At 42.1% G+C, this 43,704-nt stretch carries 42 protein-coding genes and 3 tRNA genes; 3 read left to right on the forward strand and 42 right to left on the reverse strand.

What is annotated here, in order from left to right; all coding sequences use genetic code 11:
- Positions 1-165: 165 nt before the first annotated feature.
- The 37 genes from VER_RS02635 to VER_RS02815 all read right to left on the reverse strand — a co-directional run bounded on the left by VER_RS02635 (position 166) and on the right by VER_RS02815 (position 35,599).
- On the reverse strand, positions 166-1,272 hold the full coding sequence (locus VER_RS02635) for a hypothetical protein (protein WP_162099340.1): 1,107 nt from the start codon (positions 1,270-1,272) through the stop codon (positions 166-168).
- Between the two features lie 217 nt (positions 1,273-1,489).
- On the reverse strand, positions 1,490-2,209 hold the full coding sequence (locus tag VER_RS02640; protein ID WP_162099341.1) for a hypothetical protein: 720 nt from the start codon (positions 2,207-2,209) through the stop codon (positions 1,490-1,492).
- Between the two features lie 160 nt (positions 2,210-2,369).
- A tRNA-Arg gene (locus VER_RS02645) sits at positions 2,370-2,446 on the reverse strand.
- A gap of 129 nt (positions 2,447-2,575) precedes the next feature.
- Positions 2,576-2,649 (reverse strand) — tRNA-Gly (locus tag VER_RS02650).
- 10 nt (positions 2,650-2,659) lie between these two features.
- Positions 2,660-2,736, reverse strand: a tRNA-Pro gene (locus VER_RS02655).
- Positions 2,737-2,945: 209 nt separating this feature from the next.
- Positions 2,946-3,323, reverse strand: a complete 378-nt coding sequence (locus VER_RS02660; RefSeq protein WP_162099342.1) for a VOC family protein — start codon at positions 3,321-3,323, stop codon at positions 2,946-2,948.
- A 134-nt stretch (positions 3,324-3,457) separates the two neighbouring features.
- Positions 3,458-4,681: a chloride channel protein gene (locus tag VER_RS02665; protein WP_162099343.1), complete on the reverse strand. Its 1,224-nt coding sequence runs from the start codon at positions 4,679-4,681 to the stop codon at positions 3,458-3,460.
- A gap of 168 nt (positions 4,682-4,849) precedes the next feature.
- Positions 4,850-5,230 carry a PaaI family thioesterase gene (locus VER_RS02670; protein ID WP_162099344.1) on the reverse strand — a complete coding sequence of 127 codons (381 nt, stop codon included), beginning with the start codon at positions 5,228-5,230 and terminating at the stop codon, positions 4,850-4,852.
- Between the two features lie 42 nt (positions 5,231-5,272).
- The gene (gene menC / locus VER_RS02675) at positions 5,273-6,553 is read right to left on the reverse strand and encodes an o-succinylbenzoate synthase (RefSeq protein ID WP_162099345.1); all 1,281 of its coding nucleotides are present in this window, start codon (positions 6,551-6,553) and stop codon (positions 5,273-5,275) included.
- 72 nt (positions 6,554-6,625) lie between these two features.
- Positions 6,626-8,077 carry an o-succinylbenzoate--CoA ligase gene (gene menE / locus VER_RS02680; protein WP_162099346.1) on the reverse strand — a complete coding sequence of 484 codons (1,452 nt, stop codon included), beginning with the start codon at positions 8,075-8,077 and terminating at the stop codon, positions 6,626-6,628.
- A 17-nt stretch (positions 8,078-8,094) separates the two neighbouring features.
- A complete protein-coding gene (gene menB, locus VER_RS02685) occupies positions 8,095-8,937 on the reverse strand; it encodes a 1,4-dihydroxy-2-naphthoyl-CoA synthase (RefSeq protein WP_162099347.1) in 843 nt (280 codons plus the stop codon).
- A 50-nt stretch (positions 8,938-8,987) separates the two neighbouring features.
- Complete coding sequence (menH, locus tag VER_RS02690) at positions 8,988-9,902, reverse strand: 2-succinyl-6-hydroxy-2,4-cyclohexadiene-1-carboxylate synthase (RefSeq protein ID WP_162099348.1); 915 nt, start codon at positions 9,900-9,902, stop codon at positions 8,988-8,990.
- The gene (gene menD, locus VER_RS02695; RefSeq protein WP_202922113.1) at positions 9,892-11,673 is read right to left on the reverse strand and encodes a 2-succinyl-5-enolpyruvyl-6-hydroxy-3-cyclohexene-1-carboxylic-acid synthase; all 1,782 of its coding nucleotides are present in this window, start codon (positions 11,671-11,673) and stop codon (positions 9,892-9,894) included. Before menD ends, menH begins: the two co-directional genes overlap by 11 nt.
- 15 nt (positions 11,674-11,688) lie before the next feature.
- Positions 11,689-12,852 carry an isochorismate synthase MenF gene (locus VER_RS02700; protein WP_162099350.1) on the reverse strand — a complete coding sequence of 388 codons (1,164 nt, stop codon included), beginning with the start codon at positions 12,850-12,852 and terminating at the stop codon, positions 11,689-11,691.
- 104 nt (positions 12,853-12,956) lie between these two features.
- A complete protein-coding gene (locus VER_RS02705; RefSeq protein WP_162099351.1) occupies positions 12,957-13,253 on the reverse strand; it encodes a helix-turn-helix transcriptional regulator in 297 nt (98 codons plus the stop codon).
- A 78-nt stretch (positions 13,254-13,331) separates the two neighbouring features.
- A complete protein-coding gene (locus VER_RS02710) occupies positions 13,332-13,958 on the reverse strand; it encodes a hypothetical protein (protein WP_162099352.1) in 627 nt (208 codons plus the stop codon).
- Positions 13,948-15,522 carry a DUF2157 domain-containing protein gene (locus tag VER_RS02715; RefSeq protein WP_162099353.1) on the reverse strand — a complete coding sequence of 525 codons (1,575 nt, stop codon included), beginning with the start codon at positions 15,520-15,522 and terminating at the stop codon, positions 13,948-13,950. The genes VER_RS02710 and VER_RS02715 overlap by 11 nt, the downstream gene beginning before the upstream one ends.
- A 62-nt stretch (positions 15,523-15,584) precedes the next feature.
- On the reverse strand, positions 15,585-16,034 hold the full coding sequence (locus VER_RS02720; protein ID WP_162099354.1) for a universal stress protein: 450 nt from the start codon (positions 16,032-16,034) through the stop codon (positions 15,585-15,587).
- Between the two features lie 127 nt (positions 16,035-16,161).
- A complete protein-coding gene (locus VER_RS02725; protein ID WP_162099355.1) occupies positions 16,162-17,400 on the reverse strand; it encodes a hypothetical protein in 1,239 nt (412 codons plus the stop codon).
- Positions 17,401-17,416: 16 nt separating this feature from the next.
- Positions 17,417-18,175 carry an amino acid ABC transporter ATP-binding protein gene (locus VER_RS02730; protein ID WP_162099356.1) on the reverse strand — a complete coding sequence of 253 codons (759 nt, stop codon included), beginning with the start codon at positions 18,173-18,175 and terminating at the stop codon, positions 17,417-17,419.
- Between the two features lie 11 nt (positions 18,176-18,186).
- The gene (locus VER_RS02735) at positions 18,187-18,840 is read right to left on the reverse strand and encodes an amino acid ABC transporter permease (RefSeq protein ID WP_162099357.1); all 654 of its coding nucleotides are present in this window, start codon (positions 18,838-18,840) and stop codon (positions 18,187-18,189) included.
- Positions 18,841-18,958: 118 nt separating this feature from the next.
- A complete protein-coding gene (locus VER_RS02740) occupies positions 18,959-19,768 on the reverse strand; it encodes an amino acid ABC transporter substrate-binding protein (RefSeq protein ID WP_162099358.1) in 810 nt (269 codons plus the stop codon).
- A 240-nt stretch (positions 19,769-20,008) separates the two neighbouring features.
- Entirely contained in the window at positions 20,009-20,497 is a 489-nt protein-coding gene (locus VER_RS02745; RefSeq protein ID WP_162099359.1) for a hypothetical protein, read from the reverse strand.
- A gap of 29 nt (positions 20,498-20,526) precedes the next feature.
- Positions 20,527-21,513: a tryptophan--tRNA ligase gene (gene trpS / locus VER_RS02750; RefSeq protein ID WP_162099360.1), complete on the reverse strand. Its 987-nt coding sequence runs from the start codon at positions 21,511-21,513 to the stop codon at positions 20,527-20,529.
- A gap of 214 nt (positions 21,514-21,727) precedes the next feature.
- Complete coding sequence (gene glmS / locus VER_RS02755) at positions 21,728-23,560, reverse strand: glutamine--fructose-6-phosphate transaminase (isomerizing) (protein WP_162099361.1); 1,833 nt, start codon at positions 23,558-23,560, stop codon at positions 21,728-21,730.
- A 345-nt stretch (positions 23,561-23,905) separates the two neighbouring features.
- Positions 23,906-25,261, reverse strand: a complete 1,356-nt coding sequence (glmM, locus tag VER_RS02760; protein WP_162099362.1) for a phosphoglucosamine mutase — start codon at positions 25,259-25,261, stop codon at positions 23,906-23,908.
- The gene (locus tag VER_RS02765) at positions 25,261-26,886 is read right to left on the reverse strand and encodes an NAD(P)/FAD-dependent oxidoreductase (protein WP_162099363.1); all 1,626 of its coding nucleotides are present in this window, start codon (positions 26,884-26,886) and stop codon (positions 25,261-25,263) included. The genes glmM and VER_RS02765 overlap by 1 nt, the downstream gene beginning before the upstream one ends.
- Positions 26,870-27,826, reverse strand: a complete 957-nt coding sequence (locus VER_RS02770; protein WP_162099364.1) for a YbbR-like domain-containing protein — start codon at positions 27,824-27,826, stop codon at positions 26,870-26,872. The genes VER_RS02765 and VER_RS02770 overlap by 17 nt, the downstream gene beginning before the upstream one ends.
- On the reverse strand, positions 27,823-28,641 hold the full coding sequence (gene cdaA / locus VER_RS02775; protein WP_162099365.1) for a diadenylate cyclase CdaA: 819 nt from the start codon (positions 28,639-28,641) through the stop codon (positions 27,823-27,825). Before cdaA ends, VER_RS02770 begins: the two co-directional genes overlap by 4 nt.
- A gap of 127 nt (positions 28,642-28,768) precedes the next feature.
- A complete protein-coding gene (locus VER_RS02780; protein ID WP_162099366.1) occupies positions 28,769-29,083 on the reverse strand; it encodes an XdhC family protein in 315 nt (104 codons plus the stop codon).
- Complete coding sequence (locus tag VER_RS02785; protein ID WP_162099367.1) at positions 29,080-29,802, reverse strand: XdhC family protein; 723 nt, start codon at positions 29,800-29,802, stop codon at positions 29,080-29,082. The genes VER_RS02780 and VER_RS02785 overlap by 4 nt, the downstream gene beginning before the upstream one ends.
- A gap of 12 nt (positions 29,803-29,814) precedes the next feature.
- Positions 29,815-30,627: a selenium-dependent molybdenum cofactor biosynthesis protein YqeB gene (yqeB, locus tag VER_RS02790; protein WP_162099368.1), complete on the reverse strand. Its 813-nt coding sequence runs from the start codon at positions 30,625-30,627 to the stop codon at positions 29,815-29,817.
- On the reverse strand, positions 30,624-31,229 hold the full coding sequence (locus VER_RS02795) for an NTP transferase domain-containing protein (protein WP_162099369.1): 606 nt from the start codon (positions 31,227-31,229) through the stop codon (positions 30,624-30,626). Before VER_RS02795 ends, yqeB begins: the two co-directional genes overlap by 4 nt.
- Before the next feature lie 11 nt (positions 31,230-31,240).
- Positions 31,241-31,999, reverse strand: coding sequence for a selenium cofactor biosynthesis protein YqeC (gene yqeC, locus VER_RS02800; RefSeq protein ID WP_162099370.1), 759 nt, complete (start codon positions 31,997-31,999; stop codon positions 31,241-31,243).
- A 56-nt stretch (positions 32,000-32,055) separates the two neighbouring features.
- On the reverse strand, positions 32,056-34,365 hold the full coding sequence (locus VER_RS02805) for a xanthine dehydrogenase family protein molybdopterin-binding subunit (protein ID WP_162099371.1): 2,310 nt from the start codon (positions 34,363-34,365) through the stop codon (positions 32,056-32,058).
- The gene (locus VER_RS02810; RefSeq protein ID WP_162099372.1) at positions 34,365-34,820 is read right to left on the reverse strand and encodes a (2Fe-2S)-binding protein; all 456 of its coding nucleotides are present in this window, start codon (positions 34,818-34,820) and stop codon (positions 34,365-34,367) included. The genes VER_RS02805 and VER_RS02810 overlap by 1 nt, the downstream gene beginning before the upstream one ends.
- Positions 34,811-35,599, reverse strand: a complete 789-nt coding sequence (locus VER_RS02815; protein ID WP_162099373.1) for an FAD binding domain-containing protein — start codon at positions 35,597-35,599, stop codon at positions 34,811-34,813. Before VER_RS02815 ends, VER_RS02810 begins: the two co-directional genes overlap by 10 nt.
- A gap of 94 nt (positions 35,600-35,693) precedes the next feature.
- Here VER_RS02815 and VER_RS02820 point away from each other — a divergent pair, with 94 nt between their 5' ends.
- A complete protein-coding gene (locus VER_RS02820) occupies positions 35,694-36,653 on the forward strand; it encodes an epoxyqueuosine reductase (RefSeq protein ID WP_162099374.1) in 960 nt (319 codons plus the stop codon).
- Here VER_RS02820 and yfbR read toward each other — a convergent pair.
- The 3 genes from yfbR to VER_RS02835 form a co-directional block, all read right to left on the reverse strand.
- Complete coding sequence (gene yfbR / locus VER_RS02825; protein ID WP_255494001.1) at positions 36,632-37,240, reverse strand: 5'-deoxynucleotidase; 609 nt, start codon at positions 37,238-37,240, stop codon at positions 36,632-36,634. The genes VER_RS02820 and yfbR overlap by 22 nt on opposite strands.
- Positions 37,241-37,386: 146 nt before the next feature.
- Positions 37,387-38,289, reverse strand: coding sequence for a D-alanyl-D-alanine carboxypeptidase family protein (locus VER_RS02830; protein ID WP_162099375.1), 903 nt, complete (start codon positions 38,287-38,289; stop codon positions 37,387-37,389).
- Positions 38,290-38,301: 12 nt separating this feature from the next.
- On the reverse strand, positions 38,302-39,222 hold the full coding sequence (locus VER_RS02835; RefSeq protein ID WP_162099376.1) for a mechanosensitive ion channel family protein: 921 nt from the start codon (positions 39,220-39,222) through the stop codon (positions 38,302-38,304).
- A 217-nt stretch (positions 39,223-39,439) separates the two neighbouring features.
- Here VER_RS02835 and VER_RS02840 point away from each other — a divergent pair, with 217 nt between their 5' ends.
- Positions 39,440-40,204: an adenosylcobinamide amidohydrolase gene (locus tag VER_RS02840; RefSeq protein ID WP_162099377.1), complete on the forward strand. Its 765-nt coding sequence runs from the start codon at positions 39,440-39,442 to the stop codon at positions 40,202-40,204.
- Here VER_RS02840 and VER_RS02845 read toward each other — a convergent pair.
- Entirely contained in the window at positions 40,201-41,184 is a 984-nt protein-coding gene (locus VER_RS02845) for an asparaginase (protein WP_162099378.1), read from the reverse strand. The genes VER_RS02840 and VER_RS02845 overlap by 4 nt on opposite strands.
- Before the next feature lie 211 nt (positions 41,185-41,395).
- Here VER_RS02845 and VER_RS02850 point away from each other — a divergent pair, with 211 nt between their 5' ends.
- Positions 41,396-42,832 carry an aminoacyl-histidine dipeptidase gene (locus VER_RS02850; RefSeq protein WP_162099379.1) on the forward strand — a complete coding sequence of 479 codons (1,437 nt, stop codon included), beginning with the start codon at positions 41,396-41,398 and terminating at the stop codon, positions 42,830-42,832.
- Between the two features lie 285 nt (positions 42,833-43,117).
- Here VER_RS02850 and VER_RS02855 read toward each other — a convergent pair whose 3' ends face one another.
- Positions 43,118-43,522, reverse strand: a complete 405-nt coding sequence (locus tag VER_RS02855) for a MerR family transcriptional regulator (RefSeq protein ID WP_162099380.1) — start codon at positions 43,520-43,522, stop codon at positions 43,118-43,120.
- Positions 43,523-43,704 lie beyond the last annotated feature (182 nt).

The following is a 43,704-nucleotide window of genomic DNA, read 5'->3' on the forward strand; positions in this document are numbered from 1 at the left end:
TACTATGCTAAAGTCTGCACATAGTCAAATAAATTTACAGCTATTTTTAAATTATTTTATGAAATATCAATTTATTACGATAAAGCAAAACCTTAGTGAATTTTATAGTCCATAAAAAATCGTCGTTTTTTTGACATTCTACAACCTTTTCACCCCATATAACCCTTAATCTCTAATGCCCTCGGTTGTATCATATATTTTATACATCACCTCTTCGTATATAACAAAATCAACAGTTCGTTTTGCTACTTCTATATCAATAAATAGCCAACTATGATCGACCAACTCTACATTAGCAAAATAGCGCATCCCATACGGGCCCACAAAAATACAGTCACACTCGCCTAAAGTAGCGCCTCCTTCCTTGCTATCCTTGCCTTTAGTGTCCACTTTAATAGATTGTAAACGCTTAAAACCCAACGCAGGCCTTGTCCTATATTCATAGCCCCGTTCTACTAAATAGGCCTTTACTACATCTTCTAGCATACGTACCGTTGCCGCCCTCACATTAACGAGTCGCCCATTTAAAATCTGCAACGCTTCTGCATATTCTAACTTGCTTTGTGCCTTGCTATCAATATTGCGTTGCACCTGTTCGGCGCGCTTAAACACGCCTACCCCCATTCGCCCCTCCTTGGCCACTTGATGACAAGAAACAAAGTACATTTCACCTACACTCTTATAATATATATCTTCGCTACCATCTTCATTATGATGATTATAGGTAGCCTCAAAGGTTACCTCATCGCCAAAGAAACGTTTAATAGCCGCCGCCAATACTATTTCTCGTTCACCAACCACACCTGTGAAACGACGTATAGTATGCCCTTCTACTACATTCAGCGCCCGCTGATGTTCAAAAGTCTTAGCTAACGCAACTAATAAATCTTGTTTCACTACGTCCGTCATGCCTCTAATAGTTTGTAAGTCCCTGTCTGCACAACCCAAAAAGCCAAGGCCATACACATCCTCTTTGACCAATTTTGAAAGTATCGGATTATAGGACGCTCTTGCGGACGGCTCATGCCGCGCATAAATAGCAACAACCTTATCGCTGCTGCCTTTTATCGAAGCTAAGGCTCTAACAACAAAGTTAGCTGGTGCCACATAATATTCAATATACGGCTCCATATGCGCGGGTTCAAAATCTTCAATGCATTCAACTGCAATCGTGTCTTGTGAATCCACTTTCATAATATAAAATGGTTCGCCTCTATGATCTTCTATCGTCACTTGATGAAATGTCGTCTGCTGTTTCTCCATTAGCCCCATTGTGATCACACTTTCTCACCTATTTACACTACTGCCTATGGTATATATGTATATGCTTCATAACTACATTGTTACTATTCGTCACGGCCCCTTGAAAACTCCTTTTTTATAGATATATCAAATATGCAAAAAGCCCTCAAATGTGATGTATGTTTCTCACACTTGAGAGCTTTGATATCCATATCTGAAACTACTTAATCCAATCTAATATAATCTATTAGTAGCCTACTTGTTTTGCTAATTCAACCATTTCATCATGGACAGCTGGTAGTGATTCCGTTTCTACAGCATCAAAGGTTTCCACTTCCGTTGTTTTCAATGTATTAGCATCATAATTTAAACGATACTTACTGTAATATATTGTATCAATTTTTAAGTCATATGCCATATAACGGGCAAACATATCAGGTGTATTATCCGTCAAGAAGCCATAACTAACTAATTCTAACACATCTTTATTTACTCGAATTGGCTGTACATATAATCTAAAATCAGAATTTACGAAACCTGTATCAAGTACATACTTAGATACATCAGTAAAGTTATTTTGAATGTACTGTTTGTCATACGATGCTGGTAAATTTGCTCGTGATGTTAAAGTCATTGGCAATTTTCCATTAGCTTCTTGTTTCTGAACTTGGCTTTGCTGTTTCTTATCTGCTTTATCATTTTGTTGTTGCAAGCGCTCATTAAGCTGCTCATTGATAGAATCTAAATTCCCACGCAATAGTTGTTCAATAACTTTTGCCTGCCATTCTAAATTCTTCTTATCATTACCAGAGTTGTAATTTGCATTATATTTCGCATTAATATTTGCATTCTCATTTGGTTTAGTATTATCTGCAGCCTTAGCTGTATCATTCAATAACGGAGTTACCACAACTGCCAATAATCCTGCTGCCATAAGGCTACGTTTTAAAGCATTAGTCATTTTCATACATTGTTCCTCCCTTTATTAACTATATTTATATTTTACGATATAGTTATGAAGATATCATGGAGGGGGACATATTACTGAGACTCAGCGACAAAAGCACAAAAAATCAACCATGCTAATTTTCGTAATTCCGAAAACCCGCATGGTTGCTTTTTTACTATGGTGATCCAGGAGAGATTCGAACTCCCGACCCACGGCTTAGAAGGCCGTTGCTCTATCCAACTGAGCTACTGGACCATATGAAATTAAAAAAAGAATTTTTCACCGTATATATTATACACTACCCATTATAAAAAATGCAATTCAAGTCAGCTTGGATTACTATAATTTCAGCATATTACACAGAAAAAATTCCACATAAAAAAATGGAGCGGGTGAAGGGAATCGAACCCTCGCGACCAGCTTGGAAGGCTGGGGCTCTACCATTGAGCTACACCCGCAATAAAAAAATGGTCGGAGCAGCAGGATTCGAACCTGCGACCCCCTGGTCCCAAGCCAGGTGCGCTACCAAACTGCGCTATGCCCCGATTTAAAAGAAAAACTATTCTTTTCGTCGTGCTTTTTATTTACTCTTTCGCAACAACAAAGTTATTTTATCACAAGTAAAAAATGTGCGCAAGTACTTTTTTAAAAAATTTTAGTTTTTTCTTTTTAAATTTTTAAAACTACTAATCAACGCAATTATTAAGCGTCTACTAAACCATTCACGCCTTACAACTGGGTTATATTGTTATGCCTACTCATAGCAACATAATTCCACCAAATTTCCGTCCCCATCTCGTAAATACACGCTTTTCATAGGACCCATCGCACCATTTCTATTAACCGGCCCAAGTTCGATAGGATACCCCTTAGCCTTAATGTCTGCCACAACCGCATCTATAGATCCTGCCACTACTAAACATACATCTAAACTACCATACGTAGGATATTGTGCGGCTGGTAAAAATTCCGCTTTTTTGGTATGAATGTTAAGTTTCTGATTTCCAAAGTGTAAGGCGTAGCGACCATTATTTTCTTTTACAGTCATCCCTAACACATCACCGTAAAAATGCAAACAAGCTTTCAAATCTTGCGTAGTAATCACTAAATGATCTAATCCTTTAATATTCATGTTATCCCTCATATCCTTTACTATTCATACCAACCTTCATATCCTTTAATATTCTCAACGTCGCTCCTATTCCTTAATATTCTTTAATATTCCTGATGCCCCTTCTATCCATTCCTATTCATAGTTCCTCTCTTTTATATACGCGTTTTTAGCCATTGCTGGGTCAACATGCCCATACCCATAGCCAACGCAATAGGGAAGAATAATTCGACAGAAAAACGAGATAATTCTAACATAAATACAGCCGAAGTAAGTGGCATTTTCTGCGCTAAGCCGAGGAATACAACGGCCCCTAAAAAGGCCGCTAGCCCAATAGAAATAGGCCCCATTATAACACTCCAAGCAACTGCCACAGCCAGTGCCAAGGTACTGCCAAGCATCATGGATGGTGTAATTTTACCACCATAAGCACCTACTGCTAAAGCCAGCAAGACAGCCACCCATTTAGTTGCAAATAAACCTAATGCATATTGCCAAGTCACTAAATCAGCAAACGTAAGCTGATTGCCTGGTTTGCCATTACCTAAAATAGCAGGGAAATACATCGACATAAGACCGACTACACCAAATGCAACAACGGAGAACAGAATCATTTTAAAACTTTTACGATCAAACTTTGGCAATTTAGCCTGCGTTTTATCAAAGAATACGACAGCAATGCCGATAATAACACCTAACAATACAGCAAATTCGGCAAATGAACCTATCATAGCTGGTTGTGGCATATCGTATTGAATCGTATCCCCTAAACCAAGGCGAACTATAAAGGTCGCCACTCCGCAGGCAATAAAGGCAGCACTTAAAGCACGCACATTCCAAGTCAATAAGAGCGTTTCAAGAACAAAAATAGTAGCTGATACCGGTGAATTATACACCGCTGCCAAACCAGCCCCCGAAGCGCATGCAATCAGTAAGGCTTTATTTTCCTTAGTCACTTCCACATAGCGCATAACCCAGGTAATCAGTGCTGAGGTGGCTTCCCGAGGCGCCACTTCACGGCCTAAAGGGGAGCCCATGCCAACCGTAATAATTTGCAAAGTAGCATGCAACAACGTGGTTACTGGTGGCATTTCTTTGGTTACATCCTTAACAGCATCTTTTACTTCAACTAATTTACCACCATAGCGATGTATTAACACCCAACCTACACCGGCCACCAAACCACAGGCCAATAAAGCCCAAAGCCGATGTTCACCGCTCACCTGTGCTACCCCCACACCAAAACTGTACCCATCAGCAGTACTGTAATTATACATAGCATGTTGAATCACATGTAATAAATTAGTAAATACGATACCTACTAGGCCTGCGAAGATACCGACTAACACGACGAGACCAAAGGTTTTACGTTCTAACATACAAATAAACTCCTATACTTAATCTAGTTTCGCTATCCAAAGGACTGTATCACTACTTAGCTTACTTTCAAATACGCCAATGAGTTCCTTCACTACTACTTACACGTCTTTTGCCATACAAATAAGGGCATTTACCACCGTCAGCAACTTGCATCGCAGTGCCATCATTTATGCCTCTTTTGCCATACGAATAAGAGCATTTACCACCGTCACTTGTGAAATAAGGTGTCCCGTTTCATCCGTGACCTTAATCTCCCACACATGATTTCGGTTACCACCGTGTAACAAAGTCCCCGTCGCTTTCAACAAGCCCTCCGCTTTCATCGGCCGTAAATGTTGTGCCGTAACCGTTTGCCCTACGCCAACATATTCCCCTTGCCCCATACGATTACTCGCCATGCCAGCAATCGCCTCACAAAAAGCAATGGTAGCACCACCATTCAAATAGCCAAAAGGCTGCGCATGAAATGAGGAAAGGGCCATAGCACTTTCAAAGCCCGTGTCCGTCAAATTCATATATTGTATCTGCAATTGATCAACTAAATTCATCTTCTTATCCTTTTCAGTATAAATCGTATAGCGAATACCTATCTACGTAAAACATTGACAATCTACAGCATACGCTTGTAGCTGCTTTGTATCAACAGTAGTACCTAGACCAGCACCAAAGGTGACGGGCATATACCCCTGTTGAAACTCAATCGGGGTGGTAATAATATCTCGTTCAAAATAACGACTCATGCTAGACAAATCGCCTGCCATCCACGTATCACTTAAAGCAGCCAATTGTACATGCATATATTTTGAAACGCCACTTTCCACCATGCTCCCAATCCAGAAGCCAATACCCTTCTCACGACAAAACGCTAAGCAACGGAGCGTTTCACGAAGCCCTCCTAAGCGTCCAACTTTAATATTGAGTAAATCGAGCCAGCCCGTTTCATACATACCTTGTAATTCCGCAAGGGACTGTACACTTTCATCAAAACAAATCGGCGTCTGAATCGCCGTACGCAAAGTCTTTGGCAAGGCCCCATACACGTCACACCCCGTTTGTCCATTTGCGACTTGAAACGGTTCCTCTAAGGACTTCAAATTATAGGCATTTAAAGCGATTATATCTGATGCTTGTTCCAATGAAAAGCTCCCATTGGCATCACCGGCCAAGGTAATATGAGGAAAAGCGTCCCGTACGGCTTTCACCCGTGCTATGGCATCACGCGGAGATAGTTTCAATTTAATCCGCTCACAGCCCGCCGCCACATAGGTAGCTACAGCCGTTAGCACTTCAGAGATGGGCATATCACCTAGGACAACGCCTGTTGCAATTTCGCTTTTTTTATGACCAGGTACTAATCTATCAATAGTAGATACCCCTTGTTCACCATAATAGGCATGAAGCAAAGCATTTTCAAGCCCTGCCCAGGCCATAGGATACTGTAGACGACGACTATCTGTTAATAACTCATAACAAGCCCAAGGTCCGCTTAAGGTACTACCTATAAAGAACGGCAGCCACGCCGTCTGCAGTATTTTTTTACTTTCGCTCAACGTTTCTGCCGTATAAAAAGGATCCGTAAAGGCCACCACTTCGCCATAGCCAGTATAGCCCGTGGTGGTCGTCACTTCAATAATTAAACTCTCTCGTCGTTGTACTTGGCCTTGTGCTGTTTTAAAGGTAAAACGTAAAGGTAAGGCAAGGTGCCATAGTGTAATCGAAGCTACCGTCATACTATGACGACCCGAATCTGGCGTATGACTACGACTAGCCAAACTTGGTATATGCTCATGACTAACCAAATGTGGTGTATGCTCATGACTAACCAAAGCTGGAATATCCATGTGACCAGTGCCTAGCTGATTCTTCGCCATGCCTTACACCTCCTACGTCAATCTTAAAAACTAGACTAAATATCTTATTACATAACTAGATTAAATATTTTATTACATATCGGCCGCTTCTTCCATTAAGGTGCGCCGCAAAATTTTTCCGGAATTATTCCGTGGTAATTTCTCTAAGCGACATATCGCTTTTGGTTGCTTGTAGCGCCCTAAATGATTGAGCAAATGTTCTTTCACTGCTTTCACAGAGGCATCGCCAGCATAATATAAAATAGGAACTTGCCCCCACCGTTCATCCGCTTTGGGCACCACTGCACATTCAGTGACACCTGGCAAACGATATAAACAATCTTCTAATTCTTTAGGGTAAATATTTTCTCCCCCAGAAATAATAATATCCTGGCGTCGATTAACGATATACAAATACCCATCGTCATCTAAATACCCCATATCATCGGTATTAAAAAAGCCGACTATAGGCGGTTGTCCCAAATAGCCTGTCATAAGCATAGGTGACTGCAACCAAATCTCACCAATACCGGCTTTATCAGGATTTCTGACTTCAATAACAACGCCAGGCAAAGGCTTACCTACGGCTTCCCGTTTATCAGGCTTAGCCAACACATTAACAGTAGCACTTTGGGCAAACGTTTCAGTCATACCATAAGTTTTAAAAATTGGCATATCCTTGGCCAAACAAGTATCTACTAGCGCATTGGGAATAAATTCACCACCTAAAAGGACAACCCGTAGCGTATGGGTCGTGATGCGGTCTACAATGCGTTGTAACACGGTCGGTACTAAGGACACCATAGTGAGTTTACCTGCCGTAATGGCCGTTACCACCTGGTCTTCATCAAACGACGACATAATCGTAGCGGCTGTACCATTATATAAAGTCCGCAAAATAATGGATAAACCTGATACGTGAAACATCGGCAACACGGTCAGCCAATTGTCCTTAGGATCGACGCCTAACACCTTAGCCGAAGCCTTTACATGAGCTTCAATCTGCCCCCACCGAAGGGGTACCGATTTAACGGTCCCCGTAGTAGCACTCGTATTCATAATGGCCGCAATGGCCTGATCCATCAACGGCGGTACTAAAAGCCCTTCAAAGCTTTGCACTAAGCGAGTGCGCGATGCTTCATCCATAGGGGGAATCTGAGGCCAAGTGCGCCAAGCCACTTCATTAACAGAGCTATGATGGGGCCGACAAAAACGACCATTACAAGTAGCTTCCACTTTTTCCTGCACTACAGGAGAGGCAAAAATTAACTTAACGCCTAAAGCCTGCGCTTGTTCTTCTTGTTCAGCCACTGTCAAGTGGGGATTAATTAAAAAGATTTCCTTCCCTAAGGACCACAAAGCAAATAGGGTTATGGCCATGTGAACGGAATTTTCACTGCAAAGGCCTAAGCGCGTATCGTCACGCACGACGGATTCTAAAAAGCCCGCTTGCAATACGGTACATTCATAAATTGTTTTATAAGTATAGCCATCAAGAAAGGGCTGATTGGGAGTTGCTTGCGCCCGCTCGCGTAACCATCGCATATACTAAGGGCCTCCTATCAAGGGAATTTAGGGAATTGTTTGAAATTAGGTTTACGTTTTTCTTTAAACGCATCACGACCTTCTTTAGCTTCATCAGTGGTGTAGAACATAAGCGTTGCATCGCCACCAAATTGTTGCAAACCGGCTAACCCATCCGTATCCGCATTGAAGGAAGCTTTTAAGAAACGAAGTGCCATTGGCGATAATTGAAGAATTTCTTCACACCATTTAACAGTTTCTTCTTCCAATTGATCAAATGGTACTACTGTATTTACTAAGCCCATATCAAGTGCTTCTTGTGCAGTGTATTGACGGCATAAGAACCAAATTTCACGAGCTTTTTTATGACCTACCAAGCGAGCTAAATAACCAGCACCATACCCAGCATCAAAAGAACCTACACGAGGCCCAGTTTGACCGAACTTAGCATTGTCAGATGCAATGGAAAGGTCACAAACAATATGAAGTACATGGCCCCCACCAATGGCATAACCGTTAACCATAGCAATAACTGGTTTTGGCGTAATACGAATTAAATGCTGTAAATCTAATACATTCAAACGAGGAATACGGTCTTCCCCTACATAGCCACCATTACCACGCACGCTTTGGTCACCACCAGAGCAGAACGCTTCTTTATTAACGTCGCCACCATGGTTAGCCCCTGTCAAAATAATAACACCCACTTCGGTATCATCACGAGCAATGGTAAAAGCATCAATTAATTCTACTACTGTTTTAGGACGGAAGGCATTACGAATTTCTGGACGATTAATGGTAATTTTAGCAATACCATTGTAGGTTTCATAAATAACATCTTCGTAACCACGATCTAATACTTGCCAATCAAATTTGCTCATAATAAGCCTCCTTTTAAACCTTCACTAAGGAACATATAATAACTAATTTATTAACTAATATTTTTATCATTATAATCAGACAAAAATAAATTTACAATATCATTAAAGGTCTGTGGGGCTTCCACATGCACATTATGCCCCACATTAGGCACAATGACGTGAGCCACATTTTCACAAAGACCAAATACGGTCTGACCAATCTCAGTATACTTAGTATCCAATTGGCCTGACACATAAAGAATTTCTAATTCTAAATCGGCAATTTGATTGCCTACATACAAGGTCATCCCCTGTCCGGTACCACGCAAAGTATGAGCCAATACTTCAGGGGTATTGCTCAAGCGTCTATCTTTAATCGTCTGTTGCACCGCTGGCGATAAAGTACGCTGTGTTTCAAAAATAGGTAGCTGAGACCACATGGCTTCAAACCACTCAATCGAATGACTTTCTATTTTTTGCGCTAATGCTTCATCCGCCTCAGCCCGTGCCTGCCGTGCTGCCATATCTTCAATACCAGGAGCCGCCGATTCCAATAGTAAGAACATTAATCGCTCTGGTTCATACATGGCCGCATATTGCAACGCAATGCGACCACCCATAGAATACCCTAAAATACCATAAGGCTCATGACCTACTAAGGTGTGAATTAAGGTATATAAATGACGAAGCACCGTATCTAGTTGATACATTACAGGATCATTGGACCGATCCGATACGCCATGGCCTAAAAAATCCACACAATATAGACGAAAACCAGGAATGTTTAATTTATCCCAAGTATCACCAGCTTCTGCAAAGCCATGCAAGCAAATTAACGGCATCCCTTCACCCCGTAAGGCTACGTGGTAAGATACATTATCAATGTTAATATACACATCATCAGCCGCTTCCAAGACAGCTTCTACTTCAGCCCGTTCTCCTTGGTCATACACACGGGTTTCGTCTGTATCAAACTCATTTTTCATACACACTTACCGTATACTTTCTGTGAAGTTCTCGACTGACTGCACGATTCGTTTTAACTTCTAATATATGAATGCCTCCCTTGTGTAAAGCCTTTTGCACTTGCTTAGGAAAAGACGCATAGTCAGTGATAGACTCATATTGCACCCCCATGAGAGAGGCTAAGGCACTATAAGTAAGACCTTGAGGCGTGCCAAAGAGATATTCAAAATTAGGTACGCCCTTTTGTGGCAAGTATTCAAAAATACCGCCCCCATCATTATTAAATAATAGCACTACCAGATTAAGCTGTTCCGTCCGCCCCATGACAAGACCATTCATATCATGGAAAAAGGATAAATCCCCAGTTACTAAAACCGTAGGCTCCCCATAGGCTGCCCCTACGCCTAAAGCGGTTGACTCTATCCCATCAATGCCATTAATCCCACGATTGCCATAAACGCGTAAGGTCGTAGCACCACGAGGCCAAAAATAATCAAAATCACGAATAGCCATACTATTAGCCACGACTACATTTGCATAGCTTGGTAAGCACTGCTGCAAAACCTGCACAAAGCGACCTTCAAAGAGAATTTCTTCTGTTGCCGCCTGATTTAATTGCTTGCGCATGCCCGCTTGTGCCTGTTGCCAACGAGCAACAAACTGAGAAATCTTAGCTGTTGAAGCCGTTGGTTTATGCTTAACCACATCTTTAATAACTAGAGTAGTCTCAGCGTTTAAACTGTCTTCAGTTTTCTCCCTATTCGCTAAGGCTTTTACCATTTGATCAGCCCACGCTTTGGGCTCTATTTGAAGGACCACATTGGTCGTCAGCGCGCCATTGCGATACGCCGCTCCTGGATCAATCTGATAACATAGAGCGCCTGCTTGCTGTTTCACAAACTGCTGTAATCGTTTCGACACAGGAATTTGCCCAATTAATAAAATGTACTCTGGCTGTAAATCTGCTCGCCATGCTGAATCACTCAAAAAAGCATCATAACTATCCATAACTAACGCATCCTCTACAGCGCGCATAGGCGATAAGGGATCTGCCAATATAGGCGTTTGTAAGGCTTTAGCCAAGCCTAGTACAGACTCTCTATACTCTGCCGACCACTGTTCGTAGCCCGTCAAAGGACCACATAACATAATCCCTCGTTTACCTTGTAATTCAGCTAATAAGGTTTCACAATCAGTAGCACTAAGCTGACTATGACCGCGTACTTTTTGAAATCGCTTAGATTGACGACCTTTCGTGAAATTACTAGCCCCTAAATCAGGCACCAAGGGTTCCCGCAAAGGCACATTAATATGAACTGGCCCTGGCACCACATCGGTAGCTGCCATATAGGCCCGCGTCATAACCTGCCGTGGATAAATAAAATCTTCAGCCCTAGGACTAAGCGTTTCAAAATGCTTCACATAAGGACCAAATAATTTAACTTGATCCATCGTCTGTGGCGCCCCAATCCCTTGTGCTTCTGGCGGTCTGTCAGCGGTTAAAACAATTAAAGGCACCCTACTATAATAGGCTTCAATGAGGGCTGGATAATAATGAGCCCCCGCCGATCCAGATGTACAGACTAATACAACGGGTGTTTGGGACCGCTTCGCTATGCCTAAGGCAAAAAAGGCCGCAGACCGCTCATCGATATTCATATATGTTTTGTATTGCCCATGCGCCATAAATAACATGGCCATCGTAGTAGAACGAGAACCACCACTGAAGACAACGTGACGAGCCCCCAACTGGTACAATTCGTCCACTGCTGCGGCTATATATTCATTCATAGTCATACCTCAATATTATAACGCCTTTAAAATGGTTTGCAATTTAGTCGCTGTTTCCGTATATTCAGCTTCGCAATCCGATTCAGCTACTACGCCGCACCCTGCATAAGCATATAAATCTTGGCCATGCACTAAAGCAGAGCGAATACCAACAATCAATAAACCATCACCCGCTTCACGAAACAAAGGTGTATTTCCACATACCCAACCAACGGGAGCGGCATATAACCCACGCTCATACGGTTCAAATTGCTTTAAAACAGCTAGGGCCGCTTCACGAGGCTCGCCGCCCATAGCCGGCGTTGGGTGTAACGCTTTCGCCATTGTCAAAATTGAATCTTTCGTATCATGGCCATATAATAAAGTCCGCAAATGATATAAATTAGGTAACTCCATAATATGGGTAGCTTGCACATCCACTTTATCGCACATAGCGAGCATAGTTTGACGAATTCGGTCTATTACAATCTGGTGTTCCCGTAAGTTTTTAGGATCATGCAAAAGACGATCACCACCATCGTGAATATCATCCTTTTTAAGTGTCCCTGCTAGAGCATAACTCATAAAGTCCTGCCCCCGTTTACGAACTAACACTTCAGGCGAAGCCCCTAAAAAAACAGCATCCCCTTTTCCATACGCAAAGATAAAGGCGCCTTCGTTTTGAGCCACTAAATTACCAATAATCGACGCCGTCTGAAACGGCGTTTCACTGTGAAACGCCACTTTACGGGAGGCCACTACCTTCGTGACTTCGCCACTACGAATAGCTTGTTGGATCCCTTCAAATAAGGACTGCCACGCTGTATAATCGCCCGTAGTTACCATTTCATAGGTATGTTGCACCGAAGGCACGGTCATAGGCGCTATGACAGGCGCACTATCAGTAGCCGTTACCCAATAGGCTTTGCCTTCTTCTTTCACATAATAATGCGTAAAGACGACTAACTCATTCCCCATATTTTGCCAAATAGGGTCCTCAATAGTATCAAAAAAACTTTGACTATACCAAGCCCAAGGATAGTCTGCTAGTTCTGCTTCCGTAATGCGTTTCACCCGTCCAGCAGCCACAATGACGCGATTAACTTGCGTATCATGCCAATACACTCGTTCTTCACCCTCAAAATGTTGCCATACGGCTAACGGATTCGTTAAATCCGTTGAAAAAATTGTATATTTCATAAAAATCCTCATTGTAAAACTATGTTGACAATTTATTATACCACTGTCACGGACTAAAAGAAAACCGCCTATACAGGCGGTTTTACTAGCATATACAATTGTCCTTATTGATGCGAAACATGTTCGATACCTTGACTTAAAAGTACCACCACATGCTCATCATTCAAACTATATAAGGCTGTTTTACCTTCTTTGCGAAAGGTAACTAAGCGAGCTTGACGCAACACGCGTAATTGATGAGAAATAGCAGACTGCCCCATGCCCATAGCTTCGGCAATATCAGTAACGCACATTTCCTTATTTAACAATTGTTGTACAATACGCAAACGTGTTGGATCCCCTAACACTTTAAATAAATCAGCCAATTGTTGTACATCCACTTGTACATGACTTACATCCATGACCCCACTCCTATATGTTACGAATTTAACTTACCTTTTATTATATACCAAAACGTAAGTCTTAAGCCAGTTTTAGTTTTATTCGCTCCCACTCGTAGCCACAACACTAGTAGCAGGCTCACCAATCTGTTCAATAGGTGTACGACTATCTAACTCTTGCTGAGCTTCACTTTCTGGGGTAGCCACTTCTAATGACACGCCCCGTGAATACACACCGGTTACAATACCATAACCATCTTTAATTTTTAACGTAGCCAACAATGTGCCCTTGTAGGTCGTATAGAATTGAGGATTCACTTTATTTAAATCTAAGGTAACCCGATTAAATAAGAGTTGAAACTCCACATCCGTGCCATCAATCTTCGTAACACGGGCCAGAATATAATCCCCCGAAGTTGGTTTTGTATCCGCCACCCCTTTTACTTCGAGCAAACCATTGGCTTTCGCACTGACCCACACATACACTTCTTGGTTAACTACAGGCAAATGACCACCTTGCCACGGTGCTCGACTGCCTAAAAATTTAACTTCTAAATAATCAGAAGGAATCCAACTGGCCGTTCGTGACAAAGAAACGGGCCACTGATATTCACCGCCCCCTTGCAACAATGTCGTCGAACGCTGTTGAATAAAGAACGGCGATACCAAAGTCACCACGGCGACCACTGCAAAGAGTAGCCACTTTAGATACGCTTTATTTAGCATCTGTTGGGCCCTCCTTTCGTGAAACGTCACTTGAACCACTAGTAGGTATCGTACCAGTTCCCTCTGTAACCGAGCCTACCGTTGCCGTTTCAGAATCTGTAGCGGTACTACCCGCACCAGTCAAGACAGTCAACTCATCACTAGGCGCTAAGCGCTCCTCACGGGACTTATCACTAGTAGCTACCACCTCATCACCAGCCTCAGCCGGCTTCACCTCGCCGCGAGCACTTCGGCGCACGCGACGCGTTGCTTTAGCCACCGACGCATTAACCTGTGCCTGCTGCGCTTGCTTACGCCACATATAAAAGAGATTTACTACAAAAATAGCGCCCCCTACAATAATAAAGGTAAAACCCCGTTCTACAAACGTAAAGGCAGGATCAAAGAAACGAGCCCCAATCATAGCGAGGAACGTAAAAATACAACCATTTACAAGTGCTACGCGATTAGTCATCGTCCCTTGCCACAATAAAATAACGGCCAAACAAATTACATACAGATTAAATATAATCGACACTGTTAACGGAGCCATTCCACTATGAGCAAGAATCATTAAAAGTCCTACCACAAGCGGACACACGGTAATTAAAATCTCAGGACCTTGGCGTTTTTGCCATAAGGCATTAAGCGCACCTATAACAAGTGCTAAAGCCACTACCGCTAACAGTAGGCTGAGCCAACCCACATTGGCCGTCGCTTCTTCTTGCCAAGTTTGCAAGAAGGTGCCATACACCACCACATACATAAGGCCTAATACGCCTACGCCACGGAACGGTAAGGACCAAATTCCCTGTTCCCGCGATAAACTGCCCAACGCATACGTAGCTGCCGACAAGGCCGCTACAAAGAATAAATCTAAGGACAACTGATAGGAACTAATGGTAAAAAAGATAGCTCCAAAAATAGCCCCTACATACACCCAAGACAACCATAGAAGAGATAAATAAGACTGTGTCCGTTTTCGTAGCTGTTCAGCAAAGAAAGGACTACCAGCCGCTAATAATAACCAAAGCCGAAACGGTTCGCCCCAAATAGTCACATCGTGAGCCGATATACTCCACGCTAACCCAATCAGTAAATACACCATCATGGTAAAATTTGACCCTAGTAGATAAACTACAGGGAGCAACAACACCATGCAAACAAGGGCATAAAAGCCCAGTCCTTCACCAGTATAATAGGTATCAGCCATGAGCCATGTTGATACCAGTAAGGCTATGGCATAAAAAAGCCCTACTCCCTCAGCATATAGGCTATTCCGTGGTGTTTTCCAAACACCTAAACCTAAGGCAATAACAGCAACTAACAAAAGAGCAATGCACCAATCCATCCGTCCTGCTGGTGAAAAGCTATACCAATAGCCTGCAAATAACAAAAACAGGCCTAAGCTAATTAACAACAAACCTAATAACAATACCAACAAACGGCGCCACGAAGGGCCTTTCTTAGTTTCGATAGTACCATAAAACACCCGCATCTGAGCAGCATGTTCCTTAGTAATCCATCCTTTTTCTTCCCATGTTGGTAGTTGTTCATGAAGCCAAACCACGCGTTGTTTATTCATAGCGCCTCCATTCCAAAAAGAGGCTTTGCCCTATGGCGAGCAAAGCCTCTTATATGACAACCTTATTTTACAACGAGCACTGGGCAAGTAGAATGACTGGTTACATAACTACTTACACTGCCCATGAATAAGCCTTTTAAAGGTCCTAAGCCACGGCTACCCATTACAATTAAATCGGCATTGAATTTCTTTGCTACCGCCAAAACAGCTGGGCCAGGCGAGCCTACTTCAAATACATTTTTCACAGCAATATCAGCTGGTACGTCTTTTGCTACATCTTCCAATATTTTTTTGCCTGTTTCTTCCATATCTTCGGCAATCTGTTCAGACACATAGCCACCACTAATTGGCGTTTGGTCAAAATTAGAAATAGCAGATACAATGTTAGCTACATGAACAATGATAAGCTGTGCTTCATTACGTTCGCAAATGGAAATGGCATGCTGTAAAGCTCGTTTCGAGTTTTCAGAACCATCTGCTGGTACGACAATAGTTTTGTATTCTACTTTCATATAAATCCCTCCCACTGGTGAATGAACTTGATTCATTCACTATGACTTCTTCTATACTTAAAGTATTCTCTACCAATATATAAAAGTCCTTTTTTCTTGTCAAAAAATTTTTAAAAAATTTAAAATTTTATAAAACAATAGTGCCACTCGTCATAAGACCTTTGTGTTGAATCCGCACGCCTTCCACGAGTTGCATCAAATCTTCGAGGGTTTGCCCATTATCTGGCGTCATAACACGAGCCACCACCGCTTGGCCTTTATCCGTCAAGGTAATATAAGAAGCAAACTTAATGGCACTCCCTTCACCGCGTTGTAAAGTACCGGCAATTAAACTACCTGTATTATGATTATCAATTAATGTTTTATACGCTTCAATAGTAGCGCCATAATTATTAACTAATTCTTCCACATAGTAATCAGCCATTTCTTGACGAGCTGTCATCGTAGGATAGGCCGTCGTAGAATCTAAGGCTACCGTCTTTTCCATAGGGAACAAGCCCACTTCAATCCGATAGCTATCTTTAGACAGAACGGCGCCCGTATTACCTTTAGTCAATACTTTAAACCCTTTTGGTTTAACAAAGCTAATTTCATCATTTAGTACTAAATCGCCCACATTGCGATATTTTTCTTTCAATAATTTAAAAGAAGGAATCACGGTTTTCACAATACCTTGATTCATGTAATCCGTATACTTGCTTGGATACATCATTGTCAACGTATAGCGCTGGGTAGGATCTTGCGCCATGATAAATTCCGCATCAAAGAAGGTTGACCCCGTTTCACCAGCATCACTGCGAACAAAGGAATCCCACCGTGCCGTGGTGGCTCCTTTATAATCAAATAAATCGCCATCTAATACATAACCTTTAAGGTCTGGACGATTTTCACGCCACAAAGCTAAATAACGATCCTTAGTCATATTAGTAACGGATTCATTATACCAAGTGCTATTCCACTGAGTTAAGCTTACATTGCCATCCACAATATTATCCCGTTTCGTAAAGGATACTAAAAATGGTTCAGCAATCGAACTTTCAGCTAAATTAAAGAAATAGCCTCGTTCAGTGCTCCCATCTTGTTTAGCTTGCGATTCATACCGACCATTCGTTAAACGCCAAGGCACTGTAAAAGTGTACCCTTCGTGGTAATCCCGTACTTCTGTAGTCACCGTTGTGGCATAGGATTGATACGCTGCTGGTAAGCTGGCTTCACTATGTACTCCACGAGCTTCAAAGGTCTGTGCCTGAGCCGTTGCTTTCGTTGTATCATAAGCAGGTAAACTCTTGGCGTAGGCCGTGCCCATTACGCCTAATAGAGCGCCTACGGCTAAGGTAGCTAGTTTTGCTTGCCAATATTGCTTCATAATATAAGTCTCCTTTTTATAGCATAGAATCTAAAAATGCTTTGGTACGTGGTGACTTAGGATTGGTAAAGATTGCTTCTGGTTCCCCTTCTTCTTGAATAATACCATCCGCCATAAAAATGATGCGGTCTGCTACTTGACGAGCAAACGCCATTTCATGAGTAACAATAATCATCGTCATATGTTCCTCCGCTAACTGTTGAATCGTGCGAAGCACTTCACCAGTCAACTCAGGATCTAGGGCTGACGTTGGTTCGTCAAAAAGCATAATGCTTGGATTCATGGCCAAGGCACGGGCTATGGCAACACGTTGCTTTTGACCGCCTGATAATTTAGCCGGATACACATCGCGTTTTTCCCATAAACCAACTTTTTTCAATAACTGCTCCGCTATAGGTGCAATATCGGCCGTCTTCATGCCTTTTACCATTTGTGGCGCAATTAAGATATTATCCCATACTGTCATATGAGGGAATAAATTAAATTGTTGGAATACCATGCCCATTCGTAGCAATAGCTGTTGCTGTGTTTTTTTATCGCTATACACAGCTGGACCATCCCCTGTCGTTTGTACCAAAGATGTTCCATCTACTACTATTGTACCACGGTCTATCATTTCTAGCTGGCCTAAACAACGTAAAAAAGTAGATTTTCCTGAACCAGAAGGTCCAATAATAGCTACCACTTCCCCTTTGGTCATAGATAAGCTTACGTTTTTGAGAACAGGTAAGCCATCAAAGCTTTTTTCTATATTCTTCATTTCAATAAAGCTCATATATATCGCTCCTATTCATCATACACAGCATAACGCTTTTCTAAGTAGTTAAAAATATTAGTCAACACAAAGGTCATAATTAAATAAAATACACCAGCTACGATAAAAGCCGACGTATCAAAATCCCTTTGTACAATCCCTCGGGTAATGCGCAATACATCATTCATAGCTAAAATATACACTAAGGATGTATCTTTTAAGAGATTAATCGTTTCATTGGCTAGGGGTGGCAACACTCGTTTAATTACTTGCGGTAAAATGATTTTACGCATCGTTTGTACATAAGTAAAGCCTAGTACTTTAGCCCCTTCATACTGCCCTTTAGGGATAGATTGAATCCCACCACGGAAGATTTCACATAAATAGGCTGCATAATTCAAAACAAAGGAAATCACAGCGGCCGTTGTGTCATCCAATTGCACACCTACATAGGGAATGAAAGGTAGACCATAGTAAATGAATAAAATTTGTAACATAAGTGGCGTTCCACGCATTACATATACATAAAACGCCATAATTTTACGTACAATCCCAATAGGTGATAACCGTAATAAGGCTGCTAAAATACCACCAGGTAAGGATAATAGCAAAACCACTGCAAATAGTGATATTGTCACGCCTAAGCCATTAGCAATCACCGGCGTAATCTTCAATAAATAGTCCATGTAACTGACTCCCTTCAAAGAAAGAAAGGAGGTAAGGTTTACCTCCCTTCTTACACTGTTTTTACTTACATATCCTTGTAAATGCTCACAGCGCTTACGCCGTTTTGCTCACCGGATATTATTTAAACGCATCTTTATTTAATAAATTACCATTGCCAAACCATTTTTCAGCAATTTTATCAGCAGTGCCATCGTTCATCATTTCTTTGAGAACTTCGTTCATCTTAGCTTGTAACGCTTTGTCATCTAAGCGGAAACCAACTGCCATTTTATCAGCACCATAATCGCCATTAGCAACGCGGAACACGCCCGGTTTCTGTGTCATTGTATATTGACCTACAATACCATCCACTACCAAGGCATCAATACGCCCTAGTTCAAGATCCATAAAGGCATTAACAAAATCGCCATATTTTTTAACTTCTTTAATGCCTCGTTCTTGTGCATCTTTATCAAGGATTGGTTCTACATTACTACCTTGTTGAGTACCAACGATTTTGCCTTTTAAATCTTCTTTACCTTGAATTGCTGAATCATTGCGAACTACGATGATTTGTTTATCTTGAATATATGGTGTGGAGAATAAAATATTCTTTTCCCGATCTGGAGTAACAGTTACGCCATTCCACAAAGCATCAATCCGTTTACTCTTAAGTTCGGCTTCTTTACTGTCCCAATCAATGGCTTTAAACTCTACGTCCATACCAGCTCGTTTAGCCGCTTCTTTTGCTAGGTCAATATCAAACCCTACAATTTCACCTTTGTCATCGCGGAAGCCCATTGGCGGGAAGTTGTCATCTAAACCAATAACCATTTTTTTAGGTAATTCACCAGCCCCATTGCTACTTGTATCAGAACCACAACCAGCGGTGAAGGCTACTAATGCTAACATGGTCATCCCTAAAGCTGCTAATTTTTTCATATTCATAACTAAGTCCCCTCTTTCTTTTAGTCGGTGCATTTAAAATTTATGAACTTATTTTACTTCATCTAGCTAAAGTTGTAAAGTATTAAATTTTAATTTTTAAAACTTATTTTTCATAGCAAGCTGAACTAAAACGCATATAACAGCCTAAATACCTCCAAAAGAAAGAGCCCAACCTAAGTTGGGCCTTCTATGAATCACTAATTATGACACTCCCTGATGCAAACTATAAAATGTTAGCCTTTAAGAGGCACTATGACTGCGCTCATCAATCAAGGTTAACAATTCTAACTTCTGATTATACTGCACAAATTGCAAATCAACCATAACGATGAGAATCCCCCCTGTATCCGTCACCATATGGATTTCTTCCCAATTAGCCGTAAACCCCATAATCTGATTATACGGAATAAAGGTGTAGTAATGATCGCCATTCCACAGCATATCAATACGTTCCCATAAACTAGCCGGGCGGCGCCGTATGACAATCCCTTTTTGACACACATAAACTAGAGGGCGCCTTTGACGAGTCATGCGCCATACACAAAAGCCAACTATGAAATAATCAATGGCAATTTGGTTCCACATAACCCCTCGTTGGGCATGCCACATAGCCCATGTAGCTACAGCCCCAAAAAATAGCCACATTACCCAAGACACTACTATATAATCGGCAAACGTTCCCTCAACTTCGCCACAAGGAAAGCGTTTGGCTACTTCTTTTGCATCCATAGCCACACCTCCAGCCCCAAAACACTGTTTTATTTGCGATGAAGCCCCATAGCTAGTTCCACTTCACGATATGTTTTGCTAGCTGTTTCACGTGCTTTTAAAGCCCCTTCATCAAGAATACGATCCAGTTCTGGACTATCAATCAAGTCATTATACCGTTCATGAATTGGTTTCAACATATCTACCAATAATTCCGCTACATCCTTTTTAAAAGTACCATAACCTTGACCTGCATAGCGCTGTTCAATGGTATCATAGGATTCTTTCGTAATCGCTGCATAGATTCCCATTAAATTAGAAATGCCTGGTTTGTTTTCTTTATCATAATGAACGGAATTGTCAGAGTCCGTTTGAGCTCGTTTAATCTTTTTCACAATCGTTGCTTCATCGTCCAATAAACGAATGGTAGCCATCTGATTATCATCAGATTTACTCATTTTCTTCGTTGGTTCTTGTAAGCTCATAACACGAGCCCCACCTACACCCATCTTGATTTCAGGAATGGTGAATACTTCCCCATACACGCGATTAAAACGCTGTGCCAAATCACGAGTTAATTCCATATGTTGCTTCTGGTCTTCCCCTACTGGCACATAATTAGTCTGATATAACAAAATATCCGCCGCCATCAATGGTGGATAGGTCAATAAACCGGCAGGAATAGAGTCGCCTCGTTTCTGAGATTTATCTTTATATTGCGTCATCCGTTCTAATTCGCCTACATAGCTAATGGTGGTCATAATCCAACCTAAACGTACATGTTCTGGTACTTCTGATTGTACAAACAAGGTAACTTTTTTAGGGTCTAAGCCAACAGCTAAATAAAGAGCTGCTAGACGACGCGTATTGGTGAATAATTCTTTAGGATCCTGTGGTACCGTAATTGCATGCTGGTTTACGATACAGTAATAGCATTCATCTTTATCTTGATAGTCTAAAAAGTTGCGAAGTGCCCCTAAGTAATTACCCAAGGTTAATTCGCCACTTGGTTGAATGCCTGAAAAAATAACTGCCATGAAAAATTCCTCCTATAATAGTCTCTGGCAAAAGATAAATGTTTCACCAGAGAGTATATCTTTATATTCATTTACTATTGTACCCCGAATATGCCATTCTGTACATGAAAAATAACCGTGGCTACTAAAAATAGCCACGGTTAAAAGAGTCAACAGTCAGACTGTGGCTCAACTATACATCTGCGTAACCTGCTACCAGCTATTAGCTAAGCAATTATTCTACAGTTACTGATTTTGCTAAGTTTCTTGGTTTATCTACATCAGCACCACGCGTAATAGCTGCATAATATGCTAACAATTGTAAAGGTACAACGGCTAAAATTGGCGCTGCATATTTGTCAGCCCGAGGTACGAAAATAGTATGATCAACATATTTTTCAAGCTCTGTATCACCTGCCAGGCCAAGACCAATTACAACAGCGTCACGAGCTTTAACTTCTTTTACATTGCTCATCATTTTTTCGCGCACATCATCTTGCGTTGCAAGGGCAATCACTGGAACGCCTTCTTCAATAAGCGCTAACGTGCCATGTTTTAATTCCCCTCCGGCATACGCTTCTGCATGAATGTAGGAAATTTCTTTTAATTTTAAAGACCCTTCCATAGCAACAGCGTAATCGATAGAGCGTCCTAAGAAGAACGCATCTTCGCGGAAACCATAATTACGAGCAAACGCCTTAATATCATCTACGGACTCAAAAATTTCATTACACAAATTAGGCAATTCATGTAAATCTGTTAAAATCTGTTCCCGTAAGCTAGCATCTAATTTGCCATTTAATTGACCAAGATAAACGGCCAATAACAATAAAGCTACCAACTGAGTTGTATAGGCTTTAGTAGAAGCTACCGCAATTTCAGGGCCAGCCCAAGTATAGATTACTTGATCCGCTTCACGCGAAATAGACGAACCTACCACATTAGTAATTGCTAAAGAACGAGCACCTAAACGTTTAGCTTCTTTTAAAGCAGCCAAAGTATCACTGGTTTCACCAGACTGACTAATTACGATAGCCAAGGTATTTTTATCCGTTAATGGATTGCGATAGCGGTATTCAGACGCAATATCTACTTCAACAGGAATACGGGCTAACTGTTCAATATAGTATTTAGCCACTAAACCTGCGTGATACGCCGTACCACAAGCAGTGATTAAAATGCGATTGATTGAAGCCACATCCGCTGGTTCCCAACCCAATTCTTCATAGATAACTTCTTTATTATCTTTAGAAATACGACCGGTTAAAGTATCACGAATGGCTTTAGGCTGTTCGTAAATTTCTTTTAACATGAAATGTTCAAAACCACCTTTTTCAGCAGCTTCTGCATTCCAAGTTACATGGAATACTTTTTTGTTGATTGGATTACCAGCTCGATCACTTACGCTTACGGAATCTTTAGTAACGATAGCTACTTCGCCATCATTCAAAATATAGGTGTCGCGCGTATGATTAATAATGGCTGGAATATCAGAGGCAATAAAGTTTTCCCCTTTACCAAGACCGATAACTAATGGATTATCCTGTTTAGTACAAATGATACGGCTTGGGTCATCGGCACACATAATAACTAAAGAGTAAGACCCTTCAATACGATCTAGCATGCGACGTACAGTGCCTTCAAAGTCACCATCATACATGTCAGCTAATAAATGAGCGACTACTTCCGTATCTGTTTCAGACTTAAATTCATAACCTTTTTTAAGCAATTCTTCTTTAATAGGCAAGTAGTTTTCTACAATCCCATTATGAACAACCGCAAATAAGCCTTTCGTATCTGTATGGGGATGCGCATTCATATCAGATGGACGACCATGAGTAGCCCAACGAGTATGACCAATCCCCATAAAACCAGGGTTTGGATCTGCTTTTACAACAGCTTCTAAATTAGCCAAACGGCCAACTTTTTTCTGCACCTTAATTACATTATCTGGGCCCAATACGGCAATCCCCGCTGAGTCATAGCCACGATATTCAAGCTTAGATAAGCCTTCTAACATAAACGTGGACGCATCCTCAAAACCAATATATCCTACAATACCACACATGGTTGTTTTCCTCCTAATAATAGACATACTTCATTGCTTCCTATAAGCCTTTTGTTCCCCTGTCACCAAAGGACTTTGTAGCTTATATAACGACTGAAGCTGGCCGAGAGGCATCCGCTGATTCTTCGATACTCCTCTACCTCGTCTACTGAAACGGCTGTCTCCGCTCAGTGCTTGCGCTATTCGCCTTTACGAATTAGGTATTCTCCTTTACATTTGCTACGACAGTCTACATAGTTTCTGTCACATAGACAGACTACGTTACAGTATATTATACGGTATAGACCTATATATTGTAAAGAAGGGGCCCGAAAGCCCCTTCTTTATTGTCTCTTTATTATATCTTTATTCTTCTACTAGCCCTTGTTCACGACCAATTGTATCTGCAATAGTATGACAAAGTCGTTCTAATTGTTCCTGGTCGGGACCTTCCGCCATGACGCGAATCAACGCTTCTGTACCAGATGGTCTTACTAATACACGACCATTTTCACCTAATTCACGAGCGGCCTCTGAAATTTCAGCTTGAATTAATGGGTTTTCATCCCAACCTGTTTTAGTAACCACATGAACATTTACTAATAATTGTGGATATTTTACCATGACTTTAGCTAATTCAGATAAAGGTTGCCCTGATTTTTTAATCAAAGCTAGCATCTGCACAGCCGTAAGTAAACCATCGCCAGTACTGTTATAATCAAGGAAAATTACATGACCAGACTGCTCGCCACCAATGGAGTACCCTTCTTCACGCATTTTTTCTAATACATAGCGATCACCTACAGCGGTAGCACATGTTTTCATACCCAACTCGTGAGCCGCTTTATGAAAGCCAATGTTACTCATAACGGTGCCTACAATCATATCATCTTTCAAATGCCCCTGTTCTTTAAGCTGTTTAGCACAGAGCAACATGATTTGGTCGCCATCTAAAGTTTCACCTTTTTCATCTACTAATAAACAACGATCCGCATCACCATCATTAGCAATCCCCACATCAGCACCATATTTGATGACCGCCGCCTGGAGTCCTTCCATATGAGTGGACCCAGCATTTTCATTAATGTTAACACCGTCAGGATCTACATTAATGGCAATGACCTTCGCGCCTAATTTTTCAAATACTTCAGGACCTACAGCAGATGCTGCCCCATTAGCCCCATCATAGACTACCGTTAAGCCCTCTAAGGATACATCTACGGTACTTTCTACAAAGCGAGCATATTCATGAGCTAGTTCACGGCTATGTAAAATACGACCAATATCAGCACCAGTAGGTCGTTCTAAATCATTTTCACTGCTTTTTTGGCATAAATCTTCTAATTCGTCTTCCACAGCATCCGGTAATTTAAAACCGTCCCCATCAAAGAATTTAATCCCATTATCAGGGAATTTATTGTGAGAGGCCGAAATAACTACACCTGCATCCCAACCATGTTTACGTACTAAATAGGCCACAGCAGGCGTTGGTACTACACCAGCTACTACCACATCACCACCGACCGAACAAATACCGGCCGCTAAAGCATTTTCCAACATGGCCCCAGAAATACGAGTATCGCGACCAATTAAGAATACAGGACGTTTCTTTTGACGACCAAAATAAGCGGCCGCTGCACGCCCTAAATGGTAAGCTAATTCAGGCGTTAAAAATGCATTAACCACCCCACGTACACCATCAGTACCAAACAATCTAGACATTATGCTTCTCCTTCCTGTGCCATTAACGGCTTATACGCAACCATAACACGAATGGCTGTTTCCGCGCCATCCAAGGCAGCACTCATAATGCCACCTGCATAGCCGGCCCCTTCGCCCATAGGATATAATCCTTTAATTGTAGGCGATTGCCGATCGTCATCACGTAAAATACGCAATGGCGAGGATGTTCTTGTTTCTACACCAGTCATACAAATTTGTGGCTCATCAAAGCCTTTAATACGCCGCCCAAAATACGGCAAGGCTCGTTCCATAACCTCCGTTACATACTTAGGTAAACAAGCATGCAAGTCAGCTGCCACTACGCCGGGTCGATACGAATGAGGCGCCCCCTCTTGGTCACTAGGCACAGTCCCCACTGTATGAGCTAAGAAGTCGCCCACCGTTTGCAACGGCGCTCGATAGTCACGACCACCCAATTCGTAGGCTTTAGCTTCCCATTCACGCTGAAAGGCAACGCCCCCAAGGGGATGCGTGCCAAAATCATCAGGTCCTACGGTAACCACTAAAGCACTGTTAGCAACGCCACTAGCCCGCGCATACAAGCTCATACCATTGGTTACTACATGCCCCTCCTCAGAAGCAGACGCTACCACTTCACCGCCAGGACACATACAGAAACTATACGCCGTACGGCCCGATTCTTTATCATGATACACTACGGAATATTCTGCCGCCCCTAAGCCAAGCTCAGCTGGCTCAATTCCATATTGCGAAATATCAATCATAGCCTGTGGGTGCTCAATGCGAACCCCTACAGCAAAAGGCTTACTTTCCATAGCAATACCAGCATGATACATCATTTCATATGTATCGCGCGCACTATGACCAATACCAGCTAGGACTAAATTAGTAGGAATGGTTTCACTATCATTCACTACCACGCCGGTAACACGATTATCCTCTAAACACAGTTTGGTGACTTTAGCGCCAAAACGAACGTCCCCGCCCCAAGCAATAATCTGTTCCCGCATAGCTTTCACCATGCCGCGCAATACATCCGTACCTACGTGAGGCTTATGTTTATACAAAATTTCTTCTGGCGCACCAAAGCGCACAAAATATTTAGCGATTTCATGTAATCTTGGATGGGTCACACGAGTCGTCAATTTTCCATCCGAGAAGGTGCCTGCGCCCCCCTCGCCAAACTGTACATTAGATTCTGGCTTAAAATGACCATGAGTCCAAAATTCTTCCACGTCCTTCGCCCGTTGATCCACATCTTGGCCTCGTTCTAACACAATGGGACGATACCCTTCACGAGCTAAGTAAAAAGCAGCCAACATGCCCGCAGGACCAAAACCAACTACTACCGGGCGGTGCGCTAAAGATTGCTCACCATGCACTATCGGCTCTGGTTCAATAGGTTCCATAGTGCTCACATTCTTGTCCCGCCCCAAGCGTTTCATGACCTTAGCTTCATCACGAACGGCCACAAACAAGGTATACACAAAGGTAATATGTGGTTTCTTGCGCGCATCCACAGCACGACGCACTACATGAATTTGCTCAATCTGATCTTTTAAGACAGGAAATTTATGAACAAGTAAGACTTCTAGTGGATTAGTAGCGGTTACATCCACTCGAAAATTAATTATTCTTAGCATTAGTGTCTCCTAAATATTTTTTTACAATTTCCACAATAACATGTACTTTTGTAGGGTTAACTGCATATGTATCACCAGTCACTATGTCATAGTCCCCTTCAATATTAGCAATCTGCCCGTTTAAAGGAATATCTACGGTTCGCACTTCCGATAGATTTTTAATATCTCCTTCTTTACCACTCACTAGCACTTGCTGCGGTTCAACCGTTACACTTTTAACAGCATATTCACTGCTTAAAGAACCGGTTAAATTAGCTACGGCTGGTAAGTTCTTTTCAAAACGAATCTGCTCTAATTCAATCTGAGCTTGCCCTTGCCGTGGTGTAATGGTCACATTATCCACCGTTTTGCCCGCTGCATCTACGGCAATCATCATGCCAGAGCCAGTGAAATTAGAACGACGATCATTCATTTTAATGCGCAAGACTACATGGGCTACGCTGTCCACTTCTTGCTTAGCGCCACTAATAGTCACTACTTTTGGCACTGTATTAATCGCTTTAATGGCAATATCATCCGGCACTTTACCTAATTGTTGTACCTCTACGGGCACTTCTTTAAGCATGTATTCATCTACATTGACATTCACCGTATCTGGCGTCATGCTCACTACCGTAATACCAGCCGGTGGTGTAAATAAGATAGGTAAGCTTTGTTGGCCCGGTGAAACGTCACCCATATCTAAGTGAGCTTTCAATGTACTTTGATTAATAGCTAGAATAGAGTTACGAGGGCCACGCAAATGAATATGAACTTCTGACGGAATATTATCCACTACATATTGCGAATTTAAATTCTGTACTTGCACTGGCACTGTATAATTAATATCTACAATTGGATTTTGTTCTTTCATAACAAAGAACCACAATAAAATAGCGCCTAATAGGGATAGAATTTTGGCCATCCAATGCCCTTGGATTTTATGAAAAAACTGCATCATTTTTTAGGCCTCCATTTCTTAAGGAAGGACAAAGCGGATTTAGGACGTTCCATAAAGGCACGCAAAGACTCACGCAATTGTTCTTCTGGTAAATGGCGATAAATGTGACCGCCATAGGTATATGAAATTTTACCGGTTTCTTCACTCACTACAAGAACTACCGCATCAGCCTGTTCACTAAGACCAATCGCCGCTCTATGACGAGTCCCTAATTCAGTACTTAACGTACGATCTTGGGTTAATGGTAACAAACAAGCCGCTGCCATGACGCGATTATTGCGAATAACCACAGCCCCATCGTGAAGAGGCGTGTTAGGAATAAAAATATTATTCAATAGTTCACGAGATACTTTACCATCAATTTCAATCCCCGTATCAATGATTTCACCGAGTCCTACTTCTCGTTCAAATACGATAAGGGCACCAATTCGCTCACGGGACATAACTTTAGCCGCCGCCATGACTTCATTCACTAAATTATCTATTTCCATTTCACTAACATCTTGTGATTTGGAAAATAAGCGACCCCGCCCTAAACGTTCCAAGGCACGCCGTAATTCTGGTTGAAATACGACTGGCAACGCAACCAATAAAACGGTCATCCCTTGTTGCAATAACCAACTAATAACATGGAGATCAAAGAATCGACTGGCCACATTAATAAGCCCCAGCACGACAAGCCCTTTCAAAAGAGCCATTGCCCGTGTATCTCTAATTTGTTTATATAAATAATATATTAGAACCGCTACGGATAAAATATCAACTAAATCACCAAAGCGGAATGTTTCAATTAAGCCTTGTAGCTGTGCTACCATATAAAACCACTCCTCAAGGGGTACGAAAAATAAATAAGAGTACACTGTGTATATGCACAGGTACTCTTTTATTTTACCTTATTTTGAGTTCGCTGTAAAATATTGTCAACCAAGGAAGTGACCTATTTTACATATTTTGGGTTTCAATCCAAACATCTAAATTGCCACCACAAACCATACCTTCTTTTACGGCTACATCATCATTAAGATCAACTAAAATACGACGATGTGCTTCTTTCTTTTGCAAGGCTTCTAAGGCATTGAGACGAATTTCATTTTCCGCTCGGCCACCACCAATGGTACCAAAAATAGAACCATCAGGATGTACTACCATAGTAGTCCCCGCTTTGCGTGGTGTAGAACCTTTCGTCTGCAAAATCGTAGCCACCGCTAAGGTATCGCTTTCATGGCCTTGTAAGTAGCGTACAAATTCTCGTTTCATCGACCTTGACCTCCTCGCGATAGAAACCCTGCCTTACGACCACGGGTAACTGCTAAAAATTCACTCACTATGGATAGAGCGATTTCTTCAGGGGTTTCAGCCCCTAAGGATAGACCAATAGGAGCATAAATTTTATCTAACTCAGCTTGTGTCCAACCACTTTCTTTAAGTACTTCAAAGGCATGAAATACGCGCTTATGACTGCCCATAACGCCCATATAAGTACTATCCACGAGATGGCGAACTTGATTTAGACAAATGCTGTCATATTCATGGGCTCGCGTAACGATGATAATCCCTTTGTAATTATTTAAAGGTAATTGGGAGGCTAAATCATTAAAATCTAAACATAAACGGCGCACCCGTTCATCAAAAAAATCAGGTCGTAAATACTCAGCCCGATCATCTACAACGGTAACGTGACAACCAATAAACAATAACATATCAGCAATGCAACGGCTCACATGCCCAGCGCCAAGCACTAAGACTTCAGGGTCCTTTTCAACGGGCTGCACAAAACACTCCATAGCCCCCAAGTTAAGAATACTAGGCCGTTGATCTGGTTCAATAGCCAAGCCATCAATAGGCTGACCATATACCACATCGCCCGTTTCTCCATACACGACTTTATCGCCTTGACGGGTCCCATTTAGAACTGTGACCATAATCGATTTTTTATCTTCCGTAAGACGTTGCTCAATTACATCATATAAATTCATAAGACTCCTCATTTAGGCCTTTTGCTGTTCTTGTTCATAACAAAAGGCAAGTACTGCTTCTAAAACGCCACCGGCTACAGCTAACGCTTTATCTGAAATCGTATAACAATGGAACTTCTCACACCGCGCATCTACATCGGCTAGCTTAAACCCTTTCGTAACCATGAGACCCGAAGCTAATACGCCTCGCAAAATGCCTGCAATTTGAGATTTAACAGGTGTTTCATCCACAAAGCCGATCGTTTCACCTGCTTCCACTTCTTCGCCAATATGGCGCTTGGCGGTAAACAAACCATCACAAGGGGCATGCATAACGCGCTCAATCGTATAGCCCCCTACATTGCCAGGAACGCCTGTATTCGGTAGAGCTGTACCTTCATAAATACAACGACCCAGCGTATGACCACGCATAGTTTCTACTACCACATCCACATCATCTCCAGCGGTAAAACCTGGCCCACAGGCTACCACGAAATCCGCATCATCATTATGAGTCCCTACATTGCGTTTAGCCAAAATCGCATCGACTACAATATCTGGTTGCAAGGTTTGCAACACAGTTTCATACGCTTCCGTAACCACAGGAATAATTTCACTAGCGGACTGTACCATAGTAACTGCTTCAGCCAAGGTTACATGGCGAGCTGCTAATCGCTCTAACAACACTTCTCCACGATGTACAGCGGCACCATAGCAAACTTTGCGCCGAATCATCGTAGGAATAGGTAGTTCATTAATTACAACACGAAAACCAGCGCGACGCAAGCGATACACACAGCCAGAGGCTATATCACCACCGCCACGCATCAGTACTAAAGGTTTCATAGTTTACCCCACATATCATATAACTGTTCATATTCACTAGGCGTATCTACATCTACGCCTGCTGGTTCTTTAATTTCGACGAACCTAATATAGGGTTTACCAATTCCCTGCAAAATATATCGACCACCACAGTCGGCCGTAATCTGTTGGAGCGCTTGCTTCCAATAAGCACCAAAAATCACCGGATTACCGCGCTCTTTGGCGGGCCCATATAGAGGGCAAATAATCGTTTGAGCAGTTCCACCTGCCTCATAAGCAGCCACTAAGGTCTGCACCATATGAGCTGTCACTAAAGGCTGATCCACAACGGCACAGAGCACTGGATTTTCCTCACCGGCTAAAGCGCGAATACCTAAAGCTAACGAATGTCCTTGGCCTAATTCAGGCTGTTCATTTACCACAGTTTGAAAGCCATATGAGCTAGCAATTTGGCTCATAGCCTTGCTAGCTTGGCCCACCACAACAAGTTGTTGTCCCCCTAGTTGGCCATATACCTTACAGGCCTGATCCAATAAGGTGCCCTGCTGCCAAGGTAATAAGGCTTTACAAACGCCCATCCGTCGACTAAGACCGGCTGCTAAAATAATTACATCTACTGGCATACAAACTGCACTTACTGCCAACGCAATACACGGGCAATTTCACAGCTTGCTTTATAGCCATCAGCCAATACAATCATAGCTAATTTACTATCTGCTAAGCGATCAAGAAAGTCATCAATAATGCGATGCTGCACTGTATCATAGCCCGTACAGAACAAGATACGACGGCCCCGACTATATTGAAAGAGGCCTTCTGGATGAAGCACTAAACGAGCCAACATCGACGGTGTTACTACCGCTCCTTCTGGTCGTTCCATAATAGCGGAAACCCCCGCTAAATTATGAACATGCTCTTCTGTAAGTTGCGTGCCCAACATTTGTAAATTAACAACCCCTATGGTAGTGGTCGTTTTACTAGGAATCACTGGTTCCGAGGTTTTTGGTGCTTTCAACCACTTTTCTTTAGCCCCATCGGCTTCTACTAAAATCTGCCACTTAGGGTGAACCATATGCATTTCATCAATCGCCTTCGCTGATAAAGAGGTTACTTTAGTGCCTTCTATACCGCTAAACCAAGCGGCGCAACGGCCTCGATGCATCGCCTTATGACAGGCATCTTCAGCCTCATTAAAATCAGTGCCATAATAGGGATTCCACAACGCCACTTGTGACTCATATAATTTTGTCGTAGTCGTCACTAATGTGGGTTGTCCTTGTAAACCACCATACTCTACTAATTTAGCGAGCACCGTAGTTTTACCACCGGCTCCAACAATGGCGGTAATCCCTGGTTGAATCAACGAACTCCAATGTTTTGCTTGCATCGTCATGGCTATTCCTCCTCAGCATGAGCGAACTGTTCTGCTCGAAATTAAATACCTACCTTTTATTCTTTCGCCATCAAAGCCTGAAATACCTTTTCTGAATTCATAGGTAATGTAGTTAATTCTGCACCACATGCATTTAAAATGGCCCCTTGAATGGCTGGACAGGAGGTGTTAATAACTACTTCGCCAATGGATTTAACGCCAAACGCCCCAGTTGGCTCATGGGATTCTACAAAATCTACATGCAAACGGCCCATGTCTAAGCGAGTCGGAATTTTATAAGTCATAAAATTATTGGTTTCTAAACGCCCTTTAGGAGAATAGCGAATATCCTCTGTCAAGGCCATCCCAATACCTTGTACAATGCCACCTTCAGCCTGCACTTTCGCAAGCGCTGGGTTAACTACCGTGCCACAATCAACCACAGCGTAATAATCAAGTGGCGTCACTTGGCCCGTTTCTGTATCAACGCTAACTTCCGCAATGCCTACCATAAATGGTGGTGGTGAAGTATGGCTACCCCAAGTAGCAAAGCCCACTAATTGCTCCGCTTCATGACCAAAACTAACCATTAGCTTAGGCGCCAATTCCTGCGTGGTCATCGTCTGTTTACCATCTTTTGTATGAGCCATAATACCATCGAATTCAATATCCGATTCTGAAACTTCCATATACTTAGCAAACGTACGAATGAGCTTCGCCCGCAAATCTTCAGCTGCTAATTTGGCAGCCGTCCCCGTTACATAAGTTGTACTAGACGCATAGGAACCAGGGTCAAAAGGCACTACATCGGTATCCGCTTCATAACAAGTCATATGTTCCATAGGACAACCTAGTACTTCACAAGCCATCTGCATAAGCACCGTATTAGACCCTGTGCCCATGTCAGTAGAGCCCGTATACAAGGTATAATAGCCATCATCTTGCAATTTAATTTCCACCGATGCCGTATCTACATTAGCCACGCCAGACCCTTGAAAGGCCAAGGCAATGCCTAAACCACCACGATGTGTATCATCAATTTGCCAGCTGTGAGGTCGTTCATCCCAACGAGCCATTTCTTTAGCGCGCGCAATTGCTTCTTTCAATAGCCCCGATTCTAATACTTCATCCGGTGCATATACTAAGGACGTTTCACCTACGTTAATTAAATTTTTCAAACGCAGTTCAATTTCATCCATCCCCATTTTCTTAGCTAGCTTAGTGACAGCACATTCTAGTGGCCACAAGGCCTCCGTAGCACCATAACCACGGAAGGCCCCACCGGCCATATGATTAGTGTAGACAATATTAGATTCATAACGAACGGCCTTGCCTTTATTATATAAGGGCACCGACTTATGTTCACCTGCCGTGAAGGTAGTAAACGCATGCGTACCATAAGCACCAGCATCTGAAATCGCTACCATATCAATTACTTGAATAATACCATCTTTAGTCGCCCCCAGCCGAATCTGCCACTCCCGAGCATGACGACTCGTCGAGCAATTATTCGCCTCATGCCGATCGTAGATGAGGACCGCTGGCTTCTTCAAAGTCCAGGTTACAAAAGCACAATACAATTCTGTACACGCCGTTTGTTTTGAACCAAAGCCACCACCAATACGGGGCTTAATGACACGAACCTTCGCAGCAGGAATCTGCAAAGCTCTGGCAATATGACGGCGGGCGTGAAATGGAATTTGTGTGGAACTTGTACACACTAAGCGACCAAATTGGTCAATATTACAGAATGTACGGAACGTTTCCATAGCGGATTGCGACGTAGCTTGGTCAAAATAAGTACCTGCCACCACATAATCGCACTTCGCTAGCTCCCCTTCAATATCACCAGTAACACGGCTATAGGAACAAGCTAAATTCCGTTTAGGGTCACCCCCTACAGGCATATTATAATGTAAGTCTTCTTCCGGATGAACTACCGTCGGATGGTCTAGTGCCGTATGAATATCTAATACTGGCTCCATCACATCATAAGTAACGCGAATCATCTGCATCGCCTGTAACGCTGTTTTCTCATCAACAGCAACTACAATAGCCACACCATCGCCTACATAGCGCACATACTGATCAAGAATGAGCGTATCATACGCCGACGGTTCAGGAAAGCTTTGACCCGCTAAGGTGAAACGCACTTGTGGCACATCCTTATACGTATAAATAGCCTCAACACCAGGTAAACGCAAGGCACTTTTCAAATCAATATCTAAAATTTTAGCCATCGCATGAGGGCTGCGTAAAATTTTAATGACTAACGCATGAGGTGGTATTAAATCTTCGGTATAGGCCGCACGACCACTTAAAATCGTAGCCGCATCCACTTTTTTATATGATTTACCTACATGTTGACGTTGTTTAGGTGTGTTCATTACTTCTGCACCTCCCCTAAGTAGCGTCGAATGCCACGTAAATGAGATTCATAGCCTGTACAACGGCATAAGTTACCAACTAAGAACTCTTTAATTTCTTCGTCCGTAGGGTTTGGATTCTTCCGACGCAATGCCATAGCACTCATCATCATCCCCGTTGTACAATACCCGCATTGATCCGCCCCTTCAGCAGCTAAACAATCCGCCAACAAAGAGGCTTCCTCAGCTAGGCCTTCCAACGTGGTAATTTCATGCCCCGCTGCCCGGAAGGTAGGATAAGAGCAAGATAAAATCGTATCCCCATCAAGCCATACCGTACATAAACCACAATTTAAGGTATCACAACCACGGCGCATACTGAAAAAACCTTGATTACGTAACGTAGTTAACAACATTTCATCAGCTTCAACATTAACGGACACCGTTTTACCATTGACTATTAATTTTATGTCCACGATGTCACCTCCTGTACTAATCGTTTTACCAACACCTTTGTCATAGCTTGTCGATACGCTGCCGACGCATGAGAGTTCGTTTGAAACGCCAATTCGCTAGCCGCAGCCACCATAGCTTCTTCCAAGCCAGCTAACCCTTTTTGGGTTAAAATTTCGCCAGCCTGTACTGCTTCGCGTACCACGGACGGACGACAGCCAATATATATATGATAACCCGTTTCATCTTGACGCAAGGCACCCGTCAAAAATGGAAAATCGGAGACCGACTTACGAAGCGTAGCTAACGCTACGGCAGGTGGTGTTTTAGGCACGCGAATTTCAATTAAAACATCACGCTCTTTATACGTTAAATATTCAGCTAAGGCCATAACGCCCTTATTATGTAACACCACCTCAGCCTGCAAGGCTAATAAAGCAGGCAATATATCGGAAAAGCCAAAACGTGCGGCCACCGACCCACCCATCGTGGCCATATTGCGGAACTGAACCCCTAAAATAGGATGAACAGCCTTTGGCAAAATGCCTCGACCATAGGTGTGAAAAGGCTCAAACCGTTCCACATCACCTTGGGTTGCCATAGCACCAATAGCATAATAGTTCTCTTCTTCGCGAATATAGCGCAAATCAAGCCCTGATAAATCAATCACCATCGGCCAGCGCCATTTGCCTAAACCAATCCAACAGCCTCCTGCCATAAGCGGTGCCAAGCGGTGTTTTTGAGCCAGCTCATACGCTTCTGCCACCGTTTTCGGTTGCAATAATTGTCGATACATCAACATGATGTGCCTCCTACTCCTCCATCTATACCTATAAATTCAAACTCACTAAAAAAAATTCGCTTTTTTACTGAAAATTTGTCATAATAACTTTACTATGATAACACGAAATATAATTAATAAAATAGCAAATCAACTAAATATTCCAGCCCTAGGTATCGCCCCTTGGCCTTTACCCGCTGACGCCGCTCAATATCTTACTACGTCAAAGCCCTGTCCTTTTATTAATGGTACTTTACCAGAGCGACTTACAGGCAATACACAACTCAAAGAACCGCGTAGTGCCATTGTCTGCCTCTTCCCGTATTATATACGACCTGAAGACCTCCCCACGAAACAAGCAATTAATTTACCGCGCTACGCCTGGGGACCTGACTATCACTTAGTCATTCCAGACTATCTCCATCGCTTTGGGGAAGCACTAAAAACCCTAGACAGTACCGTGGCGTTTGAAATTCACTGCGACACGTCCCCCTTAGCCGATCGCTATATGGCTTACTTAGCCGGTCTTGGCGTATTCGGTAAAAACCGCGCGCTCATTCATCCAACTTGGGGTAGCTACACTTCTATCGGCACCTTACTAACCACCTTAGACTTGCCGCCTGATTCACCAAGCGAAGGCTCTTGTCTAGGTTGCCAACGGTGTATTAAAGCCTGTCCTGGGCAATCCTTAGGGCAACGCGACTTTGGCTATGACACTTGCAAAAGTTATCTCACCCAAAAGAAAGGAGAATTATCTCACCAAGAGCAAGCGATTATACAGCGTTCGCCACTCATTTGGGGCTGTGACATTTGCCAAGAGGTTTGTCCTCATAATCGAAATGTACCTACTACACCGATTAAGGAATTTCGCCAAATTGAACCCCATGTTAAACTAGCCGATTTAACCACGTTAACCAATAAAACATTTAAAACTGCCTTCGGTCATCGAGCCTTTGCTTGGCGTGGTAAAGCTACGCTACTACGCAATGCTGAAATTATAGAGGCCTCGCAAGCTACGTCCGCTCAAGCTGAGACTCCTAAAGCTCGTTCAGTTCAATCTTCTAACGAAGAATAATTAAGAGTATCTAACGAAGCCGTTAAGGAATCCATATATAAATCTAAAAATTGCTCCACTGCTGGTAAACTCATGGCGTGGAGTTTTTTTAGTATACTATCATAAGCCTCATTAAACTCACCATTGCCCGCTTGCTTTTCAATCGCGCATTTCATAAAGGCCGCCAATGTATCTGCCGCCTTTAACAGTTTGGCTTCTTCCTCACTCATCTGCCCTAGCAAACAGGATTCATAGGCCCCTTGTAATTCGACGGGCAAGGTACGCAACATTTTTTCTTGCGCCAACCGTTCTACTTCACCATATAATTCACGCAACGTAGGATGAAAATACTTAATAGGCGTAGGCATATCACCGGTAAAAATTTCACTCACATCATGATACATAGCTAATACAGCTAAGTGATTCACATCCACTGCCCCGCCTTGTAAATTATGTAACAGACCTAAATTATGGGCAATAAAGGCTACATCTAAGCTATGCTCTTGATTATTCTCTACCTCTGTGTTGCGCATGAGGCCCCAACGGCGAATAAATCGTAAACGCCGTAAAAAGGCAAAAAATGCACTTTTTTGCTTTATTACTTTCAACCGAATCCCCTCTTATTTATATTCTATAGCTATATATAATTTGATAAGTTGATAACCTGTCAGATGCCTATTTTTATATACGCTACCAATATGTTATAACAACTTTAATTGAATATATCGTAGTGACAACGGTAATCTAGTGCAACCTATGACTGTTTTAACACTGCAAAACCATAGTCCAACAAAGCAGTCGCATCAACCCAACGATTATCATCATTTAACAACACAACGATTAAGGTATGTCCATCGCGCGTGGCCGATGCAATCAAACATTCCCCGGCCGCTTCCGTATAACCCGTTTTCAACCCATTGGCCCCAACATATTGACTGCGAATGAAATGATTCGTCGTCCGCACCCATTGAGGCTTACGATTTTCATAAGGCACCTTATAAAAGTCATCCCCTACAAAATCGCGAAACATAGGTATACGCATTCCATACGTCGCTATCTTAGCTAAATCTAAGGCTGTAGAGTAATGCCCCACTTCTGTTAATCCATGAGGATTCAAAAAGTGACTATTGGTAGCTCCGGCCTCTTTAGCCACTTCATTCATAGCGAAGGCGAAGCGATATACTGAGCCACTGACATTTTCAGCAACAACTACGGCCGCATCATTGCCACTAGCTACCATCATGCCTTCCGCTACTGCTTGTAAAGGTAATTGATCGGTAGTACGTACCCCTAAATTAGACTCTTCCATAGATGTTGCATAGGGGCTAATGGTAGCCAATTCATCTAAACGAGTCCCCTGTTTTTTTAACGCCGTAAGTAGCGTTACCATCTTAGTCGTACTCGCTGGATGTAAGCGTTTATTTTCATTATGAGCCACCAATATACGGCCTGTTTCTGCTTCAATAAGAACGGCCGCTTCAGCCGCCAAAGCCGGTACAGGTAATGATGTACTTGGCAAGGCCTTAGTCGTGGCAGTCGCTGCTGTTGTGGTAGTGGTAACCGTCGTTGCCGCGGACACTGGATTGCCAGCCACACTAATACTACTAACTAAAACGCCCACTAACATAGGCCACACAATCTTTTTAACACAGTTCATACTACAAAATCCTTATTTCATATACTGACTCATATCACCTAACGGTTTCGCCGTTTCATCCATACCACTACGCTGTACATGCACTACACGCTGTGGATATGGAATATCAATGCCTTCTTCGTCAAAACGGTCCTTTACATTAGACATGGTGTCATAGAATACAGCCATATAATCACCATTTTTTACTACTGGATAGGCTGAAATTCGTACCGAATTATCGCCAAACTCACTGATACCAATTTCAACCGTTTCACGATTGACAATGCGGTCGTCATTTTGCATAATCTCTTTAATTACTGCAATGGCTTGATGGTGGTCATTGTTATAACCTACATCAAAAACAAAAGGCACTACACGTGTTTCATAATAAGTACTATTCGTTACTTGTTGCGAGGTCAGCATAGAATTAGGAATAAACACGGTGCGCATTTCTTTCGTCATAATGGTGGTATTCATAAATTGGATGCTTCGCACAGTGCCTGATACGGTGCCTACGGTAATAAAATCGCCCGCTTTAAAAGGTTTGAAAATTAAAATTAACAAACCAGAAGCAAAGTTGGATAGATTGCTTTGTAAGGAAAGACCAATGGCCAAACCAAAGGCACCAAAGGCAGCCAGTAAGGAATTAGTGGGGAACCCTGCCGAATTAAGGGCCGTTAACAAGACAATGGCTAAGATGCCATAATAAATAATCTGACTAACAAACGAAATAACCGTGTGATCATAATTAGCACGCGTCATCATGCGCATGGCTACGTCGCGAATAAAACGAGCTATGTACATGCCGACTAAAAATATAATAATCGCAACAATAATGCTAGGACCATGATCCACAAAAAAGTCAATTAATTTATCTAAATAACTTACACTGTCGGCTACTTGTGTTTTTACGGTAGTAGACACAGAATCAGCAGCTGCACTAGCTAATAACATATAAACTCCTCTCTTCCTGTATACACACTATTTGGATAAGCTTATACAGAATTAACAAAACCTTGATGACAAAAACTAAAAAAGCATATATGATAACACTATATGCTAAGATGTATAAACAGACCATTAAACCAAGTGAATGAACATAGCTCACTAGCCTAACAAAGTACGCCTAGTATATCCTTCCCATTAGAATATAACATGAATAGGAGATCCTATGACTCAACATACTGTTAATAATCCATATGAAGCCCCTACGCAATTAGCCGTAGGTGGTCAAGTGACTGTAAATAATACCTCTATCGTAGTAGCCTTCGACGATGTGCGTTACAGCTTAAGTACAGGCCCTTTAAATGGAGGCCTGCATCACATTATGGCCATTCGCAACCAAAATCTCCCCTTCTTCGTCAACACAGAAAAAGAATTACCTGGCGGGTCTGCCTCAGGTTATTTAAGTGCTGAATTTGAACAGGAAGATTATCCTTTGAACTTTTGTACCGGTCTCATCACCAGTGCTACCATGGAGTTTCACGTATATGCCAAAGTAAGCGCTGGCGATGTAGTGGTGGAAACGATTGCGACTGCTGGTTTTGAAGCTACTGCCCACTGTGCTGGCGATGGCTATTACTATGAGGAAAAAAATGGTGAATTTCATCAACCTGGCACTATCAATTTGTTGATTTTTACCAATAAAGCACTCACTGACGGAGCCTTAACGAAAGCACTCATCACCGTGACAGAAGCGAAGAGCGCCGCTTTTCGGGAAGCAGACATTAAAAGTCTAATCAGTGATGCCTATGCTACGGGCACCGCGACTGATGGCGTTATCCTCACCATTGATACCAATGGTGAAGTTTTAACCGATTCAGGTACTTACTCCCTATTTGGTGATACCTTAGCCAAATGCGTACGCCTAGCCATGAGTCGCGCCTTTGAAAACATTAAGCGCAAGGCCGAACAAGACCATCTCCTAAATACTTAATATTGTTCAAAATAAGTCTGCAACTGTTTACGATCCGTCGTTTTAGTAAGGCCTAACATCAATAACAAACGAGCCTTAGAAGGTGCTAGCGTATCACTGACAATAAAACCAAAGCGACTATCACTCGGCATAGCAGATACCATACCATTACCAGTGCGTGACGAACGGACAATCGGAATATCACTATGTTCTACAATTTGCTGAATCTTTTCTGGTAAAATACCATGACCAAGCCCTGCGAGCACTATGCCGTGGGGCTTTCCTTGTAATACTTGATGAATCAATTCCGCCTCTACACCACCGTACAAGGTAATAAGCGCAACCTTAGGTAGCGTTTCCGTAGATAAGGGGGCAAATTCACTATTCGCCGTATGTTTGCGCAAAGTTTGGTAATAAAAATGAGCCTGCCCATCTTGAACAAAACCAAGATGTCCAAAAAAGGAATTTCCAAATGCCGCCACATCAGTAGTATGTTGTTTCACTACGTCACGAGCACAGTTAATCGTACCATTTAAGGTTACCAATACACCTTGCCCCACAGCCTGTGGCGACCGTGCGATTTGCACGGCTTGCAATAAATTGAGTGGTCCATCAGCGCTAATAGCGGTAGCTGGACGCATAGCCCCTACCATAACAATCGGTTTAGTCGTGCGCACGGTGAGATGGAGAAAATACGATCCTTCTTCCAACGTATCCGTACCATGAGTAACGACTACAGCGGCCACATCCTCACGGTCTACATAAGCTTGTACCGTATGGGCTAACTTCGCCCAAATCGCCATTGTCATATCAGAACTATCTATATTACACAGTTGGTGGCTTTCAAAGGGCCCGTACCCTTCCGCACCTGGTACTGTGGCTAACACTTGTTCAATACTTAATTCACCGGCTTGATACCCAGTTAAATCTTCAGCCGAACCACTTTGACCAGCAATGGTGCCACCAGTTCCAATGACAACAATTTTTTTGTCATATACCATAGCGTAACCTCCTCTATGTTTACAGTTTTTTCATATCTATTATAACAAAGAATGCTTAGTACTGGCTATGCAAAGAGGGGATTTTCTCTTGTCCTGACCATATAAACTATGCAATATTTTTATTACAAATTCTCGTAAATATGGTACTATTAAAGTATGAAAAATATTGTATAACAAATTGTTAACCCTATTTTAAAAACGAGGTGTAACTATGAGTGCAACAAAAGTATTAGAGTTTTTTAAAGCAATGAATCAAATTCCTCGTGGCTCCGGCAACGAAAAAGGCGTCAGTGACTGGCTTGTGCAGTTTGCCAACGAGCGTCAATTGGAAGTAGAACAAGATGGTGCGTATAATGTCATCATTCGTAAACCAGCCACCCCTGGTTATGAAGATCGTCCAAGCATTATCCTACAAGGCCACATGGATATGGTTTGTGAAAAAAGCGATGCCTCCACGCACGATTTCTTAAAAGATCCTATTGAGCACATCGTTGATGGTGAATGGCTACATGCTAATGAAACGACTTTAGGGGCCGACAATGGCATTGCCGTAGCTATGTCCTTAGCCATTTTAGATTCAGATAGCATTAATCATGGTCCATTAGAATGTCTTTTCACAACATCGGAAGAAACCGGTATGGATGGCGCCTTAGCGGTTAAAGAAGGACAAACTCATGGTCAATACCTCTTAAATATTGACACCGAAATAGAAGGTGAATTTGTAGTAAGTTGCGCTGGTGGTTGCCGTGTTGATGTAGAAATTCCTCGCCTCCGCGACAATCGGGATTCCCAATTCACGAAAGCCCTTAAATTAACGATTAATGGTTTCCTTGGTGGCCACTCGGGCATTGAAATCCACAAAGAACGGGCGAATGGCAACCAAATTCTAGGTCGTTTACTCTATGAATTAGCTAGTCAATACAATTTCCAATTAGCCTCCTTCACGGGTGGCACTAAACATAATGCGATTCCTCGCGTAGGCTCTGCTACTATCTTGTTAAAAGAAGCAGATGTAAAACCTGTAACAACTTGGATTCAAGCTAAAATGAAAGCCTATCGCAGTGAATATACACCACAAGATGAACATATTGACATTCTCATTAGCGATGCGGAATTACCAGACACGGTGTATGGTGGCGATACAGCTGAATCTTTACTAACTTTCTTATATTTAGCACCTAATGGCGTATTCGCTATGAACCACTCCTTAGAAGGTTTGGTTGAAACTAGTAACAATGTCGCCATTGTAGAAGAATTAGAACACAATATTCATCTTCTTATTTCTATTCGCAGCCTATCTGCTAGTTCTCTAGATTTCTTGACTAAAAAAATTCAATTATTGGCTAGCACCTTAGGTTTACCTGTACAAATTGCTGGCTCTTATCCCGCTTGGGAATACGAACCAGGTAGCCCATTAGAAAAACAAGCTATTGCCATTTATGAAAAAGTAACGGGTGAAAAGCCAAAAGTAACGGCTATCCACGCTGGTCTTGAATGTGGTCTTTTGAAAGCTGTTATGCCTAAGACTCAAATGATTAGCTTCGGCCCAACCATTACACACGCCCATACACCACAGGAACGCTTGCATTTACCTTCGGTGGAACATATCTATGAATATTTAAAAGTGTTATTGAAGGAATTGAAATAGTCTGTTAATACACTAATACGAAAATAAGACAGTCCCTTTTACTCCCAGAGCTGACAAGCAGCAATGGTCGTTTCAAGGGACTGTCTTATTTTCGTTTCTCGTATTTAATCAAAAGACTATTTCAATTCTTTCAATGAAAGAAGGGGGCGAGGAGATGCAAACAGCAAAGGTCGTTTCAAGGGACTATCTTATTTTCGTTTCTCTGATTCAATTAAAAGACTATTTCAATTCTTTCAAACATAGAAGGGACGAGGAAAGATATTACAAAACTTTGGTTCTAAAGCCTTATTCCTTTTCCTGTATCGCTTTCCAATCATCCACTAACTTAGCCGTTGCTTTATTGCAATCTTTATACACCGTGTCAATTTTATAATCTAATAATTTTAAACAGGCTTGAATTTCTTCCATTTTTTCTAGTAATTGATCCCGTGTTTCTACTAAAATATCACGACGAGCTTCTTGTGTATAATCCCCTTCAATAGCAAGTTTTACATATTCTACAATACTTTCTAAAGGCACGCCCGCTTTTTTAAAACAAAGTACAAACTCCAGCCATTTTACAGTGATTTCATCAAAATCACGAATCCCCGAAGCTGTACGTGGTACGGCAGGAATCAAACCAATTCGCTCATAATACCGCAAAGTATCTGTCGTAATATCAAACTTTTCAGCCACTTCTTTAATTGTCATGTAATCATCTCCTTACATAATAAATAATATGTATATACTAACTATACTCACGATATACTAACCATATACTAACTATATACTTATTATTTACTTAGGTAGTGTAAATAATTTTGTGTAAACACTTTAAGATTATCAGTTACAACTAGTTATAAATCTATACGTGCCTGAGCAAATCCTCGATG

Source organism: Veillonella sp. R32, from assembly GCF_010093125.1.
Classification (GTDB): Bacteria; Bacillota; Negativicutes; order Veillonellales; family Veillonellaceae; genus Veillonella_A.

Bases quoted from the DNA above. Each gene is read 5' to 3' on its own strand.
- menH (WP_162099348.1), bottom strand. From the start codon at position 9,902: ATGAAAAATGAGTTTGATACAGACGAAACCCGTGTGTATGACCAAGGA.
- glmM (WP_162099362.1), bottom strand. From the start codon at position 25,261: ATGTCTAGATTGTTTGGTACTGATGGTGTACGTGGGGTGGTTAATGCA.
- VER_RS02855 (WP_162099380.1), bottom strand. From the start codon at position 43,522: ATGACAATTAAAGAAGTGGCTGAAAAGTTTGATATTACGACAGATACT.
- VER_RS02705 (WP_162099351.1), bottom strand. From the start codon at position 13,253: ATGGATGTAAGTCATGTACAAGTGGATGTACAACAATTGGCTGATTTA.
- VER_RS02835 (WP_162099376.1), bottom strand. From the start codon at position 39,222: ATGTTATTAGCTAGTGCAGCTGCTGATTCTGTGTCTACTACCGTAAAA.
- VER_RS02725 (WP_162099355.1), bottom strand. From the start codon at position 17,400: ATGAAGCAATATTGGCAAGCAAAACTAGCTACCTTAGCCGTAGGCGCT.
- VER_RS02795 (WP_162099369.1), bottom strand. From the start codon at position 31,229: ATGCCAGTAGATGTAATTATTTTAGCAGCCGGTCTTAGTCGACGGATG.
- menB (WP_162099347.1), bottom strand. From the start codon at position 8,937: ATGAGCAAATTTGATTGGCAAGTATTAGATCGTGGTTACGAAGATGTT.
- VER_RS02720 (WP_162099354.1), bottom strand. From the start codon at position 16,034: ATGAAAGTAGAATACAAAACTATTGTCGTACCAGCAGATGGTTCTGAA.
- VER_RS02660 (WP_162099342.1), bottom strand. From the start codon at position 3,323: ATGAATATTAAAGGATTAGATCATTTAGTGATTACTACGCAAGATTTG.
- menE (WP_162099346.1), bottom strand. From the start codon at position 8,077: ATGCGATGGTTACGCGAGCGGGCGCAAGCAACTCCCAATCAGCCCTTT.
- VER_RS02715 (WP_162099353.1), bottom strand. From the start codon at position 15,522: ATGAATAAACAACGCGTGGTTTGGCTTCATGAACAACTACCAACATGG.
- VER_RS02780 (WP_162099366.1), bottom strand. From the start codon at position 29,083: ATGAAACGAGAATTTGTACGCTACTTACAAGGCCATGAAAGCGATACC.
- yqeC (WP_162099370.1), bottom strand. From the start codon at position 31,999: ATGACGATGCAAGCAAAACATTGGAGTTCGTTGATTCAACCAGGGATT.
- VER_RS02735 (WP_162099357.1), bottom strand. From the start codon at position 18,840: ATGGACTATTTATTGAAGATTACGCCGGTGATTGCTAATGGCTTAGGC.
- VER_RS02635 (WP_162099340.1), bottom strand. From the start codon at position 1,272: ATGGGGCTAATGGAGAAACAGCAGACGACATTTCATCAAGTGACGATA.
- VER_RS02745 (WP_162099359.1), bottom strand. From the start codon at position 20,497: ATGGATGCAAAAGAAGTAGCCAAACGCTTTCCTTGTGGCGAAGTTGAG.
- VER_RS02730 (WP_162099356.1), bottom strand. From the start codon at position 18,175: ATGAGCTTTATTGAAATGAAGAATATAGAAAAAAGCTTTGATGGCTTA.
- VER_RS02710 (WP_162099352.1), bottom strand. From the start codon at position 13,958: ATGCTAAATAAAGCGTATCTAAAGTGGCTACTCTTTGCAGTGGTCGCC.
- VER_RS02665 (WP_162099343.1), bottom strand. From the start codon at position 4,681: ATGTTAGAACGTAAAACCTTTGGTCTCGTCGTGTTAGTCGGTATCTTC.
- VER_RS02785 (WP_162099367.1), bottom strand. From the start codon at position 29,802: ATGAATTTATATGATGTAATTGAGCAACGTCTTACGGAAGATAAAAAA.
- VER_RS02670 (WP_162099344.1), bottom strand. From the start codon at position 5,230: ATGAATTTAGTTGATCAATTGCAGATACAATATATGAATTTGACGGAC.
- VER_RS02805 (WP_162099371.1), bottom strand. From the start codon at position 34,365: ATGAACACACCTAAACAACGTCAACATGTAGGTAAATCATATAAAAAA.
- VER_RS02820 (WP_162099374.1), top strand. From the start codon at position 35,694: ATGATAACACGAAATATAATTAATAAAATAGCAAATCAACTAAATATT.
- VER_RS02765 (WP_162099363.1), bottom strand. From the start codon at position 26,886: ATGCTAAGAATAATTAATTTTCGAGTGGATGTAACCGCTACTAATCCA.
- VER_RS02700 (WP_162099350.1), bottom strand. From the start codon at position 12,852: ATGAAATATACAATTTTTTCAACGGATTTAACGAATCCGTTAGCCGTA.
- trpS (WP_162099360.1), bottom strand. From the start codon at position 21,513: ATGGCAGTTATTTTTTCAGGCATTCAACCAAGTGGCGAATTAACCTTG.
- VER_RS02740 (WP_162099358.1), bottom strand. From the start codon at position 19,768: ATGAATATGAAAAAATTAGCAGCTTTAGGGATGACCATGTTAGCATTA.
- cdaA (WP_162099365.1), bottom strand. From the start codon at position 28,641: ATGGTAGCACAGCTACAAGGCTTAATTGAAACATTCCGCTTTGGTGAT.
- VER_RS02640 (WP_162099341.1), bottom strand. From the start codon at position 2,209: ATGAAAATGACTAATGCTTTAAAACGTAGCCTTATGGCAGCAGGATTA.
- VER_RS02815 (WP_162099373.1), bottom strand. From the start codon at position 35,599: ATGTTGATGTATCGACAATTATTGCAACCGAAAACGGTGGCAGAAGCG.
- VER_RS02830 (WP_162099375.1), bottom strand. From the start codon at position 38,289: ATGAACTGTGTTAAAAAGATTGTGTGGCCTATGTTAGTGGGCGTTTTA.
- VER_RS02840 (WP_162099377.1), top strand. From the start codon at position 39,440: ATGACTCAACATACTGTTAATAATCCATATGAAGCCCCTACGCAATTA.
- glmS (WP_162099361.1), bottom strand. From the start codon at position 23,560: ATGTGTGGTATTGTAGGATATATTGGTTTTGAGGATGCGTCCACGTTT.
- menD (WP_202922113.1), bottom strand. From the start codon at position 11,673: ATGAATGAATATATAGCCGCAGCAGTGGACGAATTGTACCAGTTGGGG.
- VER_RS02845 (WP_162099378.1), bottom strand. From the start codon at position 41,184: ATGGTATATGACAAAAAAATTGTTGTCATTGGAACTGGTGGCACCATT.
- menC (WP_162099345.1), bottom strand. From the start codon at position 6,553: ATGGCGAAGAATCAGCTAGGCACTGGTCACATGGATATTCCAGCTTTG.
- yqeB (WP_162099368.1), bottom strand. From the start codon at position 30,627: ATGAAACCTTTAGTACTGATGCGTGGCGGTGGTGATATAGCCTCTGGC.
- VER_RS02770 (WP_162099364.1), bottom strand. From the start codon at position 27,826: ATGATGCAGTTTTTTCATAAAATCCAAGGGCATTGGATGGCCAAAATT.
- VER_RS02850 (WP_162099379.1), top strand. From the start codon at position 41,396: ATGAGTGCAACAAAAGTATTAGAGTTTTTTAAAGCAATGAATCAAATT.